The 51164-nt window shown below is 35.7% G+C and carries 49 protein-coding genes, 1 tRNA gene, 3 rRNA genes, 1 other RNA gene and 1 riboswitch (1 of these 55 cut by a window edge); of the genes, 50 read left to right on the top strand and 4 right to left on the bottom strand.

Translation table 11 applies throughout. The features are described from left to right. Positions 1 to 367: 367 nt before the first annotated feature. The 18 genes from rpmH to HT586_RS12245 all read left to right on the top strand — a co-directional run bounded on the left by rpmH (position 368) and on the right by HT586_RS12245 (position 14587). Positions 368 to 505, top strand: coding sequence for a 50S ribosomal protein L34 (gene rpmH / locus HT586_RS12330; RefSeq protein WP_041636245.1), 138 nt, complete (start codon positions 368 to 370; stop codon positions 503 to 505). A 103-nt stretch (positions 506 to 608) separates the two neighbouring features. Then, entirely contained in the window at positions 609 to 956 is a 348-nt protein-coding gene (gene rnpA, locus HT586_RS12325) for a ribonuclease P protein component (RefSeq protein ID WP_096077758.1), read from the top strand. A gap of 21 nt (positions 957 to 977) precedes the next feature. After that, a complete protein-coding gene (gene jag, locus HT586_RS12320) occupies positions 978 to 1787 on the top strand; it encodes an RNA-binding cell elongation regulator Jag/EloR (RefSeq protein ID WP_238999257.1) in 810 nt (269 codons plus the stop codon). Positions 1788 to 1918: 131 nt separating this feature from the next. Beyond that, positions 1919 to 3301: a tRNA uridine-5-carboxymethylaminomethyl(34) synthesis GTPase MnmE gene (gene mnmE / locus HT586_RS12315; protein WP_096077760.1), complete on the top strand. Its 1383-nt coding sequence runs from the start codon at positions 1919 to 1921 to the stop codon at positions 3299 to 3301. A 12-nt stretch (positions 3302 to 3313) separates the two neighbouring features. Beyond that, positions 3314 to 5188, top strand: a complete 1875-nt coding sequence (gene mnmG / locus HT586_RS12310; protein WP_203545899.1) for a tRNA uridine-5-carboxymethylaminomethyl(34) synthesis enzyme MnmG — start codon at positions 3314 to 3316, stop codon at positions 5186 to 5188. Next, positions 5189 to 5905, top strand: coding sequence for a 16S rRNA (guanine(527)-N(7))-methyltransferase RsmG (gene rsmG, locus HT586_RS12305; protein ID WP_096077762.1), 717 nt, complete (start codon positions 5189 to 5191; stop codon positions 5903 to 5905). It begins immediately after the preceding gene. A gap of 47 nt (positions 5906 to 5952) precedes the next feature. Continuing rightward, positions 5953 to 6798, top strand: coding sequence for a nucleoid occlusion protein (gene noc / locus HT586_RS12300; protein ID WP_096077763.1), 846 nt, complete (start codon positions 5953 to 5955; stop codon positions 6796 to 6798). Positions 6799 to 6910: 112 nt separating this feature from the next. Next, a complete protein-coding gene (locus tag HT586_RS12295; RefSeq protein ID WP_096077764.1) occupies positions 6911 to 7672 on the top strand; it encodes a ParA family protein in 762 nt (253 codons plus the stop codon). After that, positions 7665 to 8513 (top strand): ParB/RepB/Spo0J family partition protein, encoded by an 849-nt coding sequence (locus HT586_RS12290; RefSeq protein ID WP_203545898.1) that lies wholly within the window; start codon positions 7665 to 7667, stop codon positions 8511 to 8513. The genes HT586_RS12295 and HT586_RS12290 overlap by 8 nt, the downstream gene beginning before the upstream one ends. A 9-nt stretch (positions 8514 to 8522) precedes the next feature. Next, entirely contained in the window at positions 8523 to 9410 is an 888-nt protein-coding gene (locus tag HT586_RS12285; RefSeq protein WP_379875277.1) for a mechanosensitive ion channel family protein, read from the top strand. After that, entirely contained in the window at positions 9400 to 9591 is a 192-nt protein-coding gene (locus HT586_RS12280) for a DUF951 domain-containing protein (RefSeq protein WP_096077766.1), read from the top strand. Before HT586_RS12285 ends, HT586_RS12280 begins: the two co-directional genes overlap by 11 nt. Positions 9592 to 9603: 12 nt before the next feature. Then, positions 9604 to 10704 carry a redox-regulated ATPase YchF gene (ychF, locus tag HT586_RS12275; RefSeq protein ID WP_096077767.1) on the top strand — a complete coding sequence of 367 codons (1101 nt, stop codon included), beginning with the start codon at positions 9604 to 9606 and terminating at the stop codon, positions 10702 to 10704. Positions 10705 to 10725: 21 nt separating this feature from the next. Further along, the gene (locus HT586_RS12270; protein WP_096077768.1) at positions 10726 to 11049 is read left to right on the top strand and encodes a hypothetical protein; all 324 of its coding nucleotides are present in this window, start codon (positions 10726 to 10728) and stop codon (positions 11047 to 11049) included. Positions 11050 to 11172: 123 nt separating this feature from the next. Then, the gene (gene rpsF / locus HT586_RS12265) at positions 11173 to 11463 is read left to right on the top strand and encodes a 30S ribosomal protein S6 (RefSeq protein WP_096077769.1); all 291 of its coding nucleotides are present in this window, start codon (positions 11173 to 11175) and stop codon (positions 11461 to 11463) included. Positions 11464 to 11487: 24 nt separating this feature from the next. Then, positions 11488 to 12018 (top strand): single-stranded DNA-binding protein, encoded by a 531-nt coding sequence (gene ssb / locus HT586_RS12260; protein WP_111746572.1) that lies wholly within the window; start codon positions 11488 to 11490, stop codon positions 12016 to 12018. Between the two features lie 33 nt (positions 12019 to 12051). After that, positions 12052 to 12294, top strand: coding sequence for a 30S ribosomal protein S18 (gene rpsR, locus HT586_RS12255; protein WP_096077771.1), 243 nt, complete (start codon positions 12052 to 12054; stop codon positions 12292 to 12294). Positions 12295 to 12522: 228 nt separating this feature from the next. Beyond that, complete coding sequence (locus HT586_RS12250; RefSeq protein WP_203545897.1) at positions 12523 to 13071, top strand: YfbU family protein; 549 nt, start codon at positions 12523 to 12525, stop codon at positions 13069 to 13071. 307 nt (positions 13072 to 13378) lie between these two features. After that, positions 13379 to 14587: an IS110 family RNA-guided transposase gene (locus tag HT586_RS12245; RefSeq protein WP_238999205.1), complete on the top strand. Its 1209-nt coding sequence runs from the start codon at positions 13379 to 13381 to the stop codon at positions 14585 to 14587. A 275-nt stretch (positions 14588 to 14862) separates the two neighbouring features. Here the strand turns inward: HT586_RS12245 and HT586_RS12240 are convergent, their stop codons facing one another. Together HT586_RS12240 and HT586_RS12235 are read right to left on the bottom strand one after the other, a co-directional pair. Continuing rightward, on the bottom strand, positions 14863 to 15471 hold the full coding sequence (locus tag HT586_RS12240; protein ID WP_203545896.1) for a GNAT family N-acetyltransferase: 609 nt from the start codon (positions 15469 to 15471) through the stop codon (positions 14863 to 14865). Positions 15472 to 15593: 122 nt separating this feature from the next. Continuing rightward, a complete protein-coding gene (locus HT586_RS12235) occupies positions 15594 to 16646 on the bottom strand; it encodes a YsnF/AvaK domain-containing protein (RefSeq protein ID WP_238999250.1) in 1053 nt (350 codons plus the stop codon). A 359-nt stretch (positions 16647 to 17005) separates the two neighbouring features. Beyond that, positions 17006 to 17107, top strand: a riboswitch (purine riboswitch). A gap of 100 nt (positions 17108 to 17207) precedes the next feature. On the opposite strand from HT586_RS12235, the gene xpt reads away from it, so the two are divergent. From xpt to HT586_RS12190, 9 genes are all read left to right on the top strand, one after another. Beyond that, positions 17208 to 17783 carry a xanthine phosphoribosyltransferase gene (gene xpt, locus HT586_RS12230; protein ID WP_096077788.1) on the top strand — a complete coding sequence of 192 codons (576 nt, stop codon included), beginning with the start codon at positions 17208 to 17210 and terminating at the stop codon, positions 17781 to 17783. Between the two features lies 1 nt (position 17784). Next, positions 17785 to 19053 (top strand): nucleobase:cation symporter-2 family protein, encoded by a 1269-nt coding sequence (locus HT586_RS12225; RefSeq protein WP_096077789.1) that lies wholly within the window; start codon positions 17785 to 17787, stop codon positions 19051 to 19053. Positions 19054 to 19097: 44 nt separating this feature from the next. Continuing rightward, positions 19098 to 20567, top strand: a complete 1470-nt coding sequence (gene guaB, locus HT586_RS12220) for an IMP dehydrogenase (RefSeq protein WP_203545895.1) — start codon at positions 19098 to 19100, stop codon at positions 20565 to 20567. A gap of 63 nt (positions 20568 to 20630) precedes the next feature. Next, positions 20631 to 22172, top strand: a complete 1542-nt coding sequence (guaA, locus tag HT586_RS12215) for a glutamine-hydrolyzing GMP synthase (protein WP_203545894.1) — start codon at positions 20631 to 20633, stop codon at positions 22170 to 22172. Between the two features lie 383 nt (positions 22173 to 22555). Continuing rightward, positions 22556 to 22705 (top strand): hypothetical protein, encoded by a 150-nt coding sequence (locus HT586_RS12210; RefSeq protein ID WP_203545893.1) that lies wholly within the window; start codon positions 22556 to 22558, stop codon positions 22703 to 22705. A gap of 144 nt (positions 22706 to 22849) precedes the next feature. Further along, a complete protein-coding gene (locus tag HT586_RS12205) occupies positions 22850 to 23218 on the top strand; it encodes a nuclear transport factor 2 family protein (RefSeq protein ID WP_203545892.1) in 369 nt (122 codons plus the stop codon). Positions 23219 to 23291: 73 nt separating this feature from the next. After that, positions 23292 to 23384 (top strand) — tRNA-Ser (locus HT586_RS12200). Between the two features lie 111 nt (positions 23385 to 23495). Then, positions 23496 to 24593, top strand: coding sequence for a dipeptide epimerase (locus HT586_RS12195; RefSeq protein ID WP_203545891.1), 1098 nt, complete (start codon positions 23496 to 23498; stop codon positions 24591 to 24593). Then, positions 24577 to 25485, top strand: coding sequence for a C40 family peptidase (locus HT586_RS12190; RefSeq protein WP_203545890.1), 909 nt, complete (start codon positions 24577 to 24579; stop codon positions 25483 to 25485). Before HT586_RS12195 ends, HT586_RS12190 begins: the two co-directional genes overlap by 17 nt. Here the strand turns inward: HT586_RS12190 and HT586_RS12185 are convergent. Continuing rightward, positions 25464 to 26192, bottom strand: coding sequence for a serine hydrolase (locus tag HT586_RS12185; RefSeq protein ID WP_203545889.1), 729 nt, complete (start codon positions 26190 to 26192; stop codon positions 25464 to 25466). The two genes, HT586_RS12190 and HT586_RS12185, sit on opposite strands and share 22 nt — an antisense overlap. 180 nt (positions 26193 to 26372) lie before the next feature. On the opposite strand from HT586_RS12185, the gene treP reads away from it, so the two are divergent. The 21 genes from treP (at position 26373) to rsmI (ending at position 47994) form a co-directional block, all read left to right on the top strand. Further along, a complete protein-coding gene (gene treP, locus HT586_RS12180; protein ID WP_188017702.1) occupies positions 26373 to 27845 on the top strand; it encodes a PTS system trehalose-specific EIIBC component in 1473 nt (490 codons plus the stop codon). Positions 27846 to 27941: 96 nt separating this feature from the next. After that, entirely contained in the window at positions 27942 to 29579 is a 1638-nt protein-coding gene (gene treC, locus HT586_RS12175; RefSeq protein WP_203545888.1) for an alpha,alpha-phosphotrehalase, read from the top strand. A 48-nt stretch (positions 29580 to 29627) separates the two neighbouring features. After that, complete coding sequence (treR, locus tag HT586_RS12170; protein ID WP_096077799.1) at positions 29628 to 30365, top strand: trehalose operon repressor; 738 nt, start codon at positions 29628 to 29630, stop codon at positions 30363 to 30365. A gap of 47 nt (positions 30366 to 30412) precedes the next feature. After that, an RNA gene (ffs, locus tag HT586_RS12165) (signal recognition particle sRNA large type) lies at positions 30413 to 30678 on the top strand. A gap of 184 nt (positions 30679 to 30862) precedes the next feature. Then, a complete protein-coding gene (locus tag HT586_RS12160; protein WP_203545887.1) occupies positions 30863 to 32575 on the top strand; it encodes an immunoglobulin-like domain-containing protein in 1713 nt (570 codons plus the stop codon). Positions 32576 to 32693: 118 nt separating this feature from the next. Next, complete coding sequence (gene dnaX / locus HT586_RS12155; protein ID WP_203545886.1) at positions 32694 to 34355, top strand: DNA polymerase III subunit gamma/tau; 1662 nt, start codon at positions 32694 to 32696, stop codon at positions 34353 to 34355. Positions 34356 to 34373: 18 nt separating this feature from the next. Next, positions 34374 to 34694: a YbaB/EbfC family nucleoid-associated protein gene (locus HT586_RS12150; protein ID WP_096077802.1), complete on the top strand. Its 321-nt coding sequence runs from the start codon at positions 34374 to 34376 to the stop codon at positions 34692 to 34694. 1 nt (position 34695) lies between these two features. Continuing rightward, positions 34696 to 35292, top strand: a complete 597-nt coding sequence (gene recR / locus HT586_RS12145; RefSeq protein ID WP_099581592.1) for a recombination mediator RecR — start codon at positions 34696 to 34698, stop codon at positions 35290 to 35292. 103 nt (positions 35293 to 35395) lie between these two features. Beyond that, positions 35396 to 36247 carry a patatin-like phospholipase family protein gene (locus tag HT586_RS12140; RefSeq protein ID WP_096077804.1) on the top strand — a complete coding sequence of 284 codons (852 nt, stop codon included), beginning with the start codon at positions 35396 to 35398 and terminating at the stop codon, positions 36245 to 36247. A gap of 321 nt (positions 36248 to 36568) precedes the next feature. Next, a 16S ribosomal RNA gene (locus HT586_RS12135) occupies positions 36569 to 38122 on the top strand. A 242-nt stretch (positions 38123 to 38364) separates the two neighbouring features. Next, positions 38365 to 41289 (top strand): 23S ribosomal RNA (locus HT586_RS12130). A gap of 93 nt (positions 41290 to 41382) precedes the next feature. Further along, positions 41383 to 41497: ribosomal RNA gene (gene rrf, locus HT586_RS12125) — 5S ribosomal RNA — on the top strand. Together the 16S, 23S and 5S rRNA genes form the textbook arrangement of a ribosomal RNA operon. A 195-nt stretch (positions 41498 to 41692) precedes the next feature. Next, positions 41693 to 43045 (top strand): Orn/Lys/Arg family decarboxylase, encoded by a 1353-nt coding sequence (locus tag HT586_RS12120; protein WP_203545885.1) that lies wholly within the window; start codon positions 41693 to 41695, stop codon positions 43043 to 43045. Between the two features lie 9 nt (positions 43046 to 43054). Then, on the top strand, positions 43055 to 43669 hold the full coding sequence (gene tmk, locus HT586_RS12115; protein ID WP_203545884.1) for a dTMP kinase: 615 nt from the start codon (positions 43055 to 43057) through the stop codon (positions 43667 to 43669). 34 nt (positions 43670 to 43703) lie between these two features. After that, positions 43704 to 44033, top strand: a complete 330-nt coding sequence (locus HT586_RS12110) for a cyclic-di-AMP receptor (RefSeq protein ID WP_111747034.1) — start codon at positions 43704 to 43706, stop codon at positions 44031 to 44033. Between the two features lie 48 nt (positions 44034 to 44081). Next, a complete protein-coding gene (locus tag HT586_RS12105; RefSeq protein WP_203545883.1) occupies positions 44082 to 45002 on the top strand; it encodes a DNA polymerase III subunit delta' in 921 nt (306 codons plus the stop codon). Further along, positions 45002 to 45802 carry a PSP1 domain-containing protein gene (locus HT586_RS12100; protein WP_096077809.1) on the top strand — a complete coding sequence of 267 codons (801 nt, stop codon included), beginning with the start codon at positions 45002 to 45004 and terminating at the stop codon, positions 45800 to 45802. The genes HT586_RS12105 and HT586_RS12100 overlap by 1 nt, the downstream gene beginning before the upstream one ends. A 10-nt stretch (positions 45803 to 45812) precedes the next feature. Next, complete coding sequence (gene yabA / locus HT586_RS12095) at positions 45813 to 46145, top strand: DNA replication initiation control protein YabA (RefSeq protein WP_111717435.1); 333 nt, start codon at positions 45813 to 45815, stop codon at positions 46143 to 46145. A gap of 37 nt (positions 46146 to 46182) precedes the next feature. After that, positions 46183 to 46911, top strand: coding sequence for a tRNA1(Val) (adenine(37)-N6)-methyltransferase (locus tag HT586_RS12090; RefSeq protein ID WP_203545882.1), 729 nt, complete (start codon positions 46183 to 46185; stop codon positions 46909 to 46911). Continuing rightward, on the top strand, positions 46904 to 47158 hold the full coding sequence (locus tag HT586_RS12085; protein ID WP_133355163.1) for a GIY-YIG nuclease family protein: 255 nt from the start codon (positions 46904 to 46906) through the stop codon (positions 47156 to 47158). The genes HT586_RS12090 and HT586_RS12085 overlap by 8 nt, the downstream gene beginning before the upstream one ends. Continuing rightward, entirely contained in the window at positions 47155 to 47994 is an 840-nt protein-coding gene (gene rsmI / locus HT586_RS12080; protein WP_096077813.1) for a 16S rRNA (cytidine(1402)-2'-O)-methyltransferase, read from the top strand. The genes HT586_RS12085 and rsmI overlap by 4 nt, the downstream gene beginning before the upstream one ends. A 44-nt stretch (positions 47995 to 48038) precedes the next feature. Here rsmI and abrB read toward each other — a convergent pair whose 3' ends face one another. Then, entirely contained in the window at positions 48039 to 48314 is a 276-nt protein-coding gene (gene abrB, locus HT586_RS12075; protein WP_096077814.1) for a transition state genes transcriptional regulator AbrB, read from the bottom strand. Positions 48315 to 48617: 303 nt separating this feature from the next. Here abrB and metG point away from each other — a divergent pair, with 303 nt between their 5' ends. Both metG and HT586_RS12065 read left to right on the top strand, forming a co-directional pair. Then, a complete protein-coding gene (gene metG / locus HT586_RS12070; RefSeq protein ID WP_203545881.1) occupies positions 48618 to 50591 on the top strand; it encodes a methionine--tRNA ligase in 1974 nt (657 codons plus the stop codon). 20 nt (positions 50592 to 50611) lie between these two features. Continuing rightward, positions 50612 to 51164 carry the 5' portion of a TatD family hydrolase gene (locus tag HT586_RS12065; RefSeq protein WP_188018807.1) on the top strand. Its footprint extends 221 nt past the window's final position, so only the first 553 of its 774 coding nucleotides appear in the window; it begins with the start codon at positions 50612 to 50614; the stop codon falls past the right edge of the window.

Genomic DNA, 51164 nt, shown 5'->3' with positions numbered 1-51164 from the left:
AAAATGTGGATAAAATCATAAACTAATTCTTTATCCACAGGAAATATATCAAAATCTTATCAAAAAAAGATTATAATATCAAGTGTTACATCGACTTATCCACAAACATATACTTAACCACATTGCACTTTAAAAGTAAAGTTGGATATGTGATTCAGGATGTGAATAACTATGGAACAAGTTAAATATGATTTATGATTATCCACAAAAATCTGTGAATAAATGTGGATAAGTGGATATCTTTCTTTCAATCTTCTAACTAGAAAGAGGTTGATTTTAGAGGTTGCTTTTGATATACTTCAATAGTTACTGTAAATCACTAGACGAAATTCGATAGATGAAATATAAATTAATGGAGGTGTTTTTAGTGGTAAAACGTACTTATCAACCAAATAAACGTAAACATAGTAAAGTTCATGGATTCCGTGCACGTATGAGCACAAAAAACGGCCGTAACGTATTAGCGCGTCGTCGTCGTAAAGGCAGAAAAGTATTATCAGCATAAGATCACTGAACATTTCAGTGGTCTTTTTTATTTTGTTTAAAACAGGTCTGTATTCTAGTATAATGAATAAAAGTATCTATTTAGTGATAGAAGTTGGTGTATCGTGGAAAAAGCATATCGAATCAAAAAAAATGATGATTTTCAAAAAGTTTATAAACAAGGTAAGTCCGTTGCTAATAAGCAATTTATCATCTATAGACTCAATAATCAGGAAAATGAGCATTTTAGATTAGGCATTTCAGTGTCAAAAAAAATTGGCAATGCTGTGACACGTAATCGTATAAAAAGAGCGATTAGAGAAAGTTTTACGCGCCATAAACAAGATATCATTAAAGATGATTTTATTGTTATTGCCAGAAACCCTTCAAAAGATATGACAGTTGAAGAAATTCATAAGAGTCTTGAGCATGTCATGAAGATTGCGAAAGGTTTTAATAAAAGAATCAGTTAATCTTATGATGGAGGTATGCCTGTGTTAGAGAAAAATTATATAGCCAGTACTGTTGAACTTGCAATTCAACAAGGACTTGATGAATTAAACCTGCAAGAAAAACAAGTAAAGATTGATGTTATCCACCCAGGAAAGAAAGGCTTTTTTGGTATTGGCAAAGCTGATGCAGAAGTGAAACTTACTGTAATTGACCCTGAATTAAAGAAACTTTCTACTATTGAAGCTGTTAAAAATAAAAGTGAACACTTAACTCAGGAAACAGAAGAACAAACGACTAATACAGAACGAGTGCACCATGAACAATCGGACGATAAAAAGGTTATTGATGTAGTTATACTTGCTACTACTGAAAAAGAGTCGCTATCAAAACAACAAGCAAAAACAGATGCACTGAATCAAACTGAAAAATATATCACTGCTATTATTCAGGAAATGGGTATTGATACTTCTGCTACAAGTAGCTTTAAGAATAATAGTGAAGTTGTGATTAATTTGGAATCAAGTGAAGCTGGACGAATTATCGGAAAGCGTGGACAAGTATTGAATAGTCTGCAGTTGCTTGCTCAAAATTATTATAACCATATTGAAAAAGGTTATATGACTGTGACGCTGGATATCGAGAATTACCGTGAGAAACGTAAAGAAACGTTACAAAATCTCGCTTTAAATATGTCAAAAAAAGCAATTGCTACACGTAAACCGGTAAAGTTTGAGCCTATGCCGAACTATGAGCGAAAAATTATGCATCAAATATTGACCAATATTGAGAATATCGAAACATATTCTGAAGGTCGTGAACCTCATCGTTATTTAGTCATTAAAGCACGTTAATTCTATAACTCTGACTAACTCTAAAAACATTAAGTTTTTAGAGTTAATCTGTTTATTTAAAGCAAAAGTGTTTTCATTTTTAACATTTCAAACTACAATCAACAAATGGACATTTAAAGGAGGATCAATGTATGGAATTCGACACAATTTCAAGTATTTCAACACCGATGGGAGAAGGCGCCATTGCTATCGTTAGACTTTCTGGAGATGAAGCGATAAATATTGCAGACAAGATATATAAAGGTAAGCACAAATTAATTAATGTGGATTCACACACGATAAATTACGGTCATATCATTGATCCTGAGACAAATGACATTGTTGAAGAAGTAATGGTGGCAGTAATGCGTGCACCTAGAACCTATACGAGAGAAGATATTGTTGAAATCAATTGTCATGGTGGTATTATGACTGTTAATCGTGTTTTAGAACTAACATTATCTAATGGTGCAAAGTTAGCTGAGCCAGGAGAATTTACAAAACGTGCATTTTTGAATGGTCGTATTGATTTATCTCAAGCAGAAGCAACAATGGATTTTATTCGTTCTAAAACAGATCGTGCGTCAAAAGTTGCGATGCAGCAAATTGAAGGTCGACTTAGCACACTTATTAAAGGATTGCGTCAATCAATCCTGGAAATTCTAGCACAAGTCGAAGTTAATATTGATTATCCTGAATATGATGATGTAGAAGAAGCAACGAATCAATTCTTATTAACAGAAGCTGAAAAGATAAAGACGAGCATTGAAGGATTATTACAAACTGGTACGCAAGGTAAAATCTTACGTGAAGGATTATCAACAGTTATCGTTGGTAAACCTAATGTTGGTAAATCTTCAATGTTAAATAATTTAATTCAAGATAATAAAGCAATTGTTACGGAAATTGCAGGAACTACACGTGATGTGTTAGAGGAATATGTAAACGTACGCGGCGTACCTTTACGTTTAGTAGATACGGCTGGTATTCGTGAAACAGACGATATCGTAGAAAAGATTGGTGTTGAACGTAGTCGTGAAGCTTTAAGCAAAGCTGATTTAATTCTTTACGTTTTAAATTATAATGAAGCATTAACAGAAAGTGATTATCAGCTTGCTGAAGTTATTAAAAATGAAGATGTTATCGTTATTATTAACAAAACAGATTTATCACAAGCATTAGATATTGAAGCGGTGAAACAAATGGTTGGTGTAAATACGCCAATTGTGATGACATCGATGGTTGACCAAAGTGGTATCGAACAGTTAGAAGAGAAGATTCGTGATTTATTCTTTGAAGGAACAGTATCGAATCAAGATATGACATATGTCTCAAATGCACGACACATTAGTTTATTAAAGGATGCAAAACAATCGATCAGTGATGCTATTATTGCTGCTGAAAGTGGTGTACCGATAGATATGATTCAAATCGATCTAATAAAAACATGGGAGTTACTTGGAGAAGTAATTGGTGAATCTGTTGCAGATGGCTTAATCGATCAGTTATTTAGCCAGTTCTGTTTAGGAAAATAAGGAGGAAATATTTTGGAACAAAGATATGATGTAATTGTTGTTGGTGCAGGTCATGCAGGTGTTGAAGCGGGACTCGCTGCAGCGAGAAGAGGTGCAAAGACTTTAATGCTGACAATTAATTTGGACTCAGTTGCTTTTATGCCATGTAATCCATCGGTAGGCGGTCCTGCAAAAGGAATTGTTGTCCGTGAAATTGATGCTTTAGGTGGCCAAATGGCTAAAACGATAGACAAAACGCATATTCAAATGCGTATGTTAAACACAGGTAAGGGACCAGCTGTACGTGCTTTACGTGCACAAGCAGATAAAGTACTTTATCAGCAAGAAATGAAAGATGTTATAGAAAATACCGCCAACTTAGATATTATGCAAGGTATGGTTGAACGTTTAATCATTGAAGATGATAAAGTTAAAGGTGTAGAAACAATTATTGGTACAACGTACTATGCTGATGCAGTCGTACTTACTACGGGTACTTTTTTACGTGGGGAAATTATTTTAGGTAATATTAAATATTCTTCAGGACCAAACCACCAAATGCCATCAATCACATTAGCAGATCACTTACGTGAAATCGGCTTTGATATTGTGCGCTTTAAAACGGGAACACCACCTCGTGTGAATGGCAATACAATTGATTATTCGAAAACTGAAATTCAGCCTGGTGATGAAGTACCACGTGCATTCAGTTACGAAACGACTGAATTCATCTTAGATCAGTTACCTTGCTGGTTAACATATACAAATGCCGCAACACATAAAGTAATAGATGATAATCTGCATTTGTCTGCAATGTATTCAGGCATGATAAAAGGAACAGGTCCGCGCTATTGTCCATCGATTGAAGATAAATTCGTACGTTTCAATGATAAACCTCGTCATCAAATTTTCTTAGAGCCAGAAGGACGTAATACGAAAGAAGTTTACGTTCAGGGGTTATCTACAAGCTTGCCGGAACACGTACAACTTCAAATGTTACAATCAATCCCTGGTCTTGAGAAAGCAGATATGATGCGTGCTGGATATGCGATTGAATATGATGCAATTGTGCCAACACAATTATGGCCAACACTTGAAACGAAAAAGATAGATGGCTTATTTACTGCGGGACAAATTAACGGAACGAGTGGATACGAAGAAGCAGCGGGTCAAGGTTTAATGGCGGGTATTAATGCTGCAGCAAAAGTATTAAATCAAGAACCATTAATTTTAGGACGTCACGAAGCTTATATTGGGGTCTTAATCGATGACTTAGTAACGAAAGGTACAAATGAACCATATCGACTACTTACAAGCCGTGCTGAACATCGTCTATTATTACGTCATGATAATGCTGATTTACGTTTAACGGAAATCGGAAAAGAAATAGGATTGATAGATGGAGCCCGTTATGCTAAATTTATTGCAAAGAAAACTGCTATTTCCGAGGAAATAAAACGTTTAACAAATACCCGTATTAAACCAAATGCAGAAACACAGGAAATGATTGCTTCACGTGGTGGAGCTGCTTTAAAAGATGGTATTTTAGCGATTGATTTATTACGTCGACCTGAAATGGATTATAACGCTGTAGTTACACTCTTAGACAATGAAGTCACAGTAGATGAAGCGGTCGCAGAACAAGTAGAAATCCAGACGAAATACGAAGGCTATATTCAAAAGTCATTACAACAAGTTGAAAAAGTAAAACGTATGGAAAATAAAAAAATTCCAGAAAATATTGATTATGATGATATTCATTCATTAGCAACAGAAGCTCGTCAGAAATTAAAGGAAGTTAAACCTTTAAGTATTGCGCAAGCTTCAAGAATTTCAGGTGTGAATCCTGCAGATATTTCAATTTTATTAGTCTATATTGAACAGGGAAAAATTAAAAGGGTGAACTAGATGAACGAGACGCAATTCATACAAAAATTACAGGAAAAAGGCTTAACTATCACTGAAAAACAACAAAAACAATTTGCAATTTACTATGAAACTTTAGTAGAGTGGAATAAGCTAATGAATTTAACTGCTGTGACTGAAAAAGAAGAAGTATATTTAAAGCACTTTTTTGATTCAATTACACCAAGTTTTTATTATGATTTTACAAAGGTTCAGTCCATTTGTGATGTAGGTGCGGGTGCTGGGTTTCCAAGCATACCATTAAAAATTATGTTCCCTCATCTTGAAGTGACGATCGTTGATTCATTAAATAAACGCATCAACTTCTTAAATCATTTAAGTGTTGAACTTGGTTTGACGAACGTTCGATTTATTCATGATCGTGCTGAAACGTTTGGTAAGGGTGAGTACCGTGAATCATTTGATGTTGTAACAGCACGCGCAGTTGCTCGTCTTTCAGTACTCAGTGAATTGTGTTTACCTCTTGTTAAAAAAGGCGGTCATTTTATAGCGTTAAAAGGTGCACAAGGTGAAATAGAAGTGGAAGAAGGTTTATTTGCAATTTCAATTTTAGGTGGAGAAGTAATTCATAATCATCCTTTAACGTTACCAGAAGAAGATAGTATGCGTTATATTTTGGATATTGAAAAGAAACGTCAAACACCTAAAAAATATCCACGCAAACCAGGCACACCGAATAAAGAGCCTTTATTAAAGTAAGATACTAAATTGTTATCGTATTTTGAAGTGAAAGTGAGTCGATTGATATGAAAAAACCCTTTTCTAAGTTATTTGGACTAAAAGATAAAGAAGAAGATGTTGATGTACAGCGTCAGAACGGTAATGTCGTTACAGTTCCAGTAGAACGTATTGTACCGAACAGATATCAACCAAGACAAATTTTTGATGAAGAAAAGATTAAAGAATTAGCAGAATCCATTCGTTCATATGGTTTATTACAACCTATTGTGGTACGTCCAATTGAAGAAGGTATGTATGAGATTATTGCAGGCGAGAGAAGGTTTCGTGCATTAAAGTTCAATAGCACTGCTGAAACAGAAGTAATTGTTAAACAGATGAATGACAAAGAAACTGCTGCGATTGCTTTAATCGAAAATATTCAACGTGAAAATTTATCAGCTGTTGAAGAAGCGGAAGCTTATAAGAAGTTATTAGACTTAGATGGTATTACACAACAGGATCTTGCGACTAGTTTAGGTAAAAGTCAGTCATTTATTGCGAATAAGTTAAGACTATTACGTTTATCTCAACCGATTTTAGATGCATTGGGCAAGCAGCAAATTACAGAACGACATGCCAGAGCATTGCTTGCTTTAGATGAAGTTGGGCAAAAAAAGATGCTGGACATTATTAAAAGCCAAAATTTAAATGTGAAGCAGACAGAAGAACGTGTTAAGCGCTTGTTGGGTGGAGAAGATGTGAAACCTAAACGTATTGGCTTCACGAGAGATTTAAAGCTTGCATTCAATACAATCGGTGAAAGTTTAAAAGCAGTTGAGAAAAGCGGCGTAAAAGTAAAACGTAAAGATACCGAGTATGAAAATTTCTATGAAATTTCTATAAAAGTATTTAAGAATGATATGAATCAATAAAGTGGATGATACTTTCATCCACTTTTTTCTGTTCACGGATTGTCTGTGCAGAATTTCGATAAAATTGTTATAATCGTTACTATATGAAAAACATGAGTAGGAGAGAATATTGATGACAAAAATATTGGCCATCGCAAATCAAAAAGGTGGAGTTGGTAAAACGACAACTTCAGTTAACTTAAGTGCTGCATTAGCAGAACTTGGTAAAAAAGTTTTATTAGTAGATACCGATCCTCAAGGTAATGCCACGAGTGGTGTTGGTGTAGATAAAAATAACGTAGAAAATTCAGTGTACGACATGCTTGTTGAAGATGTGAATATCAATAAATGTGTTTTGGAAACAGCGGTTGAAAACTTATATATTATTCCAGCTAATATTGCATTAGCTGGTGCTGAAATTGAGTTAGTTTCTGCGATGAGCAGGGAAGTACGTTTAAAATATGCATTTAAAGAGTTAGAAACTGATTTTGATTATATCATCATTGATTGTCCACCTTCATTAGGTTTGTTGACAATCAATTCATTTACTGCAGCGAATGGGATCGTAATCCCTGTACAATGTGAATACTATGCGCTAGAAGGTTTGAGTCAATTACTTAACACAATTCGTTTAGTACAACGTCATTTAAATCAATCGCTTGAAATTGAAGGTGTATTATTAACGATGCTGGATGCACGTACGAATTTAGGTAATGATGTGATTGCAGAAGTAAAAGACCACTTTGGTGAAAAAGTATACGATACAATTATTCCTCGTAACGTACGATTATCAGAAGCACCATCTCACGGACAACCAATCAGTGTGTACGATGCCCGTTCAACGGGAGCGAAGACTTATAAGAGCTTAGCTGAGGAGGTTGTACGCCATGGCTAGAGGATTAGGTAAAGGATTAGGAAGGGGCTTAGATGCACTTTTCCAGGAAAACCAACAGGATGAATTAGTAGAAGATATCAATCTTTCAGAATTACGACCAAATCCATATCAGCCGCGTCATGAATTTGATGAGCAGGCATTGAACGAATTAAGTAAATCGATTAAGATGCATGGTGTACTGCAACCTATCGTTGTACGTAAGTCAGTGAAAGGTTATGACATTGTTGTAGGTGAAAGACGTTTTAGAGCAAGTAAATTAGCAGGTAAAGTAAAGATTCCGGCAATCGTTAAGCAATTAACTGATACACAAATGATGGAACTTGCAGTGATAGAGAATTTACAGCGTGAAGATTTAAATCCACTGGAGGAAGCGAAAAGCTATCAATTTCTAATGGATAAATTAAATTTAACACAAGCTGAAACAGCTGACCGATTAGGTAAATCAAGACCGTATATTGCGAATATGCTGCGCCTTATGAATTTACCACAGGCGGTTAAAGATTTAATTGATCAGAAGAAGATTTCAGGCGGACACGGACGTACACTACTCGGCCTAAAATCAGAAGAAGAAATGATTACAGTTGCTAAAAAAGTAATCGCTGAATCGATGAGCGTGCGTGAACTAGAGAAATATATTAAAGATTTAAATCATACAGAAGCTAAGCCGAAGAAAGAAAAGAAAAAACCAGTGTTTCTTGTGAAACATGAAGAAAACTTAAAACGTCATTTAGGAACAAAAGTAGAAATTTCTAAATCGCGTAAAAAAGGAAAAATTGCAATTGAGTTTACTTCTGAAGAAGAGTTTAATCGTCTTATTGCATTGTTAGAGAATACACAGTAGGTGAATGTTGTGAATGATATCATTAATGAATTAAAGGTCATATTTTTTGATACAAAGATGTGGTTGAATATTGCTACTGATATTTTATGGTCCATTATGCTCATTATTATAGCGGTCATTATTGTGCGCATTGTTAATAAGTTCATTGAACAATTTTTTAGAGTCAGACGTAAAACAAATTTTTCACAATCAACAAAACGGGACACAACGTTAATCAAACTACTGCAAAATATTGCATCATATGTAATTTGGTTTATCGTTTTAACGACAATACTGAGTAACTTTGGTGTGAAAGTCGAAAGTATTATCGCGGGGGCTGGTATTGCTGGTATCGCCATTGGATTTGGTGCACAAACTTTGGTCAAAGATGTTATTACTGGTTTTTTTATTATCTTTGAAAATCAATTTGATGTTGGAGATTATGTTAGAATAAATACAACAGGCACTACTGTTGCAGAAGGCACTGTTCAATCTATCGGTCTGCGCTCAACACGTATCAAGTCATTTACAGGGGAACTTACGATTTTGCCTAATGGCACAATGAATGAAATTGTTAATTTCTCAGTAAATAACTCAATTGCAATATTCGATATTTCCGTATCAAGTGAAGAAAATATTTCGCATATAGAATCAATATTGCAGCCCTATTTATTAACATTACCTGAGAAATATGCTGATTTAGTAAAAGCACCTGAAATGTTAGGTGTTGAAATGGTTAGTGCAGGAGAAACAAAAATAAGAATGTCGGCAGAAACTTTACCGAATAATCATGTGAAAGTTTCAAGAATATTACGTGGTGATATTAAAGAGTTTTTAGATCAAAATGGCATTCACGTACCTATGCCACGTGTTGTTATGTACAATCAACCAAATAAGGGTGATCACAATGCAAAATGATTATGAATTAAATACAATTGTTGAAATGAAGAAACCACATGCGTGTGGAGAGAAACTTTTTAAAGTAGTTCGTTTAGGTGCGGATATCCGTATTAAATGTGAAGGTTGCGGTCGTAGTATTATGCTACCGAGACAAGCATTCAATAAAAAAATTAAAAAGATAACGGCACATGCCGAATAAGGAGAAGAAATTATGGCTTTAACAGCAGGAATTGTAGGATTACCAAACGTAGGAAAATCAACATTATTTAATGCAATTACAAAGGCAGGAGCACTTGCAGCTAACTATCCGTTTGCTACAATTGACCCTAACGTTGGTATCGTAGAAGTACCAGACGTACGTTTAGATAAATTAACTGAATTAGTTACACCTAAAAAGACAGTACCAACAGCATTTGAATTTACTGATATCGCTGGTATCGTTAAAGGTGCATCTAAAGGTGAAGGTTTAGGGAATAAATTCTTATCTCATATCCGTGACGTTGACGCAATTTGTCAAGTAGTGCGTGCATTTGAAGACGAGAATATTACACACGTATCAGGTAAAGTAAACCCTGTAGATGATATTGAAGTTATCAATATGGAGTTAATCTTAGCGGACTTAGAATCTGTTGAAAAACGCTATGCTCGTGTGCAGAAGATGGCAAAACAAAAAGATAAAGATGCAATGGTTGAAGAATCAATCTTAGCAATTATTAAAGAAGCTTTAGAAAATGAACGTCCTGCAAGAAGTATTGAATTCTCTTCGGAACAAGAGAAAGTTGTTAAAGGTATGCACTTGTTAACTGCAAAGCCAATGTTATATGTGGCAAATGTATCTGAAGACGATTTAGTAGCAGGAGAAGAAAATGAACATGTAAAAGCAATTAAAGCATATGCTGATAATGAAGGTTCACAAGTAATTGTTATCAGTGCACGTATTGAAGAAGAGTTAGCGGCATTAGATGAAGAAGATAAAAAAGAATATTTAGCAGATCTGGGTATTGAAGAATCTGGGTTAGATAAATTGATCAAAGCTTCATATCACTTATTAGGTCTTGCTACTTACTTTACAGCTGGTGTACAAGAAGTGCGTGCATGGACGTTTAAACGTGGTATGACTGCACCCCAATGTGCAGGAATCATTCATACTGACTTTGAACGTGGATTTATCAGAGCAGAAATTGTAAGTTATGATGATTTAATTGAACATAATGGTATGACTGCTGCAAAAGAGGCGGGTCGTGTACGTTTAGAAGGAAAAGATTATATCATGCAGGATGGCGACGTTGTTCACTTTAGATTTAATGTATAATCAAACAAACAGGAGCATAACATGCAACCATTAAAGCGAATCATATACTGTATCAAAGTTATTATTAAGTCTGAAGACAAAGTAAATCCGATATACCATGTTACATATCATTATTTAGTACAGGCAGTTGCAATATCTGAACCAGTGAAACTAAATGATTCAATTTACAATAAAGTCTCATTTCCAAAAACGGCGATACGCTATTTAGACATTATCGAAACTGATGAAATAAATCCGGATGACACAGATTATGAAGAATACGTTTATTTGCATCGTACCGGTGATATTAAATTATTCTATTCAAAAGAAATGGTGACTTATCAATTAAATGAAGTTCATCATTAATTTATAAAAGAAATGATTGATGAAAAAAGTAAACTATGCTATAATTCTCTATTGTGAGTAATGAAAATTATTCCTTGCTTTATTAAATAATAAAGCCGCATAGACCATAAGGAGGTGTAAAAGATGAGAAAATACGAAATTATGTATGTCGTACGTCCGAACATTGAGGAAGATGCTAAGAAAGCTTTAATCGAGCGTTTCGAAGAGATTCTTACTTCTAACGGAGCGGAAATCATCGAATCAAAGGATTGGGGTAAACGTCGTTTAGCTTACGAAATCAACGATTTTAAAGAAGGTTTCTACCAAATCGTTAAAGTAAACTCAACTGATGCTGCTACAAACGAATTCGATCGTTTAGCAAAAATCAACGATGACATTATCCGTCATATCGTTATACGCGAAGAAGAAAAATAAACCTAACATGTGGGGGCGATTTATTTGCTTAACCGAGTTGTATTAGTAGGTCGTTTAACAAAAGATCCAGAATACAGAGTCACACCATCAGGCGTGTCAGTAGCTACATTTACATTAGCAGTTAATCGCACATTTACAAATGCTCAAGGAGAGAGACAAGCTGATTTTATCAACTGTGTCGTTTTCCGTAAACAAGCAGAAAATGTGAATAACTTCTTAAACAAAGGTAGTTTAGCTGGGGTAGATGGCAGATTGCAATCACGTAGTTATGATAATCAAGAAGGCCGTAGAGTATATGTAACGGAAGTAATTTGTGATTCAGTACAGTTCTTAGAACCGAAGAATGCAAATCAAAATCGTTCGAATAATGACCCGAGTCAAGACTATTCAAGTTATGATCAAGGTGATTATGGACAACAATCTCAAGGTCAAAATTATCAATCAAATCATAATAACAACAATCAACAACAGTCTAATGCATCAGCACCATCAACGAATCCATTTGCAAATGCAACTGGTCCGATTGATATCAGTGATGATGATTTACCGTTCTAATAAAGAAAATTGTAAGTAAGGGAGGCAACAATCATGGCAGGTGGACCAAGAAGAGGCGGTCGTCGTCGTAAAAAGGTTTGTTATTTCACAGCAAACGGAATTACACATATCGACTATAAAGAAGTAGAAATGCTTAAAAAATTCATTTCTGAACGCGGTAAAATTTTACCACGTCGTGTAACAGGTACTTCAGCTAAATACCAACGTATGTTAACTGTAGCGATCAAACGTGCACGTCATATGGCATTATTACCATATGTTAAAGATGAACAATAAGATATAATTCATAAGCTGCAATCCTAATGGATTGCAGCTTATTTTTTGTTTATCAAATTTTCAAAAAATTTATATTTAATTCACATTTATTATAAAAATTTAATATTAATTATAGTGTTATTTTACAATTAAAGTGTTGAAATTGTTATAAAAAGTAAATATAATAATTTTGTAATTATTAATATCTTTTAATAATTACATAAAACTTAGGGAGGGAGGTTGACCAATATGAACAATTGGCTAGATACGAATCATTCCTTTGAATTGAATCCATTTAACCGATTGATTTTGTACAAAATTTATCATATCTTAGAAAAACTCGATCCACTTAATGTTGAAATGCATAGATTACATCAGAAGATTGTGAGAGATGGTCTCGACTCTCAGAATCATATTTTGCTGGAAGAACTGGCTTTAGAATATGAAAAAATACCTTCTCATGTAACAGAATTTGTTGAAGCAGTCATTAAAATGTATGTGCATATGACAAAATCATATACAGCACTTACAAAAAGTGAAATCGAAGTTTTAAAAGATCATCCTTATTTTTCTTTCTTAGGATTTAATCTTAATGAAGAAACGGATTATGAATTATACGCATTCTTTTATCTTCAAGAAATGCACCATTACGAAGGAAAGATAGATTTATCACTATTTAGCACGCTTTCAAAAAAACCGTTAGGCATCAAAGCTTATCAACTTATGTTAGATGTTTATGAGTACCATAAAATAAATACGTACCTTTCATTTGAAGTACTATGTAAAATATTAAACTAGCTATACATAATCTTAAAATATAAAAAACATACTAAGATTAGTAGCGAAGTAATCTACGACGGTAGATAAACTTCGCTACTTTTTTATTGTTTTCATGCCGTTGGCATAATTTTAACAATTGTGAAATAGTAGTAGAGAGAAGTACTCCGACCAGCCTCTAGGATCATAGAATCCGTATTATAAACTGGAGAACTTCACTTTCCTTATTAATTCGATTTTAGTATGTTGGGTCCTTTGAGATCGTGTATAGGAAAATGAACAAAATAAGGTCTAGTGAAGTAAAACTTCTTAATTTAACCAAATAGGAGTGATTAACATCGAATATTTTGGAATTGACGTGGGGAAAGGAAAAAGTTATGTAGCTCATTATTGTAATAATGAATTTAAGAAAGAATTTGAATTAATTCACAATAAAGATGGTTTTGATGCATTAAATGAATATATTAAAGGGTATGCAGGTGTTTATTTTCTCTTTGAATCGACTGGGATATACTCTAAAGTTATCCAACGTTTTTGTAAAGAAAACCATATTCCACACTGTATGATAAATCCTTTAGAAGCTAAATTTTTAACAACTACACTTAGAACTTGGAAAACTGATAAATCTGATGCACACAAACTTGCTTTATTGGCAAAAAACTTTAATAAAAGACCTTCTAAAAATCTTTCTAAGGACATATATATAAAAGTAAGAGAATTGACCAGATGGTATGAAGAACTTAATGATCAACAGTCTTATTTAAAAATTTCAATTATACAGATACTTGATATGTCCTTTCCTGAAATTCAGAGATTATTCAAAAGTAGATATTCAAAATTTGCTTTAGAAATAGTCAAAAGATTTCCTCACCCCAGCTATGTAAAAAATATAAATATACCTGATCTTATTAATATCATCGGTGCTTGTACAGATAAAAATATCTCTTTACAAAGAAAAGAAAAATATGCCGAAATGCTTATTTCCTTCGCTAATGAAAGTTATCCAGCTCTATCGGAAAACTCATTTTACATCGAGAAACTAATAGCTTTAGTTAATGATTTGATGTTACTTATGAAAAGACAAGAAAAGATTAAACAGAGCTTAATGGAGCTTTCTAAAGAACTCGAAGAGTTTAAAATACTTACCTCTATTCCAGGTATAGGAGATTTGACGGCTATGTTAATTATTGGTGAACTGGGTGATATAAGATCTTTTTCATCCCATAAAGAGCTAAATGCTTATATAGGCATTGATATTAAAAGATATCAATCTGGAAAAACTCAATATAAAGATAAGATAAATAAGAGAGGAAACAGACGTGCCAGAGCATTATTTTATATTGTCATAATGAATATTATAAGAGGAAAAAGACATTACTCAAATCATCTTGTAGACTATTATTATAAATTAAGAAAGCAGCCAAATGGCAAAGGCCATAAGACTGCGGTGATTGCTTGTGTAAACAAGCTGCTAAAAACAATTCAATATCTTGTAGTAAACAATAAAGAATACGATTATCAGATGTCCCCACATTGACAATCTATTCAAATACATAATATCATATAAAAAAAATTAATAAATAAAAAGGCTTATTTAGTGATGATTTTTTTAATATATTCTACTACGAAGTAGTTGACAAATCGTAGGAAACAAGGCTGGGACAGAAGTGTTCTGCCACAAGCAAAAACCGAACAAAACTAATAAATCGTTCTTTGATTTATAGTTTTTGTTCGGTTTTTGTCAGAGGGCAACTTCTGTTCGCCGTTTAAGCTGTTAAACAGAAGAGAGCTAAGACTTATGTCTCACCCTTATTACATTTCAGCTAATAACTGATCGATCGTTTTAAGGTCAATATTATTACATCGAACATATTTAACACGATAAATATGTTCGATTGCTGTTCGCGCCTCTATTTTATTGCTTGTTTTTAAATACAAATTCATAGGTACAGGATCGTCTTCACGTAGACCGGGTTGATGATAATTGAAATTTGTTTTTGTAAAGCCAAACTTCTTGTAAAATGCGTCAAGTGGACTATTCCCATCGGCATCTTTTTCACATTCAAGCATGATATGTTCTAGTACGGTGCCATTATTCTCACAAAGTTTCACCATGATATCTTCAGCCTCATCCATAAGTTGACGCGCTATTTGTTTCCCACGTACTTCTGGATTAACGACAAGATATACGATGTAACCTATACGATATGTCACTTCTAAATGGAATGTAATAAAACCATACAGTATATCATCTTCATAGGCAGCGATAAAATGATAACGTTCTTCATCTTGTCTTTTAACGTTAAAAGACTGTATAAATACTTCAATAGGTTCTCGAATTTCATAATCAAATTCAGCATTATATAAATCCATACATTGCTGAAAATAATGATCGGGTTCTGTAAGATGTAAAAATTTCATTTTAATACTCCGTTTACATTATTTAATATCCTTATTGTATCACTTCAACCCATTTAAAGCACTTTTAGAAATTTAACATAAAAAAGAAAAGTCCCGAAGGACTTTTCTTTTTTATGTTGTAATTAACGACGGTCAGTTAAGTCGTTACCTAAATCATCGCGACGGTCAGTTAAGTCGTTATCTAAATCATCGCGACGGTGAGCATTTGAATCGTCGATTTCAACTTCTTCACGACGAACTTCTTCTGAAACATGCTCAGTGTCAGTTACACGGTTTTTCTTGATTAATAATTCTTCAGATACTACGTTTTCTTTATCGATAGACACGCGTTCTTCAGTTAATGGGACACGGATAGTTTCTTCGTCTAAATCGTTATCGAAGTGACCATCAGCTACAGTTTCGTTAACTTTACGACGTTCGATTGTAACTTCATCGTGAGATACTGGTACATCAAATTCTTGACGTTCAGATACTACATTTTTGTCGATTGTAACTTCACCCGATTGAACAACATCTTTGTTTACACGTAAACGTTCTTCATGTAATTGAATTTTTTCATCATCTGAAATATCGTTACGGTCTCTTAAATCGCTATCTAAATAGTTTAAACGTTCTTCTCTTGATAAGTTGTTATACTCCTCATAGCTTAATCCACTGTTATTGTAATTGTTATTGTTATTCATATTTACTACTTCCTCTCCATTGTTTAAGTTATTTTTTTTGTGTTTCTCTGCATAATCAGCATCAGTATCAACATTCACACTTGCCGCGTATCCAAGACCCGTATGGTCAGTTTCATTAATATGATCAGGAACATCATTGTCCCTTAAAGTACTACCTTCATCAGTAGCGTAAGCATCATTATCTACATAAAGTAGAATTTTTCCGCTGTCTACAGCATTATCATACTCGACACGCTCTGATTCACTTAATTCTAATTTGTCAAACACTCGATGTTGTGGGTCTTCTCCAGTGAAGAATGCTGCCACTTTATCACCGAAAGAACCTTCAGCATCTTTAAATTGTACATCTGTATAATCTAAAGCTGAACCATCTAATTTGTTTTTAGAAATGACATGTAAGTCATGCTCTGCAATACCTTGTGTTTTTAATTGGTCGATTCTACGTAATAAACTTTCTTCATTTAAAAATGTTTCTAAGTTTCTCATTTTCATCGTACCTCCAAATTGTTTTTATTGTCGTTGCTTGATGACTGTTGTTTTGTTGTTATGCTAATTAGATACCCGTGAACTTAAAAGGTAAACACAAATAAAAAAGAATTTTTTCTAAATTTAGAGAATTAATAGTGACATATATATGGAAGAAAAGCATATTTTTTTATAAAAAAATATTTTAAAAATATTTTAAAAATATTAAGTTTATAAGAGATTATCATACTTTTACCGTCATCGAGTCAGAAAAATTGCGATTAAAAAAATAATCTATTTAATATATTGCATACTGATTATTTTGAATAATGCGTCATTTTAAAGTAGTATTGCTAATTAAGTATAACTTTGATATTATCTATAAAATATTATAAATAAGAATAACTCATATAAATTAAAGGATATGGCTTTAGCGTTTCTACCACATTACCGTAAATAATGTGACTATGAGTAATAAAAGTGATATTTATTCATATAAATACACTTATTACTCATCTTAAATTCTATTTAAGATGAGTTTTTTTTATATTCTTTTAACAGTTTTTTATCAAATTTATGGAGGTCGTTATGGAATTATTACAGCAAAAAGTTAAAGAAGACGGTGTAGTAATTGATGGAGGAATTCTGAAGGTTGATTCTTTCTTGAATCATCAAATTGATGCAAAGCTAATGCATGAAATAGGCAAGACGTTCTATGAGACGTACAAAGATGAGAACATTACTAAAATCCTGACAATTGAAGCATCAGGGATTGCACCAGCTATTATGGCAGCATTGCATTTTGATGTTCCTTGTTTATTTGCAAAGAAAGCACAGCCTAGCACTTTAACAGAAGAAGTTTATCAGACGGATATCCATTCGTATACGAAGAATAAAACAAATCATGTTATTATTTCTAAAAAATTTTTAAATGAGAATGATCGAGTATTAATCATTGATGATTTCTTAGCAAATGGTGAGGCGGCACTTGGATTATATGATTTAGTAAATCAAGCAGGGGCAAGTTGTGCGGGTGTTGGTATCGTAGTTGAAAAAAGCTTCCAAAAAGGATACCAAAGACTAATAGATAAAGGATTAAGTGTCACAAGTTTATGTAGAATCGCTTCTTTAGATGATAATAAAGTGAAATTGGTAGGCGAATAAGATGAAAAATTTATTATTAAGTATTCAGCATTTGCTCGCAATGTATGCTGGAGCAATTATTGTTCCAATCATAGTCGGGCATGCATTAGGGTTTAGTGCGCAAGAAACGGCATATTTAGTTTCTGTCGATATCTTTATGTGTGGTGTTGCTACATTCCTACAAGTATATAAAGGTATCGGGATTGGCTTACCTGTAGTACTTGGATGTACCTTTACTGCCGTAACCCCAATGATTATGGTAGGTTCAAAACACGGAATAGATGTCCTTTATGGATCACTCTTTGCTTCAGGGATTATTATCGTACTTATTTCACCATTCTTTTCCTATCTGGTAAAGATATTCCCGCCAGTAGTAACAGGTAGTGTTGTAACGATTATCGGTATTACGTTAATGCCGGTGGCGATGAATAACCTTGCTGGTGGACAAGGTAGTAAAGACTACGGAGCTCCGCTTAATATTTTATTAGGTTTAATCACTTTAATCATTATATTAGTTATTCATAGATTATCTACCGGATTTATTCGTTCAATCGCGATATTACTCGGTTTAGTCATCGGTACAGTAATTGCTTCATTCTTTGGATTAGTAAATTTAAATGCCGTACATGAGTCGAACTGGTTCGAATTACCGAAACCATTTAGATTTGCAGGATTTAAATTTGAATTAGGATCAATTTTATTATTTGTTATTGTAGGAATCGTCAGCTTAATTGAATCAACAGGTGTTTATTCAGCACTAAGTGAGATAACAAAAACAAAAATAGATAGAAAAGATATATCTAAAGGTTATCGTGCAGAAGGAATTGCGATTGTTTTAGGTTCTATCTTCAACGCATTTCCGTATACGGCATATTCACAAAACGTAGGACTCGTTTCATTATCGGGTGTGAAATCAAATAAAGTTATGTATGGTATGGTCGGTTTATTATTGTTATGTGGATCGATTCCGAAACTTGGTGCAATTGCGACAATCATTCCGACATCTGTTCTAGGTGGTGCAATGATTGCCATGTTCGGTATGGTCATGGCATATGGTGTGAAAATGCTTGGTGCTATTGATTTCACAAGACAAGATAATCTATTGATTATTGCAGTATCTGTCGGGATCGGATTAGGCATAACAACAGTACCTGAAGCTTTCAGCAAGTTTGGCAGTGAGTATGAATGGTTGACACAAAATGGAATTGTTATCGGTACATTTACTGCCATTATCCTTAATTTATTTTTTAACGGATTAAAAGATAAACAAATACGTGAAAATGTGAAATAATAGAACTACTAAAATTTTAAAAATATATGGAGGTCAAGTTAATTATGTGGGAAAACAAGTTTCAAAAAGAAGGTCTAACATTTGATGATGTATTATTAGTGCCAGGTCACTCAGAAGTATTACCACACACTGTAGATTTAAGCGTTTCTTTATCAGATCGTTTAAACTTAAAGATTCCGGTATTATCTGCTGGAATGGATACAGTTACAGAAGCAAAGATGGCAATTGCAATGGCACGTCAAGGTGGTCTTGGTGTTATTCATAAGAATATGAGTATCGAACAGCAAGCTGACGAAGTTCAAAAAGTTAAACGTTCAGAAAATGGTGTTATCACAAATCCATTCTACTTAACACCAGATGAGCAAGTATTCGCTGCAGAACATTTAATGGGTAAATACCGTATTTCAGGTGTGCCAATTGTTAATAGTGAAGAAGAGATGAAACTTGTAGGTATTTTAACAAACCGTGATTTACGCTTTATTGAAGATTATTCGATTAAAATTTCAGATGTTATGACAAGTGAAAATCTTGTAACTGCACCTGTAGGAACAACGTTAGAACAAGCTGAAAAATTGTTACAACAACATAAAATTGAAAAGTTACCGATTGTCGATGAAACAGGACATTTAAAAGGCTTGATAACAATTAAGGATATTGAGAAAGTCATCGAATTCCCGAATGCTGCAAAAGATGAACACAGACGTTTATTAGTCGCAGCAGCAGTTGGAATTGCTAAAGACACGATTACACGTGCTACAAAACTTGTTGAGGCGGGAACTGATGCGTTAGTTATCGATACTGCACATGGTCATTCTAAAGGTGTATTAGAGATGGTTACTGAACTTAAGAAGAACTTCCCTGAAATAACATTAATTGCGGGTAACGTTGCTACAGCAGAAGGTACACGTGCTTTAATCGAAGCAGGTGCGGATGTCGTTAAAGTTGGTATTGGACCAGGTTCAATTTGTACAACACGTGTTGTAGCAGGTGTTGGTGTACCACAAATTACCGCAATTTACGATGCAGCGACAGAAGCGAAGAAACATGGTAAAGCAATTATTGCAGATGGCGGTATTAAATTCTCTGGAGATATCGCAAAAGCGTTAGCTGCCGGTGGACATGCAGTTATGTTAGGATCATTACTTGCAGGTACGACTGAATCACCTGGAGATACTGAAATCTTCCAAGGCCGTCAATACAAAGTATATCGTGGTATGGGATCACTTGGCGCGATGGAAAAAGGTTCTAAAGACCGTTACTTCCAGGAAGATAAAGATGCGAAGAAATTTGTACCGGAAGGTATCGAAGGACGTATCGCATATAAAGGTGCATTACAAGATACTGTTTACCAATTAATAGGTGGTTTAAGAAGTGGTATGGGTTATACAGGTTCGAAAGATTTAGAAGCTTTACGTGAAGAAGCAATGTTTATCCGTATGACAGGTGCTGGATTAATCGAAAGTCATCCACATGATGTTCAAATTACGAAAGAATCTCCAAACTATTCAATGTAAGAATACCTTCTAACGGCAAATTACATTATAATAAACTTAACTTAACTAAAAGGAGAACAAACTATGGAAATGGCATTTGAACAGGAACTTATATTAGTTCTTGATTTTGGAAGTCAGTATAATCAGTTAATCACACGTCGTATACGTGAGATGGGTGTTTATTCAGAACTTCATGATCATGAAATTTCAATCGAAGAAATAAAAAAGATGAATCCGAAAGGTATTATTCTTTCTGGTGGACCGAATTCAGTATATGAAGAAGGGTCTTTTACAGTTGATCCTGAGATCTTTAACTTAGGTGTACCTGTGTTAGGTATTTGCTATGGTATGCAGTTAATGACAAAATTATTAGGCGGAACTGTAGAACGTGCCAATGAACGTGAATACGGTAAAGCAATCATCACTGCAGAAACACATTCACTCTTTACAAAATTACCAGCAGAACAAACTGTGTGGATGAGCCATAGTGATAAAGTAATTAATATTCCTCAAGGATTCAAAATGATCGCAAACTCTCCAAGTTGTAAATACGCAGCGATTGAGAATGCTGAACGTAATTTATATGGTGTTCAGTTCCATCCGGAAGTACGTCATTCAGAATACGGTAATGACTTATTACGTAACTTCATCCGTGAAATCTGTAAGTGTACAGGCGAATGGACGATGGAAAACTTCATCGACATCGAAGTAGAGAAGATTCGTGAAAAAGTTGGAGATAGAAAAGTAATTTGTGCAATGAGTGGTGGTGTAGATTCATCAGTAGTTGCAGTATTAATTCATAAAGCAATCGGCGATCAGTTAACATGTATCTTCGTTGATCATGGTTTACTTCGTAAAGGCGAAGGCGATATGGTAATGAAGCAGTTTGGTGAAGGATTCAATATGAATATCATTCGCGTTGATGCGAAAGAACGTTTCATGAGCAAATTAGCAGGTGTATCTGACCCTGAGAAAAAACGTAAGATTATCGGTAATGAGTTCGTATACTTATTCGATGAAGAAGCAACGAAACTAAAAGATGCTGATTTCTTAGCACAAGGAACGCTTTACACTGATATCATTGAATCAGGTACAAAGACTGCACAAACGATTAAATCACACCATAACGTTGGTGGATTACCAGAAGATATGCAGTTTGAATTAATTGAACCTGTGAATACACTATTTAAAGACGAAGTACGTGCGTTAGGAATTGAATTAGGCATTCCTGAACACTTAGTATGGCGTCAACCATTCCCGGGTCCTGGACTTGGTATCCGTGTATTAGGTGAAATCACTGAAGAGAAATTAGAAATCGTACGTGAATCAGATGCGATTTTAAGAGAAGTCATTGCTCAGGAAGGTCTTGAAAGAGATATTTGGCAATACTTCACTGTATTACCTGACATCCGTTCAGTTGGTGTTATGGGAGATTACAGAACATATGATTACACAGTAGGTGTACGTGCTGTAACAAGTATCGATGGTATGACAAGTGACTTTGCTAGAATCGATTGGGAAGTACTTCAAAAAGTATCTAGTCGTATCGTAAACGAAGTAGCACACGTTAACCGTGTTGTTTATGATATTACATCTAAGCCCCCAAGTACAATTGAGTGGGAATAATATAATAAATACAAAAGACCTTACAGCCAAAACAGTTGTAAGGTCTTTTGTCATTAATGCAATATAATACCGTTTTGTTGAATGAAACTAGCGTCAGCTTGATGTACAGTAACACCGCCAGTAAATAATGCACTCGTTGCAACTGGTGAAATTACAATATGTTTAAATTTCATATAAAATACTCCTTTGTAGTTGATGCTGATATGTTAGCACGATTTATTTTTTAAAAGCGGATTATGAACGGCTTTTAAGAATTTTTAAGAGTTAGTTAAGTAATTTGTTTCAATAATAGAAGAGGGATAAAGAAAAAATACAGTCGATATTGACTGTGTGAGCTAAAGTAATTTCAGCCAATCGTTATATTTATTAGAGGAGTGATTGAAATGAACAGTATCTTTAAAGTACTTGGGTATCTGCAATTGCTTATGGTACAGTGTTATGTGCTGAAGCGATTAATGAAATTGCCACAGACATTCAAACAGAAGAATAGTTATTTACAACTTAATATAATTGAGTGGAAGATGAAATTCTAAATCTCATCTTCTTTTATGTATATAGCGGAAGCTCATCTTAAGAATAATTAAAAATTATAAAATTTTAAATGGAAAAAAATATATAGAGTAACGTGTATTTGTTCCGGGTAAAAGAATTATAAAAGAAATGATTGGAGCGATGTTATGGATACTCCTGAACAAGATGTTTACACAGTATATAAAAAGTTGTATGAAGCAATGATTGAAAGAGACACTGATACAATTGATAATTTAATGATGGATGGTAGTGTATTAGTGCATGCGACAGGTGTCAGGCAGCCGAAAAGAGAATGGTTGCGAGCGATAGAAGATGAGTCGATGAAATATTATTCTACAAAAGAAGAAAATATCGAAATTATATTAAAAGAGAAAAAAGCGAAATTGGTAGCGCAAAATAATGTGGATGCAAGAATCTATGGCTCAAGAAATACGTGGCCGCTTGAATTAACGATGAGTATGGTGAAATTTGAAGAAGATTGGAAGATTTCACACATTGAAGCTTCTACATATTAATTTTTTTAATATTTCTTAGTAAATATTATTGACAGTATTATGTGTTTATTATAAGATTGATATTGTCTTATTTGGAGGAATACCCAAGTCCGGCTGAAGGGATCGGTCTTGAAAACCGACAGGGGCTTAACGGCTCGCGGGGGTTCGAATCCCTCTTCCTCCGCCATTATTTAGACTAATAATATTTTAATATATTGATGACTCAATTAATTTTGAGTCATTTTTTTTGTTTTCTGATATAATTATAGAATATTCAGTAAATTTGTGGGGTGATGGGATGATTATTGAAGATATTGTTATAAAGAGACAAATTTCAAAGCTCAAAAAGCCGTTCAAAACTGCACTTCGTGAAACAGATGTGATTGAAAGTATTATTGTGTTTATTAAAACTGATAATGAATGGATAGGAGTAGGAGAAGCGGTACCTACTCCTGTCATTACAGGAGATACGGTTCAAAGTATTGTGGCAGCGATACAGCATTTAAGACCAAAACTAGTGGGACAAAAAGTATCGACAGATTTATTGCTGATCATCCAGACAGGTATTGTAAATAACACTAGTGCTAAAGCAGCACTGGACATGGCAATCTATGATTTGCTGGCAAAGGAAGCGGATTTACCGCTCTATCAGTATTTAAACAAAGGTGCTAGTGCACATATGTTAACTACAAGTCATACTGTGAGTTTGAATGGTATAGGAGAAATGACGCATGATGCGGTTATGTACGCTGAAGAAAAATTCGAAGCTTTAAAAGTGAAACTTGGGAATGATGTTGATCTTGATATGGCTAGAATACTTGCTATTCGTGATGTTGTACCAGATTTAAAGTTATCAATTGATGCAAATCAAGGATGGAGTAAAGAGGATACTTTTCGTTTCATTGATTATTTAAAGCATGAACATATTGAAGTAGATTGCATTGAGCAGCCAATATATAGAAAAGATTATTTAGGGATGTCTAATATAGCGCAATCGAGTGGAATACCGATTATGACAGATGAAAGTTTGTTTGATGTCTATGATGCAGCGTTAATCGCAAAGCTTGGTGGTGTATCGTGGTTTAATATTAAGCTCATGAAATCAGGAGGTATATACGGTGCACTTCAGATTCATCAAGTAGCACAAGCTAAAGGGATTCAGTGTATGCTTGGATCGATGATGGAGTCACACATAGCACTTACAGCAGCAATGCACTTAGCGCTTGCGCTTAATATAGAAAAGGTAGATTTTGATGCACCTTTTATGTTGAAAGGAAAAACAATTTTAGGCGGTATCACATATGATGGACCAAAAGTAAGTTTAAGTGAAGGGAACGGTTTAGGTATCGATAATGAAAAACTATTGGAGGCGTTAGCAGATGCAGAAAGTTTGTAAAGTACCGGTAAGTACAGTATGGCGTAGTATAGATAAAGCTCGAGATATCGATTCTGATGCAACGGATTATCCAGCAAACATTCAAAAGTGGTTACTCAAATTAAATTTAGAACAGAAATTATCGTTTTGTGATGATTCTAGAATTGATACACAACTTTTGTACGGAGAACCACTTGAAGTGATTGAAGAGATTGATGAATGGTGTAAAGTTGTGTGTGTAGAACAAGCATCAGAAAGCGATAGTCGCGGTTATCCTGGATTTATTCCGAAATCTCATATCGGTGAAATAGAAGTAACAGATAATATTCAATATGCACGAGTTATTGTGCCGAAGACATTAAGTTATAAAGAAGATATGCCTTTCTATGTGCTATCATTCAACACAACATTACCTATTAACCACATAGAAGATGAATATGTATATGTTAATAGTCCTGATGGTCAATTAAAACTAAAAAAAGAAGCCGTCGCAATACAGCAACATAGCATTCCTGAGCAGAACCCAAGTTTTCGTGAACTGTATCGAGCAGCTTCAATGTATATTGATCTAGGTTACCTGTGGGGTGGCATGTCTAGTTACGGTTATGATTGTTCAGGCTTTGTTTATCATATGTATCGTCATGTTGGTTTTACCTTACCACGAGATGCACATGAACAATATTTAGCAACGAAAGCAATCAATAAACAAGATTTAATACCAGGAGACTTAGTATATTTCTCTAATGCTAAAGATATCGATAAAATATCGCATATCGGTATTTATATCGGCAGCGGGTTTATGATTCATTCACCGAATACACCGAACGCAATTGAAGAAAGAACAATTGAATCTGGATTATACTCAGATATCTATGTCGGTGCAAGCCGTGTCTATGACTTTATTAATGATTGAAAGTATAAACCTAGGTCATGGAATGCCTGATGAATGAATTGTGCATCATCATGATCTGTTAAGACAACGAAGATAATTTCGTTGTCTTTAAATCTAACAATCCCTGCATCGTGATGCACATTATCAAAGTCACCTGTTTTTGTTCCAAATTCTATTGTCTCATCTGTTAAATACATCAAAGTCTTATCTTTTAAAAGTTGCTGTTTCATAATTTGAAACATCGCTTTAAATTGCTCATGGGATTTTATGAGTGACAGCGTATGAAATATATCTTGTGCAGATGTAAAGTTATCATATCCAAGGGTGCGACGTTCCGTATCCATCATCTTTCTTTGCAGTTTTGTATCACTAAGATTATTGCGCAGGAAATATGCATTTAAAGTATCCATGCCAATCCATTCAATCAATGTATTTGTTGCACGATTATCACTCACAATAATCATTAACGTAACTAAATCGTGAACAGTATATTCAGTTTGTGATAAATAAGGAGATACACCAGCACCCTCAACTTTTTCATCGATTGAAATGATTGTATCTAAATCATGTAAACGCTGATCGAAGATATATAACATTATCGGTAATTTAATTAAACTCGCAGATGGATAAACCTGCTTCTCATTGAATTGGTAAAGTGTCTCACCGTTTAATGACATTAAAGTGCTACTGAAATTGTTATGCTGCAATAATACTGGATTATTTTCCATATAGTTCACATCCCCTTCGTTGCTTGTATATCAATATAATACAACTTTATAAAGATAAAATGTGTAAAAAAATAATATTTAAATAAAAATTTTAATGTTGAAAACCTTTTCAGAAAACCTTTACATACTTGTATAGACAGTATACAATGAATGCATATTAAAATAAAGGAGTTGACCAGAATGGCAGTCAACAGACAAGAAGTAAAAGACATTATTAGTGCAATTGGTGGTAAGGACAACGTATCAGCAGCAACGCACTGTGTTACAAGATTACGTTTAGCATTAAAAGATGATTCGAAAGTAGATAAGGCAGCATTAGATAAAATCAATTTAGTGAAAGGATCTTTTGCGGCGAATAACCAGTTCCAAATCGTTATTGGACCTGGTACAGTTGATGAAGCTTACAAAGTATTCGTTGATGAAACAGGTGTTGGTGAAAGTTCAAAAGACGATGTAAAAGCAGCAGCAGCAGAAAAGATGAATCCGTTACAACGCGCAATTAAAACATTAGGTGACGTATTTATTCCATTATTACCTGCAATCGTAACAGCCGGTTTATTATTAGGTCTTTCTAACTTATTACTTGATCCGGGCGTGTTTTACGATAAAAAATCTGTAGTAGATGTATTTCCACAATTTAAAGGTATAGCAGAAATTATTAAATTAATTGCTGTAACACCATTCCACTTCTTACCTGCATTAATTGGTTGGAGCGCGATGCGTGTGTTTGGGGGTAGTCCAATTTTAGGTTTAGTATTAGGTTTAGTATTGGTTAACCCAGCTCTAGCTTCACAATACGGTTTAGCTGATGCTGAAACTGGTAAATTAAATGAAATCCCAACTTGGGACGTATTTGGATTAAAAGTTCAACAACTAAACTACGCAGCACAGGTATTGCCAATCTTAATTGCAACTTGGTGTTTAGCTCAGGTTGAACGATTCTTGAATAAACGTGTTCATGATTCTATTAAGATGTTAGTTGTAGGACCAGTTGCATTATTATTAGTAGGTTTCTTATCATTCATTATCATTGGGCCAGTTGCTTTCTGGTTAGGTAATCAAATCACTGGTTTTGTTCAAATGATCTTTGAAAATGCTGGATGGTTAGGTGGATTAATTTACGGATTAGTATACGCACCGCTTGTAATTACAGGTTTACACCATATGTTCTTAGCTGTAGATTTCCAATTAATGAGTTCTCCGTTAGGAGGAACTTACTTATGGCCAATCCTTGCAATCTCTAATATTTCTCAAGGTTCAGCAGCATTTGCAGCTTGGTTCTTATATAAACGCAAAAAAATGGTTAAAGAAGAAGGTTTAGCATTAACTTCTGGTATCTCAGGTTGGTTAGGGGTTACAGAACCTGCGATGTTCGGGGTTAATATTCCATTAAAATACCCATTTATCGCAGCTGTACTAACGACTGGTTTAGTGGGAGCTATCTTCGGTTCTCAACAAGTATTAGGTAAAGTTGGAGTAGGTGGATTGCCTGGTATCATGAGTATCCAATCTCAATTCCAAATGACATTCTTAATCGGTATGATTATTGCAATTGTCTTACCTATCGTATTAACATTAATCTTCTCAAACTTCGCTAAGAAAAAAATGGGTGAAGATGTAGCTGAGCCTATCGTATCAGACAAAACTATATAAAATTTCATAGTTAATTAATAAATCAACGAGCAACTTGTACTTACAGGTTGTTCGTTGTAAACTTATATTATCAAAAAAACGTTAGGAGTTTTAATAATGGCAGTTACTGATTGGAGAAAGTCAGTTGTATATCAAATATATCCAAAGTCATTTAAGGATACAACAGGCAATGGTCAGGGAGATATTAACGGTATTATTGAAAAGTTAGATTATTTAAAGACGCTTGGTGTAGATTATTTATGGTTAACACCGGTGTATCGTTCTCCAATGAATGATAATGGTTACGATATTAGTGACTACTATGAGATTAATCCAGATTTCGGTACGAAAGAAGACTTCAAGCGTTTGTTAGATGAAGCGCATGCACGTGGTATTAAGATTATGTCTGATATTGTTATCAATCACACGAGTACTGAACATAATTGGTTTGTTGAGAGTAGAAAGTCTAAAGATAATCCATATCGCGATTATTATATTTGGAAAGACGGGAAAGATGGACAGCCTCCGACAAACTGGGAATCAAAGTTTGGTGGTAATGCATGGCAGTTAGATCCTGTGACGAATCAATATTATTTACGCTTATTTGATGTTACTCAGGCTGATTTAAACTGGGAAAATGAAAAGTTGCGTAATGAAATTTACGATATGATTAATTATTGGATTGACTTTGGTATGGATGGTTTCCGTTTTGATGTAATTAATTTAATTTCTAAAGCGGAATATAAAGATTCTGATAAGATTGGTAAAGAGTTTTATACAGATGGTCCGCGTGTTCACGAATTCTTAAATGAAATGAATCGCAATACATTTGGTAACAAAGAAGGGTTTATGACCGTTGGTGAAATGAGTTCAACGACTTTAGAGCATTGTATTAACTACACGCGTGAAGAACGTCATGAATTAAGCAGTGTATTTAATTTCCATCATCTTAAAGTAGATTATAAAGATGGTGAAAAATGGACTAAAATGCCGTTTGATTTTATTGAATTGAAACGTATTTTATTCGAATGGCAAGTTGGTATTTCTAAAGGTGGCGGGTGGAACGCAATCTTCTGGTGTAATCATGACCAACCCCGTGTTGTGAGTCGTTTCGGTGATGATTCTACTGAAGAGCGTCGAGTGAAAAGTGCGAAGATGTTAGCGATAACGTTACATTTCTTACAAGGCACACCTTATATTTATCAAGGCGAAGAAATAGGTATGACCAACCTGTATTTAGATGACATCAGCCAATATCGCGATATTGAGTCTACAAATGCCTATCAAATCATGTCAAATAATGGGTTTACAAATGATGCAATATTAGATATATTACAAGATAAATCACGAGATAATTCAAGAAGTCCGGTACAATGGGATGATAGTGAAAATGCAGGATTCACAACTGGCACGCCTTGGATTGATGTGGCTAAAAATTATAAACAAATCAATGTGAAACAAGCACTAGCAGATAAAAACTCTGTATTTTATACGTATCAAAAGTTAATTGAATTAAGACATAACTTAGATATTATCACATACGGAGAGGTGAAACCTTTATTAGAAGAGCATCCGCAAATTTTTGCGTATGAAAGAAAGCTTGATGATAAGTCTATACTTGTATTAGCGAACTTTACAGATGAACCGGTTGATGTGCCATCTTCAATAGATATTGAAGGTAGCATCTTAATCAACAATGGAACATATCATTCAAATGTACTGGAACCTTATCAAGCAATCGCCATTCTTCGATAAACTTTCCGAGTTTTTGATGCTAATTGATTCATAAAGTATAGGGGTGGCATGGTGAACAGTAATAAGTATCGAAAGATTTATCAGGAGTTAAGTGGAAAGATTATTAATGATGAGTACAAGCATGGTGAACAGTTACCATCTGAGAACTTACTTGTAAAAAAGTATGGCGTATCACGTGAAACAGTAAGAAAAGCTTTAAGTTTATTACAAACGAATGGATTTATCCAAAAGCTCAAAGGCAAAGGATCGGTTGTTATTTATGATCAATCTTTGAACTTTCCGGTGTCACAATTGATTAGTTTCGAAGAGATAAAACAATCACTTAATATGGACTATCATACTGTAGTGGAAAGTTTTGAAACAGTTGTGGCGAAGGACCATCCAAAAGTACAGGAAGCGTTAAATATTAGTGAAGATACAAAGTTATTTAGAGTCGTTCGTTCAAGAAGAAAGAATGATCTTGTTAACATTGTGGACACAGATTATTTCATTCAGGAAATGATGCCGGCACTTTCTAAAGAAATTGCTGAACAATCAATTTATGATTATATCGAACGACGTTTAGGATTAAAGATTGCATATTCTAATAAAGTGATTACATTCGAACCGATGTCTGAATATGAAATAGATTTATTTGTTGAAGCAACACCACCGTATGCAGCAGTCGTGCGCTCAATTGTACATCTTGCTGATGCGATACCATTTCAATACAACGTGTCTAAACATAGAGCAAGTGAATTTAAGTTTGTAGATTTCTCAAGAAGAACGATTGAGAAAGAGAAGTAGAAGTTTATTGTTGCAATATATAGTTGGATTTAGTATTATAAATATTACCGTGCTAAGTGGGGAGGTAGCGGTTCCCTGTACTTGCAATCCGCTTAGGCAAGACCTAATCCCTTTGCCTCGGGTAACAAGTTGTGAGGTCTGACCTGAATACGTAGTGTTGAGAGATCGGTCCTAGCCAATATAAACCCATGAATCATGTCAGGTCCGGAAGGAAGCAGCATTAAGTGGTACTTTGTATGTGACTGGGGTAGCCGGTTTTGAGCTGTCGACTCGGGTAACGCTTGTGCTTGTTATTCAAAGCAAAGGTGCACGGCTTTAATTATAAATTAATAACCTTTATATAAATGGACACGTCATATATGGCGTGTTTTTTTTATTTCATTAAAATTAATCATAATTGTAAATATTGTGTAGTGCTTGTAAATAATATGGATATTTTGTATTAAATTGATTATAATGAGGTAGATATTAATATTATTGAAAAAGGGGCGAATTTAATGAAAGTATCAAAGTTATATTCTACAAGTATCGCAGCTGCACTTTTATCGACAACAATTTTAACTGGGGTAGCGAGTGCTGCTGAAAATAAAAATACTGCGACACCAACTGCAACACCAGCTGCAACACCAGCGCCAACAGCTCAGGAAAGCTTAACAAAGACTATTATATCTGCAAAAGAAGAATTATTGAAAGCTAAAGATACATTTGGTGAATCGGATACGAATTATCAAAGTTTAGAAAAAGCAATCTCTGCTGCTGAAACATTAATTGCAAAAAAAGATGTAACAGAATCAGAATTAACAGCTGAAAATAAAACGTTGTCAGAAGCAAAAACAAAGACAAGAACTGCGCGTTTAACAAAATCAGCTGCAGATACTAAAGCTTTGATTGATGCAAAAAAAGCATTGAATGCTGAAATTGACGTAAAAGTTTCAACAGATTCTAAACCTACTAAGTTGGTCGCAGATTATGTAGCTAAGAAGAAAGAAGCAGTTAAAGTATATGGAGATCCTGCTTCTAAAGTTGAAGATTTAAATAAAGCAAAAGATGCATTGGTTAGTGCACGTGAAACAGTTGTTAATTCGCCTAAGGTAATTAAATTATCAACAGGAACTAATGGTAAATTAACAATTAACTTTAAAACATTAGACGGGCGTACTGATTTCCCTAAGTCTACAGGTAAATTGACTTCTACTGGCACAGTTACTGCTGAAAAAGGTACTGACTATATTGAAGTTTATGATTTACGCGACTTAACAAAAAAATATCAATTAACTTTACCACAAGGTTTTGAAATTAATAACCCTGATAAAGTACCTGCAAATGCAGAAGAAATTACGAATATTGATTTAAAACAAACACCTGGTTATAAATTCGATGAAGCTTTAGTGACATTTACTTTAAAACGTGATGGACAAGTTATTAAATCAGCGATTCCTTCATTCACTGTATTACAAGAGACTGGTTATGATAACCGTTACTCAGATGTAACGACTAAATTAACTGACGAGCAATTAAAAGATATTAAAGCTTATTATTTAAAAGAAGGATATATTGTAGATTCATCTTCTAAATTTACATTCAACAAAGAAAGTTTCTACCAAACTGCAGAAATTAACTATATTAAAAAACCTGAAGCACCACCTGCACCAGTTGTAGTTGATGGTCCTGGTATGTCTTCATTCAATGGCTATCAATTTAAAGCGGGTCAAAAATATACTTTACCAACATATGTAGAATTATATGAAGATCCAAAAAGCAATATCCAAATGAATAATAAAGACTTCAATATTAAAGTAATGAGCGTTACGCCTGTAGGTAATAAAAAGAAATTACCAGTGGTAGATAACAAAGTTACATTTACTAAACCTGGTAACTACACTGTTAAATTTGCTATTTACGATAAAGATGGACACAGATTAAAAGATTACAAAGGTAAAGAACGCAACTTCCTTTATGTTTCTAACACTGCAACAGTAGTCGACTCAGCGCCTGTAATCTCTGGTGTTAAAAGTACAACTTACAGCAAAAAGACATTCTCTTATACTAAAGGTATTAAAGCTTATGACTATGTAGATAAAAAATATGTTAAAGTAACGTACAAAGGTAAAGTTAATCCAAGTAAAAAAGGTAAATACAAAATTTACTACTCTGCGACAGACAGCAAAGGTAACACTGCTAAAAAGACGCGTTATGTCGTTGTGAAATAATAATTTAGATTTTTCAAAGCTTGAGGTTTTTCCTCAAGTTTTTTTTAGTGCTTTTAATAGGACGGTTTTCCGTTCAATGTTATAATAAGATTACTAATTTTTGTTGGAGGGGACTCACTTGAGTTATCAAGCTTTATATCGTGTGTTTCGTTCACAGTCTTTCGAAGAAGTTGTGGGGCAGAAGCATGTTACGACAACTTTAAAAAATGCAATTCAGAAAAATAAAATCTCTCATGCTTATCTTTTCAATGGTCCACGTGGTACAGGGAAAACGAGTATCGCTAAGATTTTTGCTAAAGCGATTAACTGTACGGAAAGTGATACGGGTGAACCTTGTAATCATTGCCCTACTTGTGTGTCGATTACAAATGGAACGAATTCTGACGTAATAGAAATCGATGCGGCGAGTAACAATGGTGTAGATGAGATTCGTAATATTCGTGATAAAGTCAAATATGCACCGGGTGAATCCAAATATAAAGTGTATATAATCGATGAAGTGCATATGCTTACTACGGGTGCTTTTAATGCGTTGTTAAAGACGTTAGAAGAACCACCTGCACATGCCATCTTTATTCTTGCGACAACAGAACCGCACAAAATTCCAGCTACAATTATTTCACGTTGTCAGCGATTCGACTTCAAAGCAATTGCTTTACCTGATATTAAAGATCACTTAGCATTTGTCTGTAACAAGGAGGGTATTGAATATGAAGATGCTGCACTAGAGTTTATCGCAACGAGTGCTGAAGGTGGTATGCGTGATGCGTTAAGTATTTTAGATCAGGCAATCGCATTTGGTGAAGCGAAGTTAACGTTAAATCATGTCTTAAATGTAACCGGTAGTGTTGGCTGTGATGATTTAATGTCACTCATGGAAAAAGTGATTGTGCATGACGTTAAAGGTGCTTTTGGACAGTATCATCAATTACTTGCGGATGGTAAGGAAGTTACCCGTCTGGTCAATGATTTAATTTATTTTCTGCGAGATGTTATTGTGGAATTTGCGACAGATCAAAAGGGCGATGCTGCGATTTATTCATTAGCATTACCTACAATTTATGAAATGATTGATAAGATTAACGATACACTAGTAGCGATGCGTTTTTCTGTCAATTCGAACGTACATTTTGAAGTACTTATTGTTAAACTGTCTGAGCTCGTGAAACAAAGTGAAGCGGGTGCACCTCAGCAAAGTGTACAAAGCAATGCTGCTGCACCAGTGGTAGATACAAGTCATATTGAAGCGCGTATCAATGCCTTAGAATCTCGTATCAATCAAGGTGCTACTCAAGCATCAGCACCTCAGAAAACTAAGAAAGAGCCTAAGAAGAACAAGAATGCTTTCTCAATGCGTCAAATAGAAACGGTTCTTGATAATGCGAATCGTGAGGACTTAAACTTCTTAAAGAGTAATTGGGGAGAGCTGCTTGCTCACGTTGAATCACAGGGGCAGCGTTCATTAGTGAGCTTGCTGAAACATTCAGAGCCTGTCGCAGCAAGTAGTACACATGTGCTTATTAAATTTGGTGAAGATATTCATTGTGATATGGTCAATAATGATGATGCAAAAAGAGAACAGATTGAAGCAATAGTATACACAATTATTAAAAAACAAGTTAAAATGGTAGGAGTACCAGATTCTCAATGGCTACAAGTTCGACATACTTATATTGAGAATAGAAAACAACCAAAACAGGAAGAGAAACCTGTAGAAGTTGATATTGTATCAGAAGCGGCAAATTTATTTGGTGAAGATGCAATTAATATTATTGATTAAACTTAGGAGGAAATGAATATGCGCGGTGGCGGAAATATGCAACAAATGATGAAACAAATGCAAAAGATGCAAAAGAAAATGGCTGAAGAGCAAGAAAAGTTAAAAGAAGAAAGAATTGAAGGGACAGCAGGTGGCGGTATGGTTACTGTTGTTGTTTCAGGACATAAAGAAGTATTAGATGTCATCATTAAAGAAGAAGTAGTAGATCCAGAAGATATCGAAATGTTACAAGACTTAGTATTAGCTGCAACAAACGATGCATTAGCAAAAGCAGATGATGTTACTGCACAACGTTTAGGACAACATACTAAAGGATTAAACATTCCAGGAATGATGTAATATGCATTATCCTGCACCAATATCGAAACTTATTGATAGTTTTATGAAGTTGCCTGGTATAGGTCCGAAGACTGCAAGTCGTCTTGCCTTTCATGTTTTAGATATGAAAGAAGATGACGTGATGAATTTTGCGAAAGCATTAGTAGACGTGAAACGTGAACTGACATATTGTTCAGTTTGTGGTCATATTACTGATACGGATCCTTGCTACATTTGTAGTGATACAACACGTGATCGTTCTATGATATGTGTTGTTGAAGAGACGAAAGATGTTATTGCAATGGAAAAGATGCGCGAATATAAAGGAATGTATCATGTGTTACATGGTGCAATTTCTCCGATGGAAGGTGTCGGCCCAGAAGATATTAATATTCCATCACTTTTAACGCGTTTAAAAGATGAAGAAGTAACGGAATTAATTCTGGCAACCAACCCAAATATTGAAGGTGAGTCTACTGCAATGTATATCTCAAGACTTGTTAAACCAATTGGTATTAAAACAACGCGTTTAGCACATGGTTTACCTGTTGGTGGAGATTTAGAATATGCAGATGAAGTAACTTTATCTAAAGCGATATCTGGTAGAACAGAGATATAACGAAATGACCTCAAAGCGAATTGTTTTGAGGTCATTTTTATAAACGAATAATATGAAAGTATTAAAAATAGTTGCTATAATTATGTGAAATGAGGTGAATAAAATGACAACTGGATTAGTATTAGAAGGTGGCGGTATGAGAGGGATATATACCGCGGGAGTATTAGATTGTTTTTTAGAACATGATATTCAATTTAATTATGTAATTGGTGTTTCGGCAGGTGGGAATATGGCAGCGTCTTATCTTTCAAAACAGAAAGGAAGAAATAAGAAAGTATCTTTAGAATTTTTAGATGATAAGCGTTACTTATCTCTTTCTAACTATATAAAGAATAAAGAGATGTTTGGAATGGATTTTATCTTTGATGAAATTCCAAGAGAGCATGTACCGTTTAATATGGAAGACTTTCTTCAATATAAAGGCGAATATGTCATTGCGTGCACAAACTGTGAAACGGGAGAAACGGAATACTTTAATAAAGCATATTTAAAGAAAGACTTAATGACGATTCTGCGTGCATCAAGTTCATTACCGTTAATGGCACCCATCGTAGAATACGATGGTAAGAAGTTATTAGATGGTGGTGTTACAGATCCAATACCTTTAAGAAAAGCACAACGTGATGGCATGATTAACAATGTGGTTGTACTTACTAGACCGAAAGGATATGTAAAACGTTCGAGTCGACTTTCTAAATACTTTAAAGTGAAAGGTTATAAGAAAGTAGATGAAGCGATGCAAAAACGTCCTGCAGTTTATAATGAAACACTGCAATATGTCGATAACCAGGAAAAGAATGGTCATGCAATTGTTATTCGTCCATCTAAAGATTTAAAAGTTGATCGTATGGAAAAGAATCGAGATAAGCTTTCAGCAATGTATGATTTAGGTTATCAAGATGCTTTAGAACAACTGCCGAAGATAAAAGAATGGCTTTATACAAAAGAAAATTAAAAAAAGTTTAAAAAAAGCAGCAAAAGTGTAATTTTTATGCTTGTTATAGTGTTTGAAACCCTGTATAGTTATATCTTGTCCGGTAGAGATAACTCATACGGGGCAAGCACTTCGAAAGACAACAAAAAACTTTTTAAAAAAGTTGTTGACTTTCAAAACACAAGAGAGTATAATTAAATCTTGTGAGGCAGAAAGACAAACACAATGAACATTGAAAACTGAATGACAATATGTCAACGTTAATTCCAATAATTTGAGTGAACTTAGTTCACTCCCAAGAGTGATTGCCATAAGCAATCAAAGAGCATTATCAAACAAACTATTATGGAGAGTTTGATCCTGGCTCAGGATGAACGCTGGCGGCGTGCCTAATACATGCAAGTCGAGCGAATTGACAGAGGTGCTTGCACCTCTCGATTTTAGCGGCGGACGGGTGAGTAACACGTGGGTAACCTACCTATAAGACTGGGATAACTTCGGGAAACCGGAGCTAATACCGGATAATATTTAGCTTCGCATGAAGCAATAGTGAAAGACGGTTCTGCTGTCACTTATAGATGGACCTGCGGTGTATTAGCTAGTTGGTGAGGTAACGGCTCACCAAGGCAACGATACATAGCCGACCTGAGAGGGTGATCGGCCACACTGGGACTGAGACACGGCCCAGACTCCTACGGGAGGCAGCAGTAGGGAATCTTCCGCAATGGACGAAAGTCTGACGGAGCAACGCCGCGTGAGTGAAGAAGGTTTTCGGATCGTAAAACTCTGTTGTAAGGGAAGAACAAGTACGTTAGTAACTGAACGTACCTTGACGGTACCTTACCAGAAAGCCACGGCTAACTACGTGCCAGCAGCCGCGGTAATACGTAGGTGGCAAGCGTTATCCGGAATTATTGGGCGTAAAGCGCGCGTAGGCGGTCTCTTAAGTCTGATGTGAAAGCCCCCGGCTCAACCGGGGAGGGTCATTGGAAACTGGGAGACTTGAGTACAGAAGAGGAGAGTGGAATTCCATGTGTAGCGGTGAAATGCGCAGAGATATGGAGGAACACCAGTGGCGAAGGCGGCTCTCTGGTCTGTAACTGACGCTGAGGTGCGAAAGCGTGGGGATCAAACAGGATTAGATACCCTGGTAGTCCACGCCGTAAACGATGAGTGCTAAGTGTTGGGGGGTTTCCGCCCCTCAGTGCTGCAGCTAACGCATTAAGCACTCCGCCTGGGGAGTACGGTCGCAAGACTGAAACTCAAAGGAATTGACGGGGACCCGCACAAGCGGTGGAGCATGTGGTTTAATTCGAAGCAACGCGAAGAACCTTACCAAATCTTGACATCCTTTGACAACTCTAGAGATAGAGCTTTCCCCTTCGGGGGACAAAGTGACAGGTGGTGCATGGTTGTCGTCAGCTCGTGTCGTGAGATGTTGGGTTAAGTCCCGCAACGAGCGCAACCCTTATCTTTAGTTGCCATCATTAAGTTGGGCACTCTAGAGAGACTGCCGGTGACAAACCGGAGGAAGGTGGGGATGACGTCAAATCATCATGCCCCTTATGATTTGGGCTACACACGTGCTACAATGGATGGTACAAAGGGCAGCAAAACCGCGAGGTCAAGCAAATCCCATAAAACCATTCTCAGTTCGGATTGTAGTCTGCAACTCGACTACATGAAGCTGGAATCGCTAGTAATCGTAGATCAGCATGCTACGGTGAATACGTTCCCGGGTCTTGTACACACCGCCCGTCACACCACGAGAGTTTGTAACACCCGAAGCCGGTGGAGTAACCTTTTAGGAGCTAGCCGTCGAAGGTGGGACAGATGATTGGGGTGAAGTCGTAACAAGGTAGCCGTATCGGAAGGTGCGGCTGGATCACCTCCTTTCTAAGGATAATTACGGAAATCAGACTTCTAAGTCTGATAGGGATTAACATTGACATATTGTATTCAGTTTTGAATGTTTATCGGACCTTCGGTCCAGTAAGTCATTCTAATTGTACTTTGAAAACTAGATAAAGTAAGAAGAAATAAAAGATTTTACCAAGCAAAACCGAGTGAGTTCATTTTTGAATTCTTAAAAAAATCGCGCGTCTGCATTTATGCAGACATCACAATTATTAATAACAGATTAAGTTATTAAGGGCGCACGGTGGATGCCTTGGCACTAGAAGCCGAAGAAGGACGTTACTAACGACGATATGCTTTGGGGAGCTGTAAGTAAGCTTTGATCCAGAGATTTCCGAATGGGGAAACCCAGCATGAGTTATGTCATGTTATCCATATATGAATACATAGTATATGAGAAGGCACACCCGGAGAACTGAAACATCTAAGTACCCGGAGGAAGAGAAAGAAAACTCGATTCCCTTAGTAGCGGCGAGCGAAACGGGAAGAGCCCAAACCAGAGAGCTTGCTCTCTGGGGTTGTAGGACACTCAATACGGAGTTACAAAGGAACAGTTTAGACGAATGACTTTGGAAAAGTCAGCCATAGAAGGTAAAGGCCCTGTAGTCGAAAAGTTGTTCTCTCCTGAGTGGATCCTGAGTACGGCGGAACACGTGGAATTCCGTCGGAATCCGGGAGGACCATCTCCCAAGGCTAAATACTCTCTAGTGACCGATAGTGAACCAGTACCGTGAGGGAAAGGTGAAAAGCACCCCGGAAGGGGAGTGAAATAGAACCTGAAACCGTGTGCTTACAAGTAGTCAGAGCCCGTTAATGGGTGATGGCGTGCCTTTTGTAGAATGAACCGGCGAGTTACGATTTGATGCAAGGTTAAGCAGTATATGTGGAGCCGTAGCGAAAGCGAGTCTGAATAGGGCGAATGAGTATCAGGTCGTAGACCCGAAACCAGGTGATCTACCCATGTCCAGGTTGAAGTTCAGGTAACACTGAATGGAGGACCGAACCGACTTACGTTGAAAAGTGAGCGGATGAGGTGTGGGTAGCGGAGAAATTCCAATCGAACCTGGAGATAGCTGGTTCTCTCCGAAATAGCTTTAGGGCTAGCCTCGTGTGATGATTATTGGAGGTAGAGCACTGTTTGGACTAGGGGCCCCCCTCGGGTTACCGAATTCAGACAAACTCCGAATGCCAAATAATTTAACACGGGAGTCAGACTGCGGGTGATAAGGTCCGTAGTCGAGAGGGAAACAGCCCAGACCACCAGCTAAGGTCCCAAAATATATGTTAAGTGGAAAAGGATGTGGCGTTGCCCAGACAACTAGGATGTTGGCTTAGAAGCAGCCATCATTTAAAGAGTGCGTAATAGCTCACTAGTCGAGTGACGCTGCGCCGAAAATGTACCGGGGCTAAACATATTACCGAAGCTGTGGATTGTCCTATGGACAATGGTAGGAGAGCGTTCTAAGCAGCGTCGAAGCATGATCGCAAGGACATGTGGAGCGCTTAGAAGTGAGAATGCCGGTGTGAGTAGCGAAAGACGGGTGAGAATCCCGTCCACCGATTGACTAAGGTTTCCAGAGGAAGGCTCGTCCGCTCTGGGTTAGTCGGGACCTAAGCCGAGGCCGAATGGCGTAGGCGATGGATAACAGGTAGATATTCCTGTACCACCTAAGATTGTTTGAACGATGGGGGGACGCAGTAGGATAGGCGAAGCGTACTGTTGGTTATGTACGTCCAAGCACTGAGACTGAGTATTAGGCAAATCCGGTACTCTTAAGGTCAAGGTGTGATGGGGAGCGAAATTATAGTAGCGAAGTCGTTGATTTCACACTGCCAAGAAAAGCCTCTAGTTAGAAATTAGGTGCCCGTACCGCAAACCGACACAGGTAGTCAAGATGAGAATTCTAAGGTGAGCGAGCGAACTCTCGTTAAGGAACTCGGCAAAATGACCCCGTAACTTCGGGAGAAGGGGTGCTTTTTAGGGTGCAAGCCTTGAAGAGCCGCAGTGAATAGGCCCAAGCGACTGTTTATCAAAAACACAGGTCTCTGCAAAACCGTAAGGTGACGTATAGGGGCTGACGCCTGCCCGGTGCTGGAAGGTTAAAAGGAGTGGTTAGCATTAGCGAAGCTACGAATTGAAGCCCCAGTAAACGGCGGCCGTAACTATAACGGTCCTAAGGTAGCGAAATTCCTTGTCGGGTAAGTTCCGACCCGCACGAAAGGCGTAACGATTTGGGCACTGTCTCAACGAGAGACTCGGTGAAATCATAGTACCTGTGAAGATGCAGGTTACCCGCGACAGGACGGAAAGACCCCGTGGAGCTTTACTGCAGCCTGATATTGAAATTCGGCACAGCTTGTACAGGATAGGTAGGAGCCTTTGAAGCGTGAGCGTCAGCTTACGTGGAGGCGTTGGTGGGATACTACCCTGGCTGTGTTGACTTTCTAACCCGCACCACTTATCGTGGTGGGAGACAGTGTCAGGCGGGCAGTTTGACTGGGGCGGTCGCCTCCTAAAGAGTAACGGAGGCGCTCAAAGGTTCCCTCAGAATGGTTGGAAATCATTCGCAGAGTGTAAAGGCACAAGGGAGCTTGACTGCAAGACCTACAAGTCGAGCAGGGTCGAAAGACGGACTTAGTGATCCGGTGGTTCCGCATGGAAGGGCCATCGCTCAACGGATAAAAGCTACCCCGGGGATAACAGGCTTATCTCCCCCAAGAGTTCACATCGACGGGGAGGTTTGGCACCTCGATGTCGGCTCATCGCATCCTGGGGCTGTAGTCGGTCCCAAGGGTTGGGCTGTTCGCCCATTAAAGCGGTACGCGAGCTGGGTTCAGAACGTCGTGAGACAGTTCGGTCCCTATCCGTCGTGGGCGTAGGAAATTTGAGAGGAGCTGTCCTTAGTACGAGAGGACCGGGATGGACATACCTCTGGTGTACCAGTTGTCGCGCCAGCGGCATAGCTGGGTAGCTATGTATGGACGGGATAAGTGCTGAAAGCATCTAAGCATGAAGCCCCCCTCAAGATGAGATTTCCCAACTTCGGTTATAAGATCCCTCAAAGATGATGAGGTTAATAGGTTCGAGGTGGAAGTACAGTAATGTATGGAGCTGACGAATACTAATCGATCGAAGACTTAATCAATTTTATAGATTTTTTGCACGGTGATGTTTGGTACATCATATTTCTTCTTAAGTTTATCTAGTTTTGAAGGTACAATACCTTTAATATACTTTGTCTGGTGACGATGGCAGAGAGGTCACACCTGTTCCCATACCGAACACAGAAGTTAAGCTCTCTAGCGCCGATGGTAGTTGGTCTTACGATCCGCGAGAGTAGGACGTTGCCGGGCAGATTTATAGTAATACCTTAAATGGATGCGATGAGCCGCAAACGAGTGACCTGTTAAGGTCTCTTTTTTTTGCATTTTTTTAAGTGTTTTTATTATTAGATACTTAGTTTTAAAAATGTTGGTACAATAATAGATGGAAGTAATGAAAATGTTTAACTTATAGAAATGATTCGTAAAAATAAAGGAGTTCCTTCTATGAAAATGTATAATGCTATGATTGAACATTTTAAACAAATTCCAATTTCACTGCATGTTCCTGGTCACCATTATCAAACGATAGGACATCTTGATAATTTAGAATTAAAATACGATGTTACAGAAATTTCAGGTATGGATGATTATCACCATCCTGAAGGTATTATAAAGAATAGTCAATTATGGATTAATAAAGAAGGGTATGATTCACGATTTTTAGTAAACGGTACAACTGTCGGTTTACTGTCAGTGATTCTTTCTTTTATAGAAGCTGGTGAAGTTCCGAGTGTTGCTATTATGAGAAATGCGCACAAATCAATTTATAATGCGATTGCAATGGGAAGAGGTAGCGCATATATTTTACCGACAAATGTTTCAGATACTACAAAAGAGTATAATGGAATTGATATAGGAGCCATTGATAAAGGTACGTTGTCTCATATTAAATTAGCGGTATTAACATATCCTAATTACTTTGGTGAAACATATGATATTAAAGCGGCAATTGAGTATTTTCATCGTTATCATATTCCTGTATTAATTGATGAAGCGCATGGCGCTCATTTCGATATTTCAGAACATTTTCCTGTAAGTACATTAAATTACGCAGCTGATTTCGTAGTACAGTCTTATCATAAGACATTACCTGCATTTACAATGAGTTCAGTTATTCATATAAATCATGCTATTTCTGAAGATATAAAACACCAGATAATTCATTTACTTTCGATATTACAATCTTCTAGTCCTTCGTATATGCTAATGTTAGGTTTAGAACAAGCAGATACCTTTTATAAGCAGTATAAAGATAGATTATTTTTTAAGCGTAGAACGACATTATTAAAAGCACTGCGGAAAGTCTTTGATGTTATAGAAGCAGCTGATCCACTGAAGTTATTGTTGATGCACGAGTGTTATAGTGGTATAGAATTAGCGCAATTATTAGAGAAATACGGTATATTTACTGAGTTGAGTAATGAAAAGTTTGTATTATGTGTATTACCATTATGGCATGAGGATGATCGTTATTTATTTGAGTTATTGATTGATAGAATAAATAATATAAAATTAGATAGTAACAGAGTTATAAATGAAGTAAAAAGTGAGATGTTATATAATCAATTAGATGGGATCTATATTGCCCAGACTTCAAACAATATTATCACTATAGATTTAGATGACAGCATAGGTCGTATATGTGCAGAACATATTATTCCTTATCCTCCTGGTATTCCATATATATTAGAGGGAGAAGTGATTTCAGAGGAACATGTTCAACATGTAATTTCATTTATTTCTAATGGTGGCAAAGTACATGGCATCTATGATAATAAAATTCGTGTGTGGAAGTAGGAGTTAATAATGAGTTATTTTATTACAATTGAAGGTCCGGAAGGTTCGGGTAAAAGTACAGTTATTAAAGCATTAACGAAAGAATTAAGCGATAAGTTCGAAGTCGTTACGACAAGGGAACCGGGTGGTATAAAAATTAGTGAAGATATCCGTAATATTATTTTAGATGATGCGAGTGCAATGGATTATCGAACAGAGGCATTATTATTTGCTGCAAGCCGTAGACAACATCTTGTAGAAAAAGTATTACCAGCACTTCAAATGGGTAAAATCGTATTGTGTGACCGTTTTATTGATAGTTCATTAGCCTACCAAGGTTATGCGCGTGGCATCGGGGTTGACGAAATTCGTGCGATCAATGAATTTGCAATTGAAGGTAAATATCCGGATTTAACGTTATATTTACGTGTTGAACCTGAAATAGGATTATTACGTATTAAAGATAATTCACGTGAAACAAACCGATTGGACAAAGAACAGATTGACTTTCATAAGCGTGTTGTAAAAGGATATGATGAATTATTTCGTTTACATCCTGACAGAATTAAATTGATTGATGCTTCGCAACCTCTTTTGGAGGTAGTTAATGATTGTTTAGATGCAATTAATAAGAGCATTAAATAGTTTGTGATATAATTAATGACAAGAGGTGTTTTAAATGAAAATGATAATTGCAATTGTACAGGACCAGGATAGCCAAAGTCTGTCTGATGTACTTACTAAAAATAATTTTAGAACAACAAAACTCGCTTCTACTGGCGGTTTTTTAAGAGCTGGTAATACGACGTTTCTTTGTGGTGTAGAAGACGAACGCGTAAATGAACTATTAACTTTAATCAATAGTACTTGTGGTAATCGAGAACAAGTTGTTACACCAGTAACACCAATGGGTGGAAATGCGGATGCTTATATCCCATATCCTGTAGAAGTCGAAGTTGGTGGCGCAACAGTCTTCGTAATGCCAATTGAACAATTTCATCAGTTCTAACATTAGCTGCCTTGTGCAGCTTTTTGATTATATAAAGGAGTAGATTGAATGCTTAAGCAACTGCAGCATCTTATCGATAATAATAAATTAAGTCATGCTTATTTGTTTGATGGGCAGAATAGAGGCCAGTTAAAAGATGAAGCAATGCGTTTCGCGACACAAATACTTTGTAGTAATAATGATACATGTCAAAGTCGCGTTCAGAATTTAAATCACGCAGATTTCATCCTTGTAGAAACAAGTGAAGCTACGATAAAAAAAGAGTTAATAGAAGATTTGTTACATCGTATGAATCAAAAACCGATTGAAGGAACACATAAAGTCTATATTATTATGGATTTTGATAAAGTAACGGTGCAAGGTGAAAATAGTATATTAAAATTTTTAGAGGAACCACCTGCAAATACTGTAGCAATATTAGTAACAACTGCACCAAAATCCATCTTACCGACCATCCATTCAAGATGTCAGCATATCTTTATACAAGCTAGTGAAGATGATTTAACAAAGCATAGTGATCTGGATATTCCAAAATCTGTTCTGGCTACGATGAATGCCCTTAACCTAAGTAAAGAAGAAGCTGTAGAATGGTATGAGACACATCAATTTAATGATTTGAAGGGTGTAATAATTAAGTGGTGCCAAACTTTACTAAACAGTGATACAATGGGATTAATTCAAATTGTCAACATTTTGGATACACTCGATTCGCGAGAGAAACAATTAATTGGAATAGATATGATTCAATTGTATCTACAAGATTTGATGTATGTACTCATCGGAGATAATGTAGTAAGTTATCCTGAAATGAAAGAACATATTCAACAGCAGGCAAATCTTCTAACTATTGATAAATGTCTAGCAATGATAGATCATACACTTACTGCAAAACAGTATTTGCTACAATATGTTAATATAACATTAGTGTATGAAGCTTTAGCGATTCAAATGCTCAATGAGGTGAAATAATGATAGAAATAATAGGCGTGAAATTTCAGAAATCAGGTAAGACAGAATATTATCAACCTGGTGATGAACAATTCTCAGTCAATGAATTAGTAGTAATTGATAATAAAAAGCGTGGTGTGGAACTTGCCCGTGTTATTATTCCAAATAAAGAAGTGCCGCTTGAAGACGTAGTTATGCCGGTACCAATGATCAGTCGTAAAGCAACAGAAAATGATATCTTAAAGTATGAACAAAATATGTTAGATGCTGATCGTGCATTAGAGCTGTGTAAACAACACGTGAAAAATCATGAACTCGATATGCGCTTAGTAAATGCAACTTATACTTTAGATAAAGCAAAGATTATTTTTAACTTTACTGCTAATGAGCGTGTGGATTTTCGCGAGTTAGTTAAAAGTTTAGCGTATGACCTAAAAACACGCATTGAATTACGTCAAATCGGTGTAAGAGATGAAGCGAAGATTCTAGGCGGCATTGGTCCTTGCGGTCGTAGTTTATGCTGTGCAACTTATTTAGGTGATTTTGAACCCGTGTCGATAAAAATGGCAAAAGATCAGAATTTATCATTAAATCCTACTAAAATTTCAGGTGCATGTGGTCGTTTAATGTGTTGTTTGAAATACGAAAATGATTATTACGAAGAAACAAGAAGAAGACTACCTGATATTGGGGAAGAAATTCAAACACCTGAAGGACCTGGTCGTGTTATTGGTTTAAATATATTAGATGTGACGATGCAAGTAAAATTAAAGAGTATGGAAACACCAATCCTTTATCATATCGACGAGGTACAAGTTTAGGAGGTTTATAATGAACCGCGATGAATTATTCAATGCTTTAACTAAGCTGGAGAAACAAATCAATAATATAAATGATAGTTATGAAACATTAAAAGAACTGACAGTTGCTTTAGTCGAAGAAAATGTTGCATTAAAGTTAGAAAATGATAATCTGCAACGCTTTATTCAGGTACCTAAAGAAGAAGAGGAACCTAAAAAGAATAATAAAGTACTTCAAAGTAAAGATAATTTAGCGATGCTTTATGCTGAAGGTTTTCATATTTGTCCGACTGATTTATTTGGCAAACACCGTGGTGGCGGTGACTGTATTTTTTGCTTAAGCTTACTATCTGATAAAGAATAAAAAGAGGCGTAAGCCTTTTTTTATTGGAGGAATTATGATGTTGTTAGAAAATGAAAGATTTGATCAATTAATTAAAGAAAATTTATCCATCATTCAAAATGATGATGTATTTTCTTTTTCAACTGATGCACTGCTACTTGCACATCTTACGCCGTTAAAGAAAAAAGACAAAGTGATAGATATTTGTTCAGGGAATGGCATTATTCCTTTATTATTATCTCATCGTACAAATATGCCAATAGAAGCAATCGAAATTCAGCCGCAACTTGTAGATATGGCAAAACGATCTGTTCAATATAACAAACTGGAAGAACAGATTTGTATGTACCAGATGGACATAAAGTGCGTGAAACAAAATTTTATACCCAGTCAATTTGATGTTGTAACATGTAATCCTCCCTACTTTAGAGCGAATCAGGAGTATCAGCATTTGAAGGAAGCTCATCGCATCGCCAGAACTGAAGTGCTTTGTACATTTTTAGATTGCGTCCAGTCTGCAAATCATTTACTGAAGCAAGGAGGAAAAATGGTTGTTGTTCAACGTGCTGATCGGTTGATTGATGTGCTTTCTGATATGAGAACAGTTGGTATTGAACCTAAAGTTATTTATCCTATCTATTCATCTCCTAATAAACCCACTGCGATTACAGTTGTTGTCGTTGGTATAAAAGGTGGTAAACCAGACGTGAAAGTTATGCCGCCATTTTATATCTATCATACGGATGGTACTTATTCTAAATCGATGAATGAGGTATATTATGGGTAATCATTATATTTATATATTAGAATGTAGTGATGGTACACTGTATACAGGCTATACAAATGATCTGGAGAAAAGACTCCATACCCATAACGAAGGCAAAGGTGCAAAGTATACAAGAGTAAGATTACCGGTGAAACGCGTATACGAAGAAAGTTTTGAAACGAAAAGTGCAGCAATGCAAAGAGAGTATGCGATTAAGCAATTAACACGTTCACAAAAGATTAAATTAATACAGGGAGGTACCTTATGAGCGGTATCTTATATTTAGTAGGTACACCAATCGGCAATTTAGAAGATATTACATTTAGAGCGGTAAGAATGTTAAAAGAAGCGGATATCATTTTATGTGAAGACACAAGAGTGACTAAAAAACTCGTTATGCATTATGAGATTGATACACCATTAAAAAGCTACCATGAACATAATAAAGATCAGGTGACAGATTATATTATCGATTTATTGTTAGAAGGAAATCATATCGCATTAGTTTCTGATGCAGGACTTCCCCTTATAAGTGATCCTGGATACGAACTCGTCGTTGTAGCGCGTGAGAAAGGTATTAAAGTTGAAACAGTGCCAGGTGCTAATGCCGCACTTACAGCTTTAATGACAAGTGGTATTAGCTCTTATTCATTTTTATTTGAGGGTTTTTTACCACGCAAAGATAGTGAAAAGAAAGAGCGACTCGTATCGCTTATGGCTTTACCACATACAGTGATTATATATGAATCTCCGTTTCGCGTGAAACATACATTAGAAGTGATTGCAAAAATAGACAGTACGCGTAAAATATCTATTGCACGTGAACTGACTAAGAAGTTTGAGCAAGTTGAAACTGATTCCGTGATGCATCTATTAGAACGTCTGGATAAAGATATAAATCTTAAGGGTGAATTTGTTATTGTAATTGAAGGCAGCACAGGAGAAAATAATGTGAACTGGTGGTCAGAAATGACAGTGGAAGATCACGTCAATCACTATGTTAAAGAAGGATTACGAAATAAAGAGGCGATTAAACAAGTTGCTTTGGATAGAGATATGAAGAAAAATGAAGTTTATCAAATGTATCATGTAGATACAAAATAAAAGGTTCGAATCCATTTGGATTAGAACCTTTTTATTTTTATATCTTATTTTTCTTTTGATTCAATCTCTTTTAAGATTTGTTCAACGCCTTCTTTAGATAATACTAATTTACCACCTGCTAATAAATAGTTATCTTCTGAAACATCACCAGTTACAGCACAAGTCATGCTTGGTTTATATTTTTTTAAGATAATTTTATCTGCATCAGTATAGATTTCTAAAGCGTCTTTTTCAGCGATGTCTAAAATACGACGTAATTCGATTGGAATAACTACACGTCCTAATTCGTCAACTTTTCTTACGATACCAGTAGATTTCATAATATATTTCCTCCAAAAATTGTTTTTGTAGTAATTTTAGTAAATTCGACAAAGTTAATAAGGGTTTTCGACATTTGTCTTAATAAGAGTGTACTACCGTATTTTTACATTGTCAACGATATATCATCAAAATCTTTATTTGTAATGCTTTAGTAATGTTATGTAATATTCAGATTTTGAAAAGTTTACTTGATTTTACAATACATTAATAATTTTACTTGTCGAATTGTAAAGATTAGTCATATTGAAAAATAACGAAAACTTCTGTATATTTAAAGGATAAATAGCACTAGGAGGACGAACATGACGAACGATACTTTTTATATAACAACGCCTATATACTATCCAAGCGGTAAATTACATATTGGACATGCATATTCAACAGTAGCAGGTGACGCTATCGCGCGTTACAAAAGAATGCAAGGTTACGATGTTAAGTATTTAACAGGTACAGATGAACATGGCCAAAAGATTCAGGAGAAAGCACTTGCTGCCGGTAAATCTGAAATAGAATATTTAGATGAAATCATTAAAGACATTCAGGCATTATGGAAAAAGCTTGATATTTCAAACGATGATTTTATTAGAACGACTGAAACGCGTCATAAACTTGTTGTCGAAAAAGTATTCGAAAAATTATTAGCACAAGATGATATTTATTTAGGTGAATATGAAGGATGGTATTCAGTGCCAGACGAAACATTCTACACTGAAACGCAACTTGTTGATCCTATTATGGAAGGCGATAAAATCGTTGGAGGGAAAAGTCCGGATTCAGGACACCCGGTTCAACTTGTGAAAGAAGAAAGTTATTTCTTTAGATTGAGTAAATATGCTGATCGTTTAGTACGATATTATGAAGAACATCCTGATTTCATTCAACCTGTTTCTCGAAAAAATGAAATGTTAAATAACTTTATTAAACCAGGGTTAGAAGATTTAGCTGTTTCTCGTACATCTTTTGACTGGGGGATAAAAGTTCCGTCTAATCCGAAACATGTTGTATATGTTTGGATTGATGCATTAACAAACTATATCTCTGCTTTAGGTTACCTTTCAGAAGATGATACAGAATTTAAGAAATACTGGCCAGCTGATGTCCACATTATGGCGAAAGAAATTGTTCGTTTCCATACAATTATCTGGCCAGTTTTACTCATGGCTTTAGATTTACCATTACCGAAGAAAGTATTTGCTCACGGATGGATATTAATGAAAGACGGTAAGATGAGTAAGTCAAAAGGGAATGTGGTAGATCCGCATATCCTAATTGATCGTTACGGTTTAGACGCAGTGCGTTACTACTTAATGCGTGAGTTACCATTTGGTTCAGATGGAGTGTTTACGCCTGAAGCTTTCGTTGATCGTACAAACTTTGACCTTGCAAATGACTTAGGTAACTTAGTTAACCGTACGATTGCGATGATCAATAAATATTTTGATGGCAATCTTTCTGGCTACAAAGGTCAAATGCATGAAGTAGATGCTGAAATTGAAGCGTTAGCACTTGAAACGAAAGCGAAATACGATGCTGCTATGGAGAACTTACAATATTCAGTAGCGTTACAAGAAGTATGGAAGCTGATTTCAAGAACAAATAAATATATCGATGAAACAACACCGTGGATTTTAATCAAAGATGAAACACAAAAAGAATTATTAGAAAGCGTAATGTATCACTTAGTTGAGAATATTCGTTTTGCGAGTGTATTATTACGCCCATTCTTAACAGAAGCACCGACAAAAATCTTTAATCAATTAAATATTCAGGATCCAACATTATTTGAATTTGCGAGTCTTGAAGAATACGGTAAGATTAAAGACTTAAAAGTGGTTGAGAAAGCAACACCAATCTTCCCACGTTTAGATACAGCAGCTGAAGTAGAATTTATTAAGAGTACGATGCAACCGCCAGCACCAGCAGAAGAGGAAATAGAAGAAGTACCCGCTAAGCCGGAAATTACAATTGATACATTTAATGAAGTAGAATTGAAGACAGCGACGATTATTGATGCGGATTACATAAAAAAAGCGAAAAAATTATTAAAAATCCAGGTAGATTTAGGTAACGAACAACGCCAAATCGTTTCTGGTATCGCTGAATTCTATAAACCAGAAGACATTATTGGTAAGAAAGTTATTGTAGTGACAAACTTAAAACCAGTTGAATTACGTGGAGAAAAATCTGAAGGTATGATTCTTTCGGCGGAAAAAGATGGTGCATTAACATTAGTCAGCGTACCAAATGCAATTGAGAACGGCTCAATCGTAAAATAATATCAACGAGGAGTGATATGGTGTTAATTGATACACACGTTCATTTAAACGCAGATCAGTACGAAGAAGATTTACAGGAAGTTATAGATAGAGCGCGAGAAAACGGGATAGATCGCATGATCGTCGTTGGATTTGATGAAGTAACAATTGAACGCACGATGAAGCTCATTGATCAATACGAATTTGTATATGGTGTAATCGGTTGGCATCCAGTCGATGCAATTGATTTCACGGAGGAATATTACGATTGGATTAAAGAACTGTCTAAGCATCCTAAAATCGTAGCGATTGGTGAGATGGGATTAGATTATCATTGGGATAAATCACCTAAAGATATTCAAAAAAAAGTGTTTAAACGTCAAATTCAGCTGGCAAAAGAAGTGAATTTACCGATCGTTATTCACAATCGTGAAGCGACAGCGGATGTTATTGAAATCTTAAAGTCAGAAAATGCACAAGAAGTTGGAGGCGTAATGCACAGCTTTAGTGGTAGCCCTGAAACATGTGATGAAGTATTGAAATTAAACTTTATCATCTCTTTAGGAGGGCCTGTAACATTTAAAAATGCGAAGC

The organism is Macrococcoides bohemicum (genome assembly GCF_016865215.1).
In the GTDB taxonomy this organism is placed as follows: Bacteria; Bacillota; Bacilli; order Staphylococcales; family Staphylococcaceae; genus Macrococcoides; species Macrococcoides bohemicum.
Note: the sequence above shows the minus strand (reverse complement) of the source record. Positions and strands in the feature narration are given on the sequence as shown.

Coding starts and splice junctions, on each gene's coding strand:
- HT586_RS12190 (WP_203545890.1), top strand. CDS start 24,577: ATGCAGAAAGTTTGTAAAGTACCGGTAAGTACAGTATGGCGTAGTATA.
- HT586_RS12295 (WP_096077764.1), top strand. CDS start 6,911: ATGACAAAAATATTGGCCATCGCAAATCAAAAAGGTGGAGTTGGTAAA.
- HT586_RS12090 (WP_203545882.1), top strand. CDS start 46,183: ATGTTGTTAGAAAATGAAAGATTTGATCAATTAATTAAAGAAAATTTA.
- HT586_RS12280 (WP_096077766.1), top strand. CDS start 9,400: ATGCAAAATGATTATGAATTAAATACAATTGTTGAAATGAAGAAACCA.
- HT586_RS12290 (WP_203545898.1), top strand. CDS start 7,665: ATGGCTAGAGGATTAGGTAAAGGATTAGGAAGGGGCTTAGATGCACTT.
- HT586_RS12235 (WP_238999250.1), bottom strand. CDS start 16,646: ATGAAAATGAGAAACTTAGAAACATTTTTAAATGAAGAAAGTTTATTA.
- rsmG (WP_096077762.1), top strand. CDS start 5,189: ATGAACGAGACGCAATTCATACAAAAATTACAGGAAAAAGGCTTAACT.
- guaB (WP_203545895.1), top strand. CDS start 19,098: ATGTGGGAAAACAAGTTTCAAAAAGAAGGTCTAACATTTGATGATGTA.
- noc (WP_096077763.1), top strand. CDS start 5,953: ATGAAAAAACCCTTTTCTAAGTTATTTGGACTAAAAGATAAAGAAGAA.
- xpt (WP_096077788.1), top strand. CDS start 17,208: ATGGAATTATTACAGCAAAAAGTTAAAGAAGACGGTGTAGTAATTGAT.
- HT586_RS12185 (WP_203545889.1), bottom strand. CDS start 26,192: ATGGAAAATAATCCAGTATTATTGCAGCATAACAATTTCAGTAGCACT.
- HT586_RS12105 (WP_203545883.1), top strand. CDS start 44,082: ATGCTTAAGCAACTGCAGCATCTTATCGATAATAATAAATTAAGTCAT.
- tmk (WP_203545884.1), top strand. CDS start 43,055: ATGAGTTATTTTATTACAATTGAAGGTCCGGAAGGTTCGGGTAAAAGT.
- HT586_RS12120 (WP_203545885.1), top strand. CDS start 41,693: ATGAAAATGTATAATGCTATGATTGAACATTTTAAACAAATTCCAATT.
- HT586_RS12110 (WP_111747034.1), top strand. CDS start 43,704: ATGAAAATGATAATTGCAATTGTACAGGACCAGGATAGCCAAAGTCTG.
- guaA (WP_203545894.1), top strand. CDS start 20,631: ATGGAAATGGCATTTGAACAGGAACTTATATTAGTTCTTGATTTTGGA.
- HT586_RS12140 (WP_096077804.1), top strand. CDS start 35,396: ATGACAACTGGATTAGTATTAGAAGGTGGCGGTATGAGAGGGATATAT.
- recR (WP_099581592.1), top strand. CDS start 34,696: ATGCATTATCCTGCACCAATATCGAAACTTATTGATAGTTTTATGAAG.
- treP (WP_188017702.1), top strand. CDS start 26,373: ATGGCAGTCAACAGACAAGAAGTAAAAGACATTATTAGTGCAATTGGT.
- HT586_RS12240 (WP_203545896.1), bottom strand. CDS start 15,471: ATGAAATTTTTACATCTTACAGAACCCGATCATTATTTTCAGCAATGT.
- HT586_RS12205 (WP_203545892.1), top strand. CDS start 22,850: ATGGATACTCCTGAACAAGATGTTTACACAGTATATAAAAAGTTGTAT.
- treR (WP_096077799.1), top strand. CDS start 29,628: ATGGTGAACAGTAATAAGTATCGAAAGATTTATCAGGAGTTAAGTGGA.
- ychF (WP_096077767.1), top strand. CDS start 9,604: ATGGCTTTAACAGCAGGAATTGTAGGATTACCAAACGTAGGAAAATCA.
- rsmI (WP_096077813.1), top strand. CDS start 47,155: ATGAGCGGTATCTTATATTTAGTAGGTACACCAATCGGCAATTTAGAA.
- HT586_RS12210 (WP_203545893.1), top strand. CDS start 22,556: ATGAACAGTATCTTTAAAGTACTTGGGTATCTGCAATTGCTTATGGTA.
- mnmE (WP_096077760.1), top strand. CDS start 1,919: ATGGAATTCGACACAATTTCAAGTATTTCAACACCGATGGGAGAAGGC.
- HT586_RS12150 (WP_096077802.1), top strand. CDS start 34,374: ATGCGCGGTGGCGGAAATATGCAACAAATGATGAAACAAATGCAAAAG.
- HT586_RS12270 (WP_096077768.1), top strand. CDS start 10,726: ATGCAACCATTAAAGCGAATCATATACTGTATCAAAGTTATTATTAAG.
- treC (WP_203545888.1), top strand. CDS start 27,942: ATGGCAGTTACTGATTGGAGAAAGTCAGTTGTATATCAAATATATCCA.
- abrB (WP_096077814.1), bottom strand. CDS start 48,314: ATGAAATCTACTGGTATCGTAAGAAAAGTTGACGAATTAGGACGTGTA.
- HT586_RS12085 (WP_133355163.1), top strand. CDS start 46,904: ATGGGTAATCATTATATTTATATATTAGAATGTAGTGATGGTACACTG.
- HT586_RS12160 (WP_203545887.1), top strand. CDS start 30,863: ATGAAAGTATCAAAGTTATATTCTACAAGTATCGCAGCTGCACTTTTA.
- metG (WP_203545881.1), top strand. CDS start 48,618: ATGACGAACGATACTTTTTATATAACAACGCCTATATACTATCCAAGC.
- rpsF (WP_096077769.1), top strand. CDS start 11,173: ATGAGAAAATACGAAATTATGTATGTCGTACGTCCGAACATTGAGGAA.
- HT586_RS12250 (WP_203545897.1), top strand. CDS start 12,523: ATGAACAATTGGCTAGATACGAATCATTCCTTTGAATTGAATCCATTT.
- HT586_RS12195 (WP_203545891.1), top strand. CDS start 23,496: ATGATTATTGAAGATATTGTTATAAAGAGACAAATTTCAAAGCTCAAA.
- rpsR (WP_096077771.1), top strand. CDS start 12,052: ATGGCAGGTGGACCAAGAAGAGGCGGTCGTCGTCGTAAAAAGGTTTGT.
- yabA (WP_111717435.1), top strand. CDS start 45,813: ATGAACCGCGATGAATTATTCAATGCTTTAACTAAGCTGGAGAAACAA.
- HT586_RS12100 (WP_096077809.1), top strand. CDS start 45,002: ATGATAGAAATAATAGGCGTGAAATTTCAGAAATCAGGTAAGACAGAA.
- HT586_RS12225 (WP_096077789.1), top strand. CDS start 17,785: ATGAAAAATTTATTATTAAGTATTCAGCATTTGCTCGCAATGTATGCT.